This window comes from Halostella salina, from assembly GCF_003675855.1.
GTDB lineage: Archaea > Halobacteriota > Halobacteria > Halobacteriales > Natronoarchaeaceae > Halostella > Halostella salina.
The window spans coordinates 274,162-329,440 of record NZ_RCIH01000004.1; the positions used below are offsets into that span (position 1 = coordinate 274,162).

Genomic DNA, 55,279 nt, shown 5'->3' on the forward strand with positions numbered 1-55,279 from the left:
GCCATCGACCGGCGGGAACGGCAGGTCGACTTCGACGCCGCGCCGTGGAACTAGGCCAGCGGCTCGAACCACACCGCCGCGACGAGGACCGCGAGGAACACGTACGACCCCCGGACCAGCAGCATCGTCGCCAGTTCGGGGTCGGCACGGCGGGCGACCAGCGCCACCGCGCCGAACGCGACGACCGACAGCGCGCTCGACGGCGGGAAGAGCTGCACCGCCGCGAACGCGACGACGGCGACGAGCGCGGCGGTCATGAGCAGGTACGCCAGCGTCCGCGCACGCCGCCGGCCGAGTACGACTGCGACGGTGCGCTTGCTGATAGAGCGGTCGTACGCGTAGTCCTGCGCGTCGTCGATCACCTTCACACCCGACAGCAGGACGAGGAACACGGCCGCGAAGGCGAGCGCCGTCGCGCCGACCGCCCCGGCCTGGACGTAGTGACCGCCGGCGACGCTCAGCGCGATGCCGAGCGGGTAGCCCGTCGTCGCCGTCACGGGGTTCGTGTCCAGTTGCGGCGCGTGGCCGTAGCCGATGAGCCACGTCGGGAGCGTGATCAGCGCCGCGCCGACGCCGGCGAGGGACCACAGCGCGGCGAGGCAGGCGGCGAACAGCGCCGTCGACCCGGCCAGCGCGAGCCGACAACCTCGCTCGGTGAGCGGGTGGTCGTCGTCCTCGCCGCGGACGTGGAAGTCGACGTAGCCGTCCTTCACGTGGGCCGTGTACACCGCCGCGAAGATGGCCGTCGCGTGGATGGTGGCGGTCGTGGGGTCGAACGCGCCCGCCAACACGCCGCCGAACAGCGACGCGGCGATCGGCGGGAGCATGAAGACGGGATGCACCTGCGACAGGAGGGCACGGAGCGCCGGTTCCGGTCCGCGTCCGCGGCGCGAGAGTGGCATGGAATCACGTAACGGACGGCACGAGTATAACGTTCGGGGCGGGAGCGACGGGACTCTCGTCGCTCAGCTTCGCCTGCGTCGCTCCGGTGTGTCGCTTCGTGCCTACCGCACCGCCGCGGCCGCCTCGCCCATGATTTCGAGCGCTTCCTTCAGCGTCTCCATGTCCGTCGCGTAGGAGATGCGGGCGTACCCCTCGCCGCCGTCGCCGAACGCGCCGCCGGGGACGAGGACGACGCCGCGGTCGATGCACTCGTCGACGAACCCCTCGGGCACCTTCGGCATGGCGTAGAACGCGCCCTCCGGCGTCGGCGTCTCCAGGCCGACCTCGGCGAGGCCGTCGAGCAACACGTCGCGGCGCTCCTCGAAGGCGGCGACCATCTCGTCGACGGGGTCCTGCGGCCCGTTGAGTGCGGCCTCCGCGGCGTACTGGGCCGGTGCGCTGGCGCAGGCCTGGACGTACTGGTGGACGCGGAGCATGCGCTCGGTCCGGCGGTGCGAGCCGGTCACCCAGCCCAGCCGCCAGCCGGTCATCGAGTAGCTCTTCGAGCACGCGCCGACGACGACCACGTTGTCGGTTTCGGCGTAGGTCATCGGCGAGTGGTGCTCGCCGTCGAACACGATGTACTCGTACACCTCGTCGGAGATGCAGAGCACGTCGTGTTCGTCGGCGATGCGGGCGAACTCGCGCATGTCGGCCTCGCTCTGGACGGCCCCGGTCGGGTTCGCGGGGCTGTTGACGACGAACGCGGCGGTGTCCTCGGTGATCGCGTCCTCGACCGCGGCGGGGTCCATCGTCAGGTCGTCGCGCAGGCCGACCGGCTTCGGCGTCCCGCCGGCGATGCGGGTGAGCGCGTCGTAGGAGACGAAGCCGGGGTCGGGGAAGATCACCTCCTCGTTGGGGTCGACGTGGGCCTCCATGGCGAGGTGGAGCGCCTCGCTCCCGCCGGCGGTGGCGATGACGTTCTCGGGGTCGACGGAAAACGTGCCGTCCCGGTCGTACTTCGCCGCGATCGCCTCGCGGAGCGACTCGGTCCCCTTGTTCGAGGTGTAGGCGTCCGCGTCGCCCCGCTCTATCGCGTCGACCGCAGCCTCGCGGGCGTGTTCGGGCGTCGGGAAGTCCGGCTGGCCGAGGCCGAGGTTGATCGCGTCCTCGCCCGCCGCCTCGAACACCTCGCGGATGCCGCTGATCGACACCTGCTCCACTCGCCGGGAAAAGTCCGTCATGTGAACTACCGGCACCGCCGCCGTGTTAACTCTTGATGGTCGGCGGTCGTCGGTGTCACTGCGGCTGTCGGGCCGTCGACCGATTTCCCCGATCGGCCTCGCTACTCGCTGGCCTCGCGCAGCTCCTCGACGTGGGTCTCCAGCCGCGACAGCGCCGCGTCGGCGTCCATGTACCCCTGTTCGTACTCGCCGTACACCGTGTCGGCCTCGTCGAGAAACGCCTCGACTGCGGTTTCGAGTTCGCTCATGGCTCCCCGTCCGACCGCCAGCGTGAAAGGCGGGTCGGTCGACGGCGACCGGCAACGGCCCGTCCCGCGGCGACCCGGCGCTACTGGAACATCCGGAGCGGCTGGGCCTGCGAGCTCTCGGCCTCGCCGGCCTCCTGCATCCGGCGTGCGAGTTCCTCCTTCTGCTGTCGGATCTCCTCGGCGCGGTCGACCAGGTCGTCGACCGACGGGTCGACGCCGGCGAGCGGCCCGATACCGTGGTCGATCAGCACCCGGGCGGCCTCGGGGTCGGGGAACTGCGGGTCGCTCTCGACGACCAGCGCGACGCTGTCGAGGTCGACCTCCGCCGCCTGCGCGACCAGCGCTCCGGTCGGGCCCGCGACCGCGCCGTTCTCCCGCGGGGTCTCGATCCCCTCGTCGTCCAGCAGCGCGCCGCCGTCGCCCGTCCCGACGCCGAACAGCGACGGGACGCCGTCCTTCTCCGCCGGGCGGCCGCTGAGGTACAGCGGCGTGACGCCGTTGTCGGCGATCCACGAGGTGACACAGGCCGCGAACTCGTGGGCGGCGTCGGCCGACACCGGCACGTCGCTCTGGAGCGCGAGCAGGTCGCGCTCCCCGTCGGCGTAGATGCGGACCGGCGGGCGGACCGACCGGTCGCCGTCGCCGTACACCGCGATCCGGGGGATCCCGTCGCAGTGGACGCTCGCGTAGTACTCCATGTCGAACGCCTCGACCAGATGGTCGGTCGCTATCTTCCCCACCAGCCCGACGCCGGGCATCCCCTCGACCAGCCACGGTTCGTCCAGGTCGACGCCGTCCCCGCGGAGTTTCACGTGCGCCATGTCCCGATAATCCCGTGGCGAGGGCTTAACCGTGGGGGTGAGTGAACTGGCTGGCACGGTCGTCACCCCCTCCATCGGCGACCCGCCGTCGCTCCGAAACCCACAAGCGACCGCCGGGCGAACGGCGGGGTAATGGACACGCTGGAACGGTACCGCCCCCTCGTCGACGACTTCGACGCCTTCCTCGACGCCTGCCGGCGGCCGCTCCCCTCGGCCGTCCGGGTCAACACGATCAAGGCGTCCGTCGAGCGGGCGACCGCCGCACTCGACGCCGAAGGCGTCGGCTGGGAGCGGGCGGCCTGGAACGACCGCGTCATGACGGTGGACACGGACCGCCCGGGCAACACGTGGCCGTACTACCACGGCTGGCTCCACGGGCAGGAGGAAGTGTCGGCGCTGCCCGCGAGCGCGCTCGACCCGGACCCTGGCGAGCGCGTCTGGGACGCCTGCGCCGCGCCGGGGAGCAAGACCACCCACCTCGCCGCGCTGATGGACGACCGCGGCCTGCTGGTCGCCAACGACAGCAACCTCGGCCGCCTCTCGGCGCTGCGCTCGAACGCCGAGCGCCTCGGCGTCACGAACGTCGCCGTGACGAACCAGGACGCCCGCAACTTCTCGCTGAAGCCGTTCGGCGGCGAGGAGTTCGACCGTGCGCTCGTCGACGCACCCTGCTCCTGCGAGGGGACGATCCGCAAGAACCCCGACGCCCTCGACGGCTGGTCGCTGGACCACGTCCGCGGGGTCGCCGGCGTCCAGAAGGGGATCCTCCGCCGCGCCGTGCAGGCGACCCGCGAGGGCGGCACCGTCGTCTACTCCACCTGCACGTTCGCCCCCGAGGAGAACGAGGCGGTCCTCGACCACGTGCTCCGCGAGGCGGACTGCCGGATCGTCGACCACGGTCTCCCGGTCGACTGCGCCCCCGGCGTCACGGAGTGGGAGGGCGAGTCGTACGACCCGAGCGTCCGCAAGGCCGCCCGGATCTACCCGCACTTTCAGGACACCGGCGGCTTCTTCGTGGCGAAACTGGAGGTGGGCGCATGAGCGGCGACGCCCCCACCAACGTCGGCCAGCGGTTCGACCGCCTCTCGGCGACCCCCGACGACCGCGAGGTGGAGGGGCGCGCCTCGCGCCGCGAGATCCTCGACTGGTGGGACGAGCGCTTCGGCGTCCCGCCCGAGACGTTCGACGACCACACGCTCTGGGAGAAGGGCGCGGGGAAGATCTGGATATTCGCCGGCGACACCCCCTCGCCGGTCGAAATCGAGGGCCTCGGCATGACGTTCATGCGCACCCGGCAGGAGCACTGGAAGCCCACGACCGAGGCCGTCCAGCGCTTCGGCGACCGCGCCGAGCGCAACGTGATCAGCCTCTCCCGCGAGGCGGCCGAGCGGTTCGTCGCCGGCGAGGACCAGGCACTCGACTGGGACGGCGACTGGGGCTACCTGATCGCGGCCCACGAACTCGCGGGCGCGGACGCGCCGCTCGGCGTCGGCCTGTACGTCCACGGCGAACTCCGGTCGCGCGTGCCCAAGGGACGGCGGCGGGAGTTCTGACCGCCACCGGTCGCGTTCGGACGGCCGTGGGGCCGGATGCACGCCCCGGGCGAGCACGGACGGGTTTCGACACGCATATCCGGCGTTTCCGACAACTATCGCACATGTCCCCGGATACGAGCATCACCGTCGGGAACCGGGAGATCGACCCCGTTCGCGGCGGGCTACTGGTCATGCTGGTCAGCGTCGCGGTCATCGGGTACGGCGGCTTCGACTACTACCAGCAGCAACAGGCGGTCGCGGACGCGGAGCCGGTGAACGCGACGATCCTGGAGACGGGCGTCGACTCCGACAGCTCCGGGTCGAGCACGGACGTCGACTACTACCCCACCGTCCGGTTCGAGTACACGTACGACGGCGAACGGTACACGTCGACCGACGTGTACCCGGCGTCGGTACGGCAGTCGTACGACACCGAATCCGCCGCGCGCGATGTCGTCGACGAGTACGAGGTCGACAGCACGGTCACGGCGTACACGGTCCCGTCGTCGCCCGGCGACGGCTTCCTCCGGAAACAGCAGTCCGACGGGCCGTTCACGGCGATGGGCATCGGTGGCGTGATGCTGCTGCTCGGCGGCTACTCGGTGCTGCGTGGCTACCGGTCGTAGCGACGGGCTACCCCTCCCGTTCGCGGACAGTCCCGCCGCCCAGTCCCTCCCACTCGACGCGGTAGCCCAGTCGCGATAGCGTCGCGCTCGCGTCGTCGATCCCGTACCCATCGAGCACGGCCTCGGCCTCGGAGAGCGACATCTCCGCCTCGATCTCGTCGGCAAGCGCGTCCAGTACGTCGGGCCGCACCAGCGTCCGGCCGACCAGTTCGTGCTCCGGGAACGCCTTCGCCTCGACGGCGGCCTCGCTGACTCCATGACGCTCAGCGAGTTTGGCCAGCGTCACGGCGTCGTCCTCGGGCGCGAGTTCGCCGGGGAGCGCGGCGGCGCTTTCGGCGACCAGGTCGTCCTCGTAGCGCCGGAGCGCGTCGCGCACGTCCTTGATCCGGACGCTCCCGGAGTAGGGGATGGCGCGGTGGTCGCGGGCGACGATCTCCTCGCCGACGCCGAGGCTCTCGTCGACGGCGACGAGCAGCTCCACGTCCTCGACGGCGTCGAGTTGCGAGAGCTTCTTCTCGACGTACTCCGGTGTCCAGAACCCCATGATCTCGAAGAAGACGCGGAAGTCCGCGTGCTCGTACTCGAACGCGAAGTCGGGGATCATCACCCGCGACCCGGCGGCGAGCGGTTCGGGTTCGCGGACCAGATTCCAGTCCAGGCCGAGCGACTCGAACCGTGCCGCGAAGTCGGCCTCGACGCCGCTGTCGTAGCTCACCTCCGCGACCGGTTCGGCGTCGGGCACCCTGACGGGGTCGTCGTCGGAGAGGCGCAGTTCGCGCTCCGTACCGCGGTCGTCGATGGTCGCCGTGAGCCGCCACTCCGACGCTTTCGCCAGCGTCCGCAGGAGCCGGGCGAACCGCGTCCCGTAGCGCCGCGTCGCGCGGAACAGCCGCGTCGGTCCCGTCACGACCACCTCGCGCTCGCCGCCGTCGAGCCGCAGGATCTCGTACATCAGCCGGAGGCGCTTGACCGCCGAGACGAGCGCCTTCGGGTCCGACGAGCGCGCGCGGATCTCCGTCGCGTCGAACAGCGCGGTCTGGGCCAGCGAGAGGTTGTACTGCGCGACCAGCTCGTCGGGCGACCAGCGCGCGTCGAAGGCGGCGAGCACCTGCCGGTCCTCCCGGTCGGCGTACAGCGCCGTCTCGACGGTGCCGGGGTCGGTCCCGAGCGCGTCGGCCGCCCGCGAGAGCGCCGTCTCGCGCTCGGCGTTGGTCACGACGCCGACCGCCTCGCCCGCGGCGAACGCCTCCTTCCGCGCCCGCTCCGGGTCGACGCCGGCGCGGGTCTCGAACCGGGCCTCCCGTTCCAGCAGGTGCGCGAACCCGCGAACGAGCTTGAAGTCGTCGCCCTCGCGCTCCAGCGCCTCCAGCGCGTCGTCCAGGTCGCCGCGTTCCTCGCCGACGTGGCCCTGGAACGTCCCGAGGGCCTTCGCCGCCAGCGGCCGGTGTTCGCGCCCGGCGAACTGCGGGTGGTAGCCGCCGCCGGCCCGCGAGACGCGCAGGAGGTCCTTCGTCAGCATCTCCCCGGGAGTCGCCGTTCCAGCGACAAAAGCGGTCGGGGGATGTCACAAGACATACGTCCCCCTGCCCCGACCTGCCGGATATGCAACGGCGGACGCTCCTCCGGACGCTCGCCGCGCTCGGTCTCGCCGGTCTCGCCGGCTGCGGGCGCAACGAGGAGGGGTGGGACCGTCGGCAGGGACCGCCCGAGTCCGGCGACTACCCCACGGTGACGACCTCCAGGGACCTCGACCTCGGCGACATCGGCCTCACCACGACGCCCAACCCCGGGAAGGGGTTTGCCTTCCGCGGGACGGAGTACGGCGAGACCGAGGACGGGTACATGACGGTCACGACGACCGTCGAGAACGTCACGAACGAGCCCCAGTCGGCGGTGCTGGTGTACGAGATCACCGTCGACGGCACCATCTACGCCGAACGCCGAACCGTCCGCCTCGACCCCGCCGAGCAGGTGACATACGACCTGGTGTTCGACCTCACCCGGACGGAGTACTCGGAGGCGGACAGCCGGAGCATCAGCCCGCGCTGGGAGCCGGTCGACGGTGGGGACGAGGCGTAGTCTCCCGACGGTGTTTGCCGGCCGCCGGACGGCTCACCGGCGGCGAGACGCGACTCGCGTTTCGGCGGTATCTGCGCTCACCACCTCGTACAGCAGCGCCCGCTCCCCGAGTCCGGAGCCGTCGTCCTCTTTCGGCCGGAGGACCCGGCCGAGCCGCTGGGTGAACTCGCGCTCGCTCCCGCTGCCCGAGAGGACGACGGCGACGTTGGCGTCCGGCACGTCGACGCCCTCGTCTAACACGTTCGAGGTGACGATCCGCGAGTACGTGCCCTCGCGGAACCCCTCGATGACCTCGCGGCGCTCGGCGGCGCTCGTCCGGTGGGTGACCGCGGGAATCAGGAACCGCTCGGAGATGCGGTACGCCAGGTCGTTGTGGGCGGTGAACACGATGACGCGGTCGTCGCGGTGGTCGTCGAGGATGTCGGCGAGGCGGGCGACCTTGTTCTCGCTGCCCATCATGATCTCCCGGGCGCGCTGCTTCGCCAGCAGCGCCTCGCGGGCCTCGGGGTCGTTGCCCGAGCGCTTGACCAGTTCCTGGTAGTCGCTCCCGCTCCGCAGTTCGACGTTCGACCGCGCGAGGTAGTCGGTGAACGTCTCCTGGTTGCGCTCGTAGGCCTCGCGCTCGTCGTCGGTCAGGTCGACCGTGATCCGTTTCACGTCGTACGGCGCGAGATGCTCGCCCGCCAGCTCGTCGGCCGAGATCCGGTAGACGACCGGGCCGACGAGGTCCTCGACCACCTCGTGGGCGTCGTCCGGGCGCTCGAACGTCGCGGTCAGCCCCAGCCGGGCCGGCGCGGCGAGCAGGCGGGCGATCTCGCGGTACCCCTCGCCGCCGAGGTGGTGGACCTCGTCGAAGACGACGAGCCCGAACCGGTCGCCCAGGTCGTCGCTCCGGAGGTACGCCGAGTCGTACGTCGAGACGGTCAGCGCCTCGACCCGCTGCTCGCCGCCGCCCAGCTGGCCGACGGGTCGGTCGAACTCCCGTTCCAGTTCGGCCCGCCACTGCTGGAGCAGGTCGATCGTCGGGACGACGACGAGCGTCGACGTCGCCAGATCCTCCATGGCCGCGATGGCGATCACGGTTTTCCCGCTGCCGGTCGGCAGTTCGAGGACGCCACTGTGCGGACCGGTGCGGGCCGTCCCGGTCGCTCCCTCGCCGGCGCTCCCGCCGTCGCGCCACGCGTCGAGCGCGTCGGCCTGGTACTCGCGGAGTTCGTACGTGGAGTCGAGTCCGGACAGCGACTCGCCGTCGAGGACGCGGTCGTCGTAGGCGACGCCGCGCTCGTCGAGCCAGTCCCGCAGGTCGGCGTAGCGGTGCGCCGAGGCCCGGCGGGTCCCCGACCGGGGGTCGCGCTCGACGAACGACGGGCAGTCGCCCTCGCCGTCGACGCGGACGGTCCCGTCCTCGAAGCGGAGCGTGAGACCGGTCACGCGCCGTGGTTGGTGGGCCGGGCATTTATCGCTCCCCCTTCGGACGGTCGGCTCTCCCCGACGGGGGCAACTCCGTCGGTGCGACGACGCGAGGCGGTACGGACGGTTGAAAAAAACTAAACCCGCCGGCCGGCTTCCCTCTCCTATGAGCGAGGACGAGGGCACGGACGCAGTGGCCCCGGAGGAAGACGCCGCCGCCGAGGCCGACGGCGACCCCGAGACGGAGGCCACGGCCGACGTGTCGGCGTCGGACGAGGAGCGACGGACGATCAGCGAACAGCTCCCGGAGGCCGTGTCGGAGCACGACGAGGAGCTGGGCGCGGACGTGCGCCGGCTGCTGGAGAAGGCCGTCGAACTCGACCGCCGGGTCGAGGAGCTGGAGGCCGAGCGCGACGAGTACGAGGACCGGGTCGAGGAACTGGAGGCCGAACTCGACGACCGCGACGAGGACGTCGAGGACCTCGAGGACCGCCTGAAGCGCAAGCAGGCCGACTTCCAGAACTACAAGAAGCGCGCCAAGAAGCGTCAGGACCAGATCCGCGACCGGGCGACGGAGGACCTCGTCGAGCGCCTGCTCGACGTCCGGGACAACCTGAAGCGGGCCGTCGAGGAGGACCACGACAACGTCGAGAGCATCCGCGAGGGCGTCGAGATGACGCTGTCGGAGTTCGACCGTGTTCTGGACGGGGAGGACGTCGCGGAGGTCGACCCCGATCCCGGGACGGCGGTCGACCCACAGCGCCACGAGGTGATGATGCGCGTCGAGAGCGACCAGCCCGCCGACACGATCGCCGAGGTGTACACGCCCGGCTACGAGATGAGCGGCAAGGTGCTCCGGACGGCACAGGTGACGGTCAGCGACGGCACCGGCGACGCCGAATCCGATGGGGACGAAGCCGAGGACGACGCCGAGAGCGACGGGGACGAGGCCGATGCGGACGGCGACGACGAGGCGATCGAACTCGACGGCGAGGTCGACGACGCGGCCGACGAGGACGACGCTGACGACGCCGCGACTGACGACTGACGGCGACCCCGCGACCGACGCCTGACGGGCACCATCGCAACAGGTTCTCGGCGGCCACCCGAACCGGATCGATGACTGCCGGCGACGGACCGGCCCGTCGACACGGAGCTTATAAATCCGCCGCCGCTGTCGCCCCGAGGTTTCCTTTCATCCAGCGCCGGTCGCGTAGTTTTATTCGGGCCGTTCACTCCGTGTAGCAAGAGTTATACCGCCGAACCGGCAAACAACGCTCAAGATGGCGAGTAACAAGATTCTCGGAATAGACCTGGGGACGACTAACAGCGCGTTCGCAGTGATGGAGGGCGGTGACCCGGAGATCATCGTCAACAGCGAGGGCGAGCGAACGACCCCCTCAGTCGTCTCCTTCTCGGACGACGGGGAGCGCCTGGTCGGCAAACCCGCGAAGAACCAGGCCGTCCAGAACCCCGAGCGGACGTTCCAGTCGATCAAGCGCCACATGGGCGACGAGGACTACACCGTCGAGATCGACGACGAGGAGTACACGCCCGAGCAGATCTCGGCGATGATCCTCCAGAAGATCAAACACGACGCCGAGGAGTATCTCGGCGACGAGGTCGAGAAGGCCGTCATCACGGTGCCGGCGTACTTCAACGACCGCCAGCGCCAGGCGACCAAGGACGCCGGCGAGATCGCCGGCTTCGAGGTCGACCGCATCGTCAACGAGCCGACGGCCGCCTCGATGGCGTACGGCCTCGACGACGAGTCCGACCAGACGGTGCTCGTGTACGACCTCGGCGGCGGGACGTTCGACGTTTCCATCCTCGATCTGGGCGGCGGCGTCTACGAGGTCGTCGCCACCAACGGCGACAACGATCTCGGCGGCGACGACTGGGACCAGGCCATTATCGACTGGCTCGCCGACGAGTTCCAGGACGAGCACGGCATCGACCTCCGCGAGGACCGGCAGGCGCTCCAGCGCCTGAAGGACGCCGCCGAGGAGGCGAAGATCGAACTCTCCAGCCGGAAGGAGACGGAGATCAACCTGCCGTTCATCACGGCGACCGACGACGGCCCGATCCACCTGGAGCAGAGCCTCACCCGCGCGAAGTTCGAGTCGCTCACCGCCGACCTCATCGAGCGCACCGTCGGCCCGACCGAGCAGGCCCTCGAGGACGCCGGCTACGAGAAGGACGACATCGACGAGGTGCTGCTCGTCGGCGGCTCGACCCGGATGCCGCAGGTCGAGGAGCAGGTCGAGGAGCTGGCCGGCCAGGAGCCGAAGAAGAACGTCAACCCCGACGAGGCCGTCGCGCTCGGCGCGGCGATCCAGGGCGGCGTGCTCTCCGGCGACGTGGACGACATCGTCCTGCTCGACGTGACGCCCCTGTCGCTCGGTATCGAGGTCAAGGGCGGCATCTTCGAGCGCCTCATCGAGAAGAACACCACCATCCCGACCGAGGAGTCGAAGATCTTCACGACGGCCGCCGACAACCAGACCTCCGTGCAGGTCCGCGTGTTCCAGGGCGAGCGCGAGATCGCCGAGGAGAACGAACTGCTCGGCGAGTTCCACCTCACCGGCATCCCGCCGGCCCCCGCCGGAACGCCCCAGATCGAGGTGACGTTCTCCATCGACGAGAACGGCATCGTCAACGTCTCCGCCGAGGACAAGGGCTCCGGCGAGAGCGAGGAGATCACCATCGAGGGCGGTGCCGGCCTCTCCGACGCCGAGATCGACCAGATGCAGGCCGAGGCCGAGGAGCACGCCGAGGAGGACCAGCGCCGCCGCAAGCGCATCGAGGCCCGCAACGAGGCCGAGGCGGCGGTCCAGCGCGCCGAGAAGCTCCTCGACGAGAACGAGGAGGACGTGGACGACGACCTCCGCGAGACCATCGAGTCCGAGATCGAGAACGTCGAGGCGGTCCTCGACGACGACGACGCGAGCAAGGAGGAGATCGAGGACGCGACCGAGAGCCTCAGCTCCGAACTGCAGGAGATCGGCAAGCAGATGTACCAGCAGCAGGCCCAGGCCGGCGCAGGCGGTGCCGCTGGCGGCGCTGGCGGCGCGGCAGGCGGCGCTGGTGGCATGGGCGGCGGCCCGGCCGGCGGTGCCGCGGGCGGCGCTGGCGGCGACGAGGAGTTCGTCGACGCCGACTTCGAGGACGTTCAGGAGGACGACGAGGAGTCGTCCTCCTGAGCCAACCAGAACGCTGCACGTTCTGGTGACGTGGACGTGGACTCGTCCTTACAGTCCTCGTCCGCTCGGGAGAGCGAAGTTCTCCCGGCGTCTTCGGGAGTGAGCGTAGCGAACGACCGAAGGTAGGAAGCGTCTCGACGCTTCCGTGTCTGGAAAAGCGAGCGAAGTGAGCGTTTTCGAACTGGACGACGACGCGTAAGCGAGTCGTCTTCGTCGGCTCGATAGACGAGCGCAGCGATTTTTCGAGGCCGGCGAGAACGAGTCCGCCAGTGCGCCCGCCGTCCCTGTCGGTGCCGACCGTGCCGCGAACGGGGTCGTGATTTTCCGGGTGACTCACCCGTCACACCGCGGTCCACCCCGCCGTTTAACGGACCGTACGTGGTAGCTCGTTCGGCCGCTCTAAATGTCGCTTGAAGTAAACGCCATCGGCAGTATCGAAGCGGCGAACCGGAACCAGTGGAACAACCTCGTCGAGCAGTCCGACCTCGGCTGTGCGTACCACCGCTACGGGTGGCTTCGTGCCGTCGAAGCCGGCACGACGTACGACCCGCAGCATCTCGTCGTCCGAAAGAAGGGGAATCCCGTGGCCGTCCTCCCGAACTTCGCCACCGACTTCGGTCCCGTCGAACAGTTGACGTCGATCAAACCGGGGTACGGCGGACCGGTCGCCATAACCGACGAGGCGGAGTCTCTGGACCTGTTGCTCGACGCCGTGAGGGATATCTGTGCGGGCCGGACACTGTTCAGCGCGATCAGGACGTACGACGAGAACTACGTCCGCTACCGGCAGTTGCTCAGGGCACACGGCTACGACGAGACCATCCTCTCCTGTCGGTTCACGCTCGACCTCACACGGGGGTGGGACGCGCTGTTCGACGACATGGACGGCGAGCGACGACGGGGGATCCGACGGGGCAACGAACAGGACGTCGAGGTCGTCGACGAAGCCATCACCGCGGCGGCGCTGTCGTCGTTCTACGAGGACTACGCGACGGTGATGGAGCGGGTCGACCAGCCAACCCTGCCGCGGTCATTCCTGCTCGAACTCCGGCCCTTTGCCGACCGGCTGAAGCTGTTCACGCTCCGGGTCGACGGCACGGAACGCGGGCAGTACCTCCACCTGCTGGACGACGAGCAGTCGACGGTCCAGCATCTGTTCACCGCGGTCACGGAGGCGCAGTTCGAGTACCACGCCGCCGAACTCCTCCACGAGCACGCGATCAGGTGGGGGATCGACGAGGGGTACGCGACGTACGAACTCCGGGGCGCGCTCCCGGACTTCCGCAACGGGGTGTTCTGCTTCAAGCAGGGTTTCGGGGCGGACGCGAAACCGGTCGTCACCTGGGAGCGCGGCCATCCCGCCCCGGCGCTGTCGGCGCTCAACGCCGCCCGGAGCGCGTACGACATGTACTCGACGTAGCTACCGGCCGGCGACCGCGCCGGCGACGGCCCGGGCGGCAAAGCGCACGTCGTTTTTCGTCCTGTTCATGACCCACCGCTTCCAGCGCGGGCCGTACGGGACGTACTGCCACACCGGCACCTCATCGGCGAGGGCGCGTTGAGCGTTCTCCCGGACGCCCATCAACATCTGCACCTCGTAGTCGGCCCCGTGACGGTCCGAGAGCGTCCGCGCGTACTCGATCATCCGTGGGTCGTGGGTCGTCACCGCGATCCCGTCGTCGCCCCGATCGAACGCGTCGGCCAGCAGGTCGCGGTACGCACGGTCGATCCGTGCGCCCCGCTCGAACGCGACGCCGTCGGGGCGGTCGTAGGCACCGCCCTTGACGTACCGTATCTTCCCGGGCACGTCGGCGAGGCGTTCGGCGTCGCGGCGGGTGCGTTTCAGGTCCGCCTGCAGACAGACGCCGACCCCGCCGCCGTGCTTCCTGGCGAGGGTCTCGTAGGCGTCGAGCGTCGCGTCCACGGCCCCGTGTTCCTCCATGTCGAACCAGACGAACACGCCCCGGTCGCTGGCGCGGTCGACGATCCGGTCGACCGTCTCCCGGAAGGCGTCTTCGCCGAATTCGAGACCGACCTGAGTCGGCTTGATCGTGACGGCAGCGTCGAACGACGCCTCGCCGAACAGGTCGACCAGCCTGCGGTACTCCCCGGCGCTGGTCTCGACCGCGGCCCACTCGTCCTCGTGGGAGCCCAGGCGGTTGACCATCGGGTTGAGGCCGCGTCCGGCGATCTGTCTCGCGCGCGAAACGGCTCCCTCCGGCGTTTCTCCGGCGACGAACTGGTTCGCTATCGGCGGAATCACGGCGTGTCCTGCAACGTCTGTCACTAAACGCTGTGGGGGTGGCGTGCGCGACCGGTGGGCGGTCGTCAGCGGCCGGTCCCCGTCGACTGGTAACTACCCTGCAACCGACTGGTCGCTTCTTGTGACGTACTATCATACGCGTCGATGTTGGCACCTCCGACGAGGGATCACATGCAGTTAGCACTCATCGCAGTCGGGCAGGCGGGGGGAAAGATCGTCGACGAGTTCCTGGCCTACGAGCAGCGGGCCGACGCCGACTTCATCACGGCCGCGACGGCGATCAACACGGCCCGGTCGGACCTGCAGGGACTCCAGTACGTCCCGGAGGACAACCGCGTCCTCATCGGCCAGTCCCGTGTCGGCGGCCACGGCGTCGGCGCGGACAACGAACTCGGCGCGGAGATCGCCGCCGAGGAGTCGACCGAGGTCGTCGCGGCGACCGACGGCGTCCCGGTCAGCCACATCGACGCGTTCCTCGTCGTCGCCGCGCTCGGCGGCGGCACCGGGAGCGGCGCGGGACCGGTCATCGCCAAGGAACTCCAGCGCGTGTACTCGACGCCCGTCTACGGGCTGGGCGTCCTCCCGGCGACCGACGAGGGCGGCATCTACACGCTGAACGCCGCCCGGTCGTTTCAGACGTTCGTCCGCGAGGTCGACAACCTCCTCGTGTTCGACAACGACGCCTGGCGGCAGTCCGGCGAGACGCTGACCGCCGGCTACGACGCGATCAACGAGGAGATCGCCCGCCGCTTCGGCGTGCTGTTCTCGGCCGGCGAGACGGCCGGCGACGAGACCGTCGCCGAGAGCGTCGTCGACGCCAGCGAGATCGTCAACACCCTGGAGGCAAGCGGCGTCTCCGCCGTCGGCTACGCCTCCGAGGAACTCGCTCCCCAGGAGGAGGGCGGCCTGCTGTCGCGCTTCACCGGCGGCTCGTCGTCCGAACCGGACCCGAGCGAAGCGACGAACCGGATCACGAGCCTCGTCCGCAAGGCGACGCTCGGCCGGCTGACCCTGCCCTGCGACGTCGAGAGCGCCGAGCGATCGCTGACGGTCGTCGCCGGCCCGCCCGCCCAGCTCAGCCGCAAGGGGATCGAGGAGGGCCGCCGCTGGCTGGAGGAGGAGACCGGCTCGATGGAGGTCCGCGGCGGCGACTACCCGACCGGTTCGGACTCGGTCGCCGCGGCGGTCCTGCTCTCGGGGGTCACCGAGGTCCCGCGGATCAAGAAGCTCCAGATCATCGCCAACGAGACCCAGGACAACATCGAGGGGCAGCGCACGGGCGAGGAGAAAGCGGAGGAACAGCTGATCGGCGAGCAGGGCGAGGACCTCGACCCCCTGTTCTGACGTGTGCCGGCGACGCCCCGGCACGGCCCAACCGAGCACTGGCGAGTCGCTCCGCTCCCCGTCGTCGTTCGCCGAAAAGCGCCGAGGAGGAGATTTGAACCACGCGGTCGGCGACGCCGTCCTCTACTTCGAATCTCCAGCTGTCGTTTCGGCGAACGGGCGAGTCGCTCCGCTCCTCGCCGTTGTTCGCCGAAAAGCGCCGAGGAGGAGATTTGAACTCCTGAGTCCTTACGGACAGTTGCTCTCGAAGCAACCGCCTTGGCCAGGCTAGGCTACCTCGGCTCTACTCATCCGTTCATCGCTTGCGACTTTATGGATTTCGGTTCCGGCGCGCCGGCCGCCGCGGTCCGTCGATCATTACAAATAAACGGACCCCGTCCGGACGGCAACCATGGAAGTCCCCGATGCGAACGAGGAAGCACAGGCGATCCTCGACACGGTCGGCAACGCCGTCATCGCCGACCGCGAGTTCCTCGAAACGGTACTGCTGGGCGTCATGGCCCGCGGCCACGTCCTCCTCGAAGACGTCCCCGGCACCGGCAAGACCCTCACCGCGCGGTCGTTCGCGACGGCCTTCGGCCTCTCGTTTAGCCGCGTGCAGTTCACGCCGGACCTCCTGCCGGCCGACGTGACCGGCACGCACGTGTTCAACGAGGACACCGGCGAGTTCTCGTTCAACGAGGGTCCGATCTTCGCCAACATCGTGCTGGCCGACGAGATCAACCGCGCGCCGCCGAAAACGCAGGCGGCGCTGCTGGAGGCGATGGAGGAGGGACAGGTCACCGTCGACGGCGACACCCACGACCTCCCCGACCCCTTCTTCGTCATCGCCACGCAGAACCCCGTCGAGCAGGAGGGGACGTTCCCGCTCCCCGAGGCGCAGGTCGACCGCTTCATGGTCAAGACCAGCCTCGGCTACCCCGACCTCGACGGCGAAGTCGAACTGCTCCAGCGGCGGCGCGCCCGGGACACGCAGAGCCCGTCGGCCGAGCGCGTGCTGACCGACGAGGCGGTCAAACAGCTTCGGTCGGTGCCCGAGTCCGTGCGCGTCGAGGACGAACTGCTGGAGTACGTCGCCAAGGTCGCCCGCGCGACCCGCGAGGACCGCCGCGTCGAGGTCGGCGTCTCGCCGCGCGGGACCCAGCGGCTGTTCGAGACGGCCCGCGCCGAGGCCGTGCTGGCCGGCCGAGAGTACGTCACGCCCGACGACATCAAGCGCGTCGCCGAGCCGGTGCTGGCCCACCGCCTCGTGCTGACGCCGGACGCGACGGTCAACGACGTGTCGAAGCGAGCGGTCGTCGAGAGCGTCCTCGACGAGGTGCCGGTGCCGACGCTGGAGTAACACCGGACGGCAGTCGCACCCGTCTCAGGTGCGCAGCAGCGAGGTCAGCGCGACGACACCGAGCAGGAGCAGGACCAGCGCCGACAGCGGCTGACCGCCGCCGGACACCCGGTAGAGCCCGTAGCTCACGACCGTGACGACCACGCCGACGCCGACGCTACCGGCGGCGTGGGCCAGTTCCGCCCGGCTCGTGTCCGCTTCCCGACCGACCTGCTCGCCGAGACCGATGGCGTTGTCCAGCAGGTCCCAGGCGACGACCGCCCCGCCGGCGATGACCACGACGACCGCGTCCGGGGCGCTCAGGAACCCGGCGACCATCGCGGCGAGAAACAGGAGGACGCCGGTCAGCGCCGCCGCCCGCCGCCACCCGGCGAACGTCGTCACGGTCGCGGTGACGATCGCGAGCGCGGCGAAGGGGGTGGCGTACAGCGAGAACAGCCCGACAACCGCCGTACAGAGGCTCGCGACGACGACCGCCGCGACCCCGCTGTGAACCGGCGGACGCCGGTCTATCTCCGCCGTCATTGTGACCACCGTTTCCCGGCGCGGGCGAGCGCCGCCTCGGTGCTCATATCAGCGGGCAGTTCGGCCACTCTGATGCCGGCCTCCCGGAGGCCGGTGATCCGGGCGGCGCGCTCGGCTCCAAACAGCCGGTTGCCCGCCGTCTCCGTCGACGACGGGTCGGGGCTGAGGACCGTGACGAGGTGGCCGTGGGCGTCGAGCAGGCGAGCCAGCCGGACCACCTGGTCGTCGGCGAGCGGCGAGAACAGGATCACCTGCGCGTCGTCGGGGAAGCGCTTGCGGAGCCGTCGCAACCGGACCGAGAAGTAGAACGGCTCGTCGGGCACCTCGGGCGAGAGCGCGTCGTTCGAGGTGAACAGGTCCTGTGCCCTCGCACGGTGGTCGGTGCCCAGCCCCGGCGGGAGCCACACCTCCGTCGGGCCGAAGGCGGCGACGCCGACGCGGTTCCCCTCGTCGAGCAGCGCCGGGAACACGGATGTCGCGGCCGTCATCCCACGGTCCACAGCGTGGGGGCTGTCGTCGTCCGGGCGGACGTACGCCTCCTCACGCACGTCGAGCAGGAGGACGACCGTCGCCGACCGCTCCTTGCGGAACCGGAGCGTCGCCATCTCGCCGGTGCGGGCGTGGCGGTTCCAGTCGATCCGCGAGAGCGAGTCGCCTTTCCGGTACTCCCGGGTGGAGTGGAACTCGATCCCCTCGCCGCCCTCGTCGGTTTCGACCCGGCCGGCGTGGCGCGTCGTCAGCGCGCGGAGCGCGACGTCCGACACCGGGTCGAACGACGGCTGACACGAGACCACGTCGTCGGTCGGGATCCGGCTCCGTCGCTCGACCGCCCCGCTCATTCCCCGCGCGATGGCCAGGAGGTGGTCGAACTCGTGGGTGCCGCGGCTCGCGAGGACGGTGTACTCGAACGACGCCGACTCCCCGGGGCGCAGGGCCGTCCCCAGCCGGGGCACGCCGTCGACGACCCCGAGCGTCCCCGGAACGCCGTCCACGATCCGGAGGCTTGGGAGCGTCGACGACCCGGCGTTCGTGACGGTCACCGAGACGGTCACCTCGTCGCCGGGGTCCGGGTCGCGGTCGGCGATCCGTCGCGTCACGTCGAGCGACACCGCCGGCGCGCTGCCGGCCCTGGCGTAGGCTGCGTAAGCGACGCCGACGACGGCGGCGAGCAACAGCGACGGGCGTGAGAGGACGATCCCGAAACCGCCGGCAACGAAGGCGATTGCGCTGACGCCACGCCAGCGACGTGTCGGCATGGTGTCGGTCTCGACGGACCTGGTCTCCGTCCCCGCTGTCGTCTCGCTCTCCGACTCGTCGTCGCTCGCCACGGTCGCGTCCCCGTCGGCGGCACGGCTCGCGGCTGCCGTCATTCCGCGTCCACCCCCTGGAGGTCGGCGATCGCGTGTGCGGCCCGCCGGGCGCGTCTGTCGAACGCCGGTTCCATGGAGAGCGTATCCCTGATCTTCGACCACACCGTTGCACTCTCCGGGTCCCCGTCGGAGAACAGCGCGGCGGCGACCGGGTCGTCGGTCCACGTTCCCGCTTCGAGCGCATCGTGTGCGGCCGCCTCCGAACAGTCCTCGGCGTAGGTGATCGCGTCGATGGCCGCCTCCTCCAGCCGGGTCGCGACCCGGTGTCTCCGGGCGGCCCAGTGTTTGCCCCGCCGGGCGGTTATCGCCTCGTCGAAGTCGTCGCCCGGCGTCGGCAGTGGCTGTTGTGTCTCCGGGTCCGGCGTCTCGAACTCCCGAACCGACGTTCGCCGGCGGGCCCTCACGACGCGGTACCCCTGCAACAGCGCCAGGATCCCGATGACTGTCACCAGGCTCTGGGTCGCGTCGATCCCCGCCGCGACCGCCGGGACGAACATCGCGAGGAAGCCGGCGACGGCCGCGAGTATCCCGACCGCCCCCACGATCTGGCGGAGGCGGCTCATGGCGCACCTCCGTCGGCGTCGTCAGCGTCCGCGTACTCGTCCTCGATCCGCCTGAGCGCGGCGACGGCCCGTCGCTCGCGGTCCTCGGTCGGTGTCGCGCCGCCGTACCGGACCTCCTCGAACAGCCGCGTCAGTTCGCCGACCTCGCCCTCTGACATCCCGGCGTCGACGGCCGCGTCGGCGAACTCCGACGGCGTGCTCGACTCGGGCCGGTCGACGTCCAGATGCTCGGTCATCTCGCGCCAGGCGCGGTACACCTCGTTTTCCACGTCGACGTCGTCCTCGATCCGGTCGGCCGCCCGGCCGGCGGCCCGGCCGATCGCCTGCCGCTGCTCGGCCGGCGTCTCGGCCTCGTCGTCCGGATCCTCCTCGTCGTCCCCCGTATCGCTGTACAGGTACAGGCCGACGACGGCGACCGCCGCGACGCCGAGCACGAGCATGACGAGGGCGGTCGGCAAGGTCGGGTCGGTCATGCTGCCGCCGCCGCTACCCAGCGGCCCACTCGACCCGTTCCCCTCACCTGGCCCCGACCCCGACGTGATGTTCATCGGGGTGGCGTTCCCTCCCTGAAAATCGATCCCACAGCCGGCCGTGAGCAGGAGCACGAGTATCAGTAGCGGAAGCCCGGCCGCGAACGTCATCCCGAACGCGGTCAGCCCGCCGTATCGGGTGTAGAAGAACACGGCGATGGCGGCCAGGATCGCGGCCAAAGCCAGATACGGTCCCGGGCCCGAGAAGAGCTGAATACAGGGAGGGATCGGTACCCCGCCAGTGGTGTTGGGCTGCTGGCTTTCGTCACCGAGGCCGCCTCCCTGGGAGGGGTTATCGGTCGGCATCGGATTGATACCGCCACCTCCCCCGCCGGTGTCGACGGGAGAGGTGAGCGTGGACGCCGCCAGCGTGATGGCGAGCACGCAGACGATGCCGATCAGGACAGGGCGGAGGGCATCTCTATCCACAGGCGGTCTTGCATCATTGCTCACTTATGCTTTCCGTATCGGCGGGACGTGTCAGGAAAGAAGTGTACCGCGTGGGTGTCGCCGGGTCGACGGCCGAACGCACGCTATGCCAGTTCGGTCAGCGCGAGCAGGATCGACGGCGCGACCAGCAACACGACGCCGACGACCAGCAGCACCGCTGGCAGGACGAGCAGTCCCGAGTCCGTCAGGAGCCACAGCCCCAGGCCGGCCAGGACTGCGAGCACCCCGAGAAGCCGGAGGATCCAGGCGATCGCTTGTTCAAGCCCCGAGTCGACGACCAGTTCGACGACTTCGAGTGCTTCGTCCATGCTCGGCCGGGATATCTCGCGCTTGCCGTATATGTTCTGTGGGTCGCGGTTCGGCGCTCGTTCGGACGGCGACGGCGATCCTGAATTTCCACACAGAACTGAGATAATTCCTTGATTCTATTCCTCTATCAAAGCTTAAATACAAAGCGGAGCCACACCTCGGGCGTGTCCGACTCACCCACGCTCGAACTGGCGACGGAGGCCGAACGGACCCGCGACGGGGCCGGCGGCGCGGTGCCGCCGCCGCTCCCGCCGGACGACCCGGAAGCGTGGTACGCACCCGACGTGCAGGCCCAGTACGAACTCCGCCCGGACGTGGTTGCGACGGTCCGGGAGGCGGACGACGCGTTCGCGTACGACGTGCGCGAACCGCGCCTCTCGGCCGCGGACTGGCACGCCGTCCGGTCGGTCGTCGACCACTTCGAGAGCGCCACGCTCCGCCGGCCGCTCACCCGGGAGGGAACCGCCGAGCGCATGCGGGAGGGGTTCGCGCCGAAGTACCGGCGCGCCATCGACCGGCTGACCGACGGCACCGCGGCCGCCCGCCGCCGGGTCGGGTACGTCGCCCTCCGGGACGTGCGCTGTCTCGGCGACCTGACGCCGCTGGCGCTCGACGACGACATCGAGGTGGCCGACACCGCAGGCGACCGACTGGTCGTCCACACGGCCGACTACGCGCCGGCCGAGACCGACCTACCCGCGGACCCCGAGTTCATCGAGCGCTTCGTCAGCGAGCGCGTCGACACGTACACCGTCCCGTTCCGAGGGTTCGAGATACCCGTCGTCCTCTACCGCGAGCACCTGCTCGGCAACGACGCGTTCACGACGAAGTACGCCGTCGTCGAACCGGACCTCCTGCCGGGCGACGAGGCGCTGGTCGAGGAGTGCAAGGAGCGCGTCTGGGAGGCGAACGTCGGCGAAGTGATCGACGGTGCCCCGGCGGGGGACGGGGATGCCCGCGAGGCGTTCATCCGTAACCGGGCGTCGAAGTACCTCTCGCGGCAGCTCACGGCCCGGAACACCCGGGCGTGGCTCGACGCCGCCACGTACCGCACGAAGGCGGCCCTCGCGGAGTACGGCGTCGGCGTCCCGCCGGTCGACGACCGCTACGCCGAAGACCGGCTGTCGGACCTGGTGTACTACGTCCTGCGGGACTTCGTGGGGCAGGGCAAGCTGACGGTGCCCGTCCGCGACCCCAACCTGGAGGACATCGAGGCCAACCGCGTCGGCGAGCGCGTCAAGGTGGTTCCGCGCAGCGGCGTCGACGACGGGAGCCGGGTCCCGACGAACCTCGTCTTCGAGGACGAGCGGGAGTTCGTCAACGTCGTCACGCAGCTGGCGGCCGCGGACGGCACCGAACTCAACGCCAGCAACCCCAGCGCGAAGGTGAACCTGCGCCCCGCCGGCGTCGACGACGACGTGACGATCCGATGTGCCGTCGCGCTGCCGGTGATCAGCGAGGACGGCCCGCACGTCTCGATCCGCAAGCAAGCGCCCGACGCGATGACGCCGGTCGACCTCGTGGAGCGCGATAGCCTCCCGACGGAACTGGTGGCGCTGCTGTGGATGCTGTACGAGCACCACTGCGTCGTGCTGTTCTCCGGTCCGACGGGCGTCGGCAAGACGACGCTGATGAACGCGCACATGCCGTTCATTCCCTTCGAGGACCGCCCGATCAGCATCGACGAGGGGTCCCGGGAGGTTCGCCTCCCCCACGAGACCGGCGTCTCGCTGACGACGCGTGACCACGAGGACGAGTTCAAGCAGGTGTCGATGGCCGACCTGATGACCGAGTGCAACTACCTCAACCCCGACGTGGAGGTGATCGCGGAGATCAACACGCCCGAGAGCTTCGAGACGTTCGCGGAGACGCTGAACACCGGCCACGGGGTCATCGGGACGACCCACGCCGAGGACGTGGAAAAGCTGGTCAACCGCGTCGTCGAGCAGGGGCTGCCGCCGTACCTGCTGACCGAGATCGACCTCGTCGTGTTCCCGAAACACGTCGGGGGCGAGCGCTACGCCGGGCAGGTCGTCGAGTTCCTGAGCGAGGAGGCGTTCGAGCGCCTCGACGGCGGCGAGGGCCGCGGGACGATAGCGAAGGGCGACACGACGGTCTGCTGGAACACGGTCGCCGAGCGCGAGAGCGACGGGTCGTTCAGCGTCGACTACGCCCACCCGGATATGCCCGGGACCGACGCGACGGCGAAACACAACGGCGTCCGCGTGTTCCACCGGCTGGCGGCCCGGACCGACCGACCGGTCGAGGCCGTCGAGGCGGAGTTCCACCGCAAACACGGCTACGTCCAGTACCTCGTCGACGAGGGCGTCCGCGACTTCGACGCCCTCTTCGACTTCCTCGCGGACCTGGAGTCCAACGAGGCGGCGACCGTCGAACGGGCGACGAGCGAGCGCGGCCCCGTCGGTGGCGAGGGATGACCGGGACGGAGCCCTCCGCACGGACGGACGTGTCGCTCCGGGGCGCGGCGCGGCCCACCGCGGCGGTCGACCGCCTGCTGTACGCCCTGTTCTCCAGACACGCCGACGGGGCGCGCCACGCTGGTGACCGCAAGCAGTACCGCGGGACGGACATGCGGGTGAGCTTCGGCGTGTACGTCGCCCGGGTGTACGGGCTCTCGTGGTTCGTGTTCCTCGTGCTCGCAGCCCTCGGCTTCGCCGGCCTGCTTGCAGTCCCGGTCGGGACGATGTCGACGGCCGTCGCCTTCGTTCACGACGGCGTCCCGGTGCTGAATCGGGTCGCGGTCGGGCCGGTGCCCCGCGTCGCCCTCGCCGCGGCCGGCGGCGTGTTCGTCGGCGGGGTCGGGAAACGCGCCACGGTCGCGCTCGGCGGCCGGTATCTCGGCTGGCTCGCCCGCTCCCGGCGGTCGAACATCGGCCGGACCCTCCCCGGCGCGGTCCGGTACCTCCACGCCCTCTCGACCGGGAGCGACAGCCCGCGGGCGATGCTCCGAAAGGTGGCGGACAACCGGAGCGCGTACGGCGACACGGCCGTCGCGTGCCGGAAGGCGCTGAACAAGGCGGCGCTCACCGGGAGCCTGAGCGAGGGGCTCCGGATCGTCGCCCGCGACACGCCCTCGCGGGACACGCTGGCCCCGTTCCTGCTGAAGTTCCGCGAACACGCCGACCAGGGGGCCGAGGAGCTGACCTCCTACCTGCGGCTGGAGAGCCGGATGCTCTCCCACCGCCAGCAGCGCGCCCGCGAGCAGGCCGAGGGGTTTCTGGAACTGCTCGCTGAGCTGTTCATCGTCCTGCTCGTCCTCCCGTCGCTGCTCGTCATCGTCCTCACCGTGATGAGCGTCCTCTCCCCCGAACTGAGCGACCCCGTGCAGACGCCGGTCGGGGAGACGACCGTCCGCGGGCTGCTGGTGTACGTGAGCGCGGGGTTCGTCCTCGCCACCGGCGCGATCGCAGCCTGGCTGGTGGGCGCGCTCAGGCCGCCCGGCCAGTCGCTCCCGGGGTATCGCCGTCCCGAGGGCGTGCTGGCGACGCTGCGCTCCGCATCGACCAACCCCGCGAGCGCGACGGTCGTTCTGGGACCGGTCGCGCTCGCCGTCGCCGGACTGCTCCGGACCGTGTCGTACGACCCGGTCAACGTCGCGCTGCTTGGTTACGCCGCGTTCGCGGTCCCGGTCGGGCTGGTCGCCGTGCGCCGGGCCCGGATCGACGACGCGAAGGACAGGGAGATCAAGGACTTCGTCCACGCGGTGTCGAGCCACGTCAGCCTCGGACGCCCGTTCTCGGAGGCCGTCGCGGTCGTCGCCCGGGACGTGGACCTCGGGGCGCTCGACGAGGACGTGGCCGACCTGGCGTTCAACGCCAACCTCACCACGTACGAGGGCGACCTCCGGACGGCGGCGCTGGACCGGTTCGTCGACCGCGTCGGGACGCCGCTGGCCGAGCAGACGATGGGGCTCGTCACCGGCGCGCTGGAGGCCGGCAGCGACGCGGAGGACGTGTTCGACACGCTCCAGACCGAGGTCGGGCGGCTCTACCACGAGAAGAAGGCGCTCCGGAACGCGATGCTCGTCTACGTCGCGGTCGGCTGGACGACGGCGCTGCTCATCGTCGGCATCGTCGTCGCGGTCGACGGCTACGTCATCGACGGGTTCGCACAGCTCTCGTCGGTGTCCGGCGTCTCGACGTTCGACCCGGACGCCATCCAGCCGGCCCGTGAGCGCCGCCGCTTCTACGTCGTCACGCAGGCGACGATGCTGGCCAGCGGCTGGTTCGCCGGCATGGCAAGTCGCGGCCGCTACGACGCTCTGCTGCACTCCGGCCTGCTCGTGCTGGTCGCGTACTTCGTGTTCGCGGGGGTGGGGATGACGTGACCCGCCGGCGTGTTACCTCGGACTCCCGGACCGGCCGCGCCCAGTCGAACGTCGTCGGCGTCGCCGTCCTGCTGGGTATCACGGTGATCGCGCTTGGCGCGCTGACTGCGAGCATCGGCGCGGTCGTCCAGAGCAACGCGGCGACGGCCGACGCCGACCGCGTCGCCGCCGGGTTCGAGGAGGCGATCAGACCGGTCGAGGCGACCGGCCACCACCGCGGCCGGGTCGCCGTCTCCAGCGGCACGTTCTCGACGGCCGACCGCGACCTCCGGGTGCTGAACGCGTCGGGCGTCGTGGCGACGACGACCGTCGACGCGCTGGTGTACGAGTCCGGCGACCGGACGGTCCGGACCCTCTCGGGGGCTATCATCCGCGGCGACGACGGCGGCTCCCGGATGTACCGACCGCCGCCGATTACTGCGAGCCGACGGGCTGGCGGCGTCCTCGTCGTCGGTGCGGGCCGGCTGAACGCCTCGGCAGGGTCAGTCGGGGGCAACGGCGAGACGGAACTCGTCCTCCGGTCGAACGTCACGCATCACCGGCGGAGCCTCGGGAACGGCACGTACCGCGTCGCCGTCGAGACCGAGACGCCGGCCGCGTGGCGGTCGTACTTCGAGCGCCTGAACGCCACCGTCGTCTCAGAAGACCGTGACTTCGACGGCGACGGCGTGGGGAGCGTCGTCGCCCGGTTCCCGGGCGACCGGACGGCGTACCTCGTCGTCCACGACCTGCGACTGGAGGTGGCGCATGGCTGACCGCGGCCCTCGAACGACCCATCGCCGCGGTCGCCCGAGCGACCGCGCCCTGACCCCGGTCGTTGGCAAGGCCCTGGAGATAGCGATCGTCGTCCTCTACGTCGCGCTGCTGACGGCGTCGCTGTACGGCAACGCTGTCCCCGAGTACCGGAGCGAAGCGGGCGCGGAGGTCGGCAACCGGACGCTGGCGACGGCGGCCCACGGCGTGCAGCAGGCGGTGCCGGCCAGCCCGACGGTCGGGACGGCGCGAACGCGCGTCGATCTGCCCGAGCGGATCCGCGGCGCGACGTACCGCATCCGTGCCGACGGCGAGATGCTGGTGCTCGACCACCCGGACGCCGCCGTCGGCGGCCGGGCCCGGCTCGTGCTTCCCGACTCGGTGGTGTCGGTGTCGGGAACGTGGCACAGCGACGGCGAGACGGCGGTCGTTGTCGAGCGCGTCGACGGCGGCTTCGCGGTCACGCTGGAGGGCGACTCATGAGCCGCGCACAGGCGAACATGCCCGCGCTGCTGGTCGCCCTGATCGCGCTCTCGACGGTCGCCGGCGTCGGGCTGTTCGTCGCGGACGACGCGGTCGGGAGCGCGACGCGGGACGCCGGCGAGCGCCGCGTCGCAGTCGGTCTCTCCGACCGCCTCGTGAGCGCCGACGGGCCGCTGGCGGTCCGCGCGAACGTGCTCGACGCCCGGGCGGTCGCGTCGCTCACGCCCGCGGCGTTCGAGTCGCAGTACCCCGTCGCGCGGGACCACGCCGTCCGCGTGACGCTCGACGGCGAACCGCTCGTCAGCACTGGCGACGCCGACGGCGGAACGACGATCCGGCGGGTCGTGCTCGTCGAGCGACGCGAGCGTGTGACCCGCACGCCGGCGCTCGGCGCGAACCGCGAACAGTCGGTGACGCTCCCGCGGCGGACGCCGAACGCGACGGTCGAACTGTCGCCGCCGAACGGCACGACCGTCACCACGGTCCGGGCGAACGGCCGCGTCGTGCTGCACGACGACGCCGGCGTCGAGGGCACCGCGACCGTCGACCTGTCGCGGTTCGAGACGGCGACGCTGACGTTCGCGTCCAGCGACCGGCTCCCCGACGGGAGCGTGACCGTGACGTACTACCCCTCGCGGACCCGGAAGGCCCTCCTGGGGGTGACCGTCGATGGATAGCAGGGCACAGCTGTCGCTGCCGGCCATCGAGGTCGGCGTCGGCGTCGTGCTGGTCGTCGGCGTCCTGACGACGTTCGCGCTCGGCGTCCCGGACGCCGACACCCGGGAGCCACAGCTGGACGCCTACGCCGAGGACGCCGCGACGGTGCTGGCGGGCGAGTCGCCGCGACACGGCGGGGCGACTCGGCTCGCGGAGGTGGTTCGGACGCCCGAGCGCTTCGAGCGCGAGCGCGACGCGCTGGAGCGCCGCGTCGACCGGATCCTGCCGGACAACCTGCTGTTTCGGGTCGAGACGCCACAGGGTGCGGTCGGCTACGAACGGCCGGCGGGCGTGACCGTCGGCTCGGCGACCGTGACGACCGCCAGCGGCGACGTGACGATACGGGTGTGGTACGCATGAGACGGCTCGGCCCCGACCGGAACCGCGGCCAGCTCGTTCTCGTCGCAGCGGGCGTGCTGGCGCTGGCGCTCGTCCCGATCGCCTTCGCGTACCTCCAGCTCGGCTACCACGCCGACGTTCGGGCGGGCGTCGAGTACGACGACCCGGGGCGCAACGCCGAGCGCCTGCTCGAACGCGGCGTCCACGACGCGAGCGCCGACGTGCGGGGCGAGTACGAGTGGTGGCAGCGCGAGGACGCCGTCGCCGCGGTTCGGACGAACCTCGAACCGCGGCTCGAAACGCTCCGCGCGGCCCGCGTCGACAGCGGAACGGCCTACGAGGTGGCGTACAACGACAGCGCCGCCGCGGCGTGGGCCGCCCGGAACTGCCCCAGTGGACCGGACCGACAGTTCGGTGACTGCGAGGCCATCGACGGCGTCGTCGTGCAGGAGCGCGCCGGCGAGGCGGCGGTGCTGGCGGTGGCGCTCGACGTTCGCGTGACGACGGCGGACGGGCGGTGGCGGGCGACGCCGGTTGTCGAGGCGACCGGGAACGCGACGGCGACGGCGTGACCGGCAGGAACGCCGTTGTCTCCTTGCCTGTCCACAAAACATTTAGAAAACTCCGAGGGAAACCGGCCATGGACCGCCTTCGTACCCACCCGGCGTTCGCGCTGGTCGGTCTCGGCGTGCTCGCAGCGCTCTCCGGTATCATGCTCGGGGGCGACGTGTTCTTCGGGTACGGCAAGTTCGGCGAGGCGTACGTGTTTCACGTCGGCGTGTTCGCGTTCGCTTTGGCGGGGGCGATGACGCTCGTTCGTCGCACGTCATTGCAGGCTAGCTATCGGGCCGTAGCGACGGCTTCCCTCGCGCTCGTCGCGCTGTACCTGTGTGCGGTCGTGTTACTCTGGTACGACGTCATCGTCACGCCGCCGCCGATCTACAGCCCCGACCCCACGCTGGCCGGCCTCGCGCTCGACCGAGTCTCGATGGCGCTCGCGCTGACGCCGCTCGCCGCGGGGTACGTGTTCGGAGCCGATTCGGTTACGTCGCCCGGTTCGAGAGGCGAAACTGTGCCGTCCGTCCTGGTGCTGTTCGTGCTCGGGTCGTTCGCGCTGGCCGCCCGGATCGACAGCAGCGGCGGTGCACATCCCGGTTTCGTCGGGCTGATCTATCAGATCGTTCTGGTCGTTGGCGTCGTCGCGGCGCTCCCGTTCTACGTCGTCGCCAGCTGGGAGTTCGCCGAGCGCAGTGACGGGGCGTCGGCGACATAGCGCCGTCAGGCCCTCGGCCGTGACCGCTACGCTCTGCTCTCGCTCCACCGCGACGCGAGATACGAGAACGCCGCCAGCGCGAGCGCGAGGCCTAGTTTTCGGGCGACGCCCCGCTTCGTCGGCCGCGACGGGTCGTCAGTCGTCGTCTCCGAATCGCCGGTCGGCCGGGGGAGGAACCTGTTCACGACTGTTCTACGGCCCACGGCCGCATACGTGTTCCGAGGCCACCGCCGTCGCCCGCGTGGGGCGTTCCAGGTACCCGTCCGAGGGCGTTGCACCACCTCTGCCTGTCAACATTTATATCTGTGCCGCGAAACTACAACGGTATTGATGGACCGAGTCAACGGTCGCCCTCCGGCTGTCTCGGCAGGATGAGCGGCGAGTACCGTGAACAGGTATACGACGCCTTCGCCGACCGAAGCCTCACGGCGGAGACGGCGATAGACAGGGCGCTGGAAGCCGGCAGGGAGCGGCTGGAGGTCGGAATCGGCTTCCTCACCTGCGTCGAGGACGGCACCCAGACCATCGAGCGGTCGGTCGGCTCGCACGACGCGATCGCTCCCGGCAACCGCTGTCCGCTCGACGAGGCGTACTGTCGGCGGACCGTGGAGACGGAGGGATTGACGAGCGTCCAGAACGCGTCGGCGTCGGACCTCGTCGATGAGGTGGCGTACGACCGGTTCGGGCTGGGCTGTTACATCGGTGGGAAGGTGCTGGTCGACGGGTCGGTGTACGGAACGCTCTGCTTCGCCGACGAGGCGACGCGGGACCGGTCGTTCTCGGAGGCCGAACAGCTGTTCGTCGAACTGGTCGCCCGGCTGACCGGGAGCGCGATCGAGCGCCAGCGGTGGGACCGGACGCGCCGCGACCGGATCGAGCGCCTCGACGAGGAGCGCCGTCGCTTCGAGGGGATCGCCGACGCGAGCTCCGACATCATCTACCGGATCGGCTCGGACGGACGGTTCACCTACGTCTCCGCGGCGGTCGAACACGTGCTCGGCTACGAGCCGTCGGCGCTGGTCGGTGAGCCGCTGGAAACGCTCGTGGCGGCGGACGACCGCGACCGGATCACCGACGTGCTGGAGAACGTGTTCGAACGGCATCCGGTCAGGAACATGCAACTCGACCTGCTGGCTGCCGACGGCGAACGCGTCCCGGTGGAAGTCAACTCGACCGTCATCTCCCCGGCCGACGGGGAGTTCGTGGTTCAGGGGGTCGCACGCGACGTGAGCGAGCGGGAGGACCGGACGACCGAACTCCGCCTGAAAAACAGCGCGGTCGACGCCGCCCGCGTCGGCATCACCATCGTCGACGTGCGGCAAGAGGACGACCCGGTTGTGTACGCCAACGACGCGTTTCAGGAGCTGACGGGGTACGACACCGAGACGATCCTCGGGGCGAACTGCCGGATCCTGCAGGGGAGCGGGACGGCCGAGGAGCCGGTGGCCAGACTGCGTGAGGCTATCGCCGACCGGGAGCCGGCGAGCGTTGAACTGCTGAACTACCGGGCGAGCGAGACCCCGTTCTGGAACAGGGTGTCGATCACGCCGGTCACCGACGACGCCGGTGAAGTCACGCATTTCGTCGGATTCCAGCAGGACGTGACCGCCGGGAAGCGGACGACGCGGCTCATCGAGGTGCTGAACCGCGTGCTCAGACACAACCTCCGCAACGAGATGAACGCCGTCCGGGGGTACGTTGACCTCATCGAGTCCGGCGACGCCACGGCGGCCCACGCCGACCGGATCCGGGAGGCGACGGACGAACTGGTGAACCTGAGCGATCGTGCACGTGAACTTGAGTCGTACGCGACCGCCGACCGCGCCCCCGAACGCATCGCCACCGCGTCGCTGCTGACCAGGGTCGCCGACGAGTACCGTGCCGTGGACGACGTGACCATCGCGGTCGACGCCGTGGACGACGTGTCCGACGTCTGTGCCGGGCCGGAGATAGAGCGTGCCGTCCGGGAACTCGTCGACAACGCGATCTGTCACGACTCCGACCCGCCGACCGAGGTAACCCTCGACGCACGCGACGTCGGCGAGTGGGTCGAACTGACGGTCGTCGACGACGGTCCGGGCATCCCGGCGGACGAGGCGGCGGTCATCGAGAGCGGCCGCGAGACCCCGCTGGAGCACGGGACGGGGCTCGGCCTGTGGCTCGTCAACTGGATCGCCACCAGATACGGCGGGTCGTTCCAGACCGAGGCGACCGACGACGGGACCGTCGCGACGGTCCGGCTGCCGGCGATCGCCGCCGACGAATCAGTCGAGGACGCCGCGAAGCCGCCGACGACGCTGTTCCGATAGGCGGGACTTCGGGACCCGCGGACTGTCGTACCCCCGTATCGATGGCCAGCGACCTGTCGGACGGTCATCGGTAGACCGTTCCAACAGTCCGTGCGATACTTCGTCACCGGCGACCTGTTCGGTGCGGGTGATCCACGCACTGGTGTCGCGGGTCCGATGCGCGCTGGGCGGCGGCGAACCCCGTCATCCCACCAGTAAACGCGCCTTGGCTGGCAATCCGCTGATACGGATACGAACGTTTCACCTAATTCGAGGTAGAAGCCCCACCCTCAAGGAGCGTGGGGCTTCCGACCCCAGCGGAAGCCCAAGCAAGTAGGACGGGGAGGAAACCGGCCCGGTACTAACCAGCCGCTAGACTGGCACCTGCTAACTCCAATTATTAAGTAACTACAACTATATATGTGAATGTATCGTGGAGTACCGTCGTACCGCCGTTATCAAGCTCGACACCCCCGAAGGTGCAGATACACTCCTTCGAGAGACAGTCGAGCAATTCAAATACTGCGCCAACACCGCGAGCGAGTGGTGCTGGCACGGCGACGACGGCTACCACGTCACTTCGAAAGCGAAGGCCGAACGCGCCCTGTACGACCAGCTCCGTGAGGACACGGAGCTAACCGCAAATCTCGTCCAGAAAGGGATTCGCCAAGCCGTCGAATCCGTCAAAAGCGGCGTCGAGCGGCTCAAAAACGACAAAGAATCATCTCGTCCGACGTTCACGGCGGATACCGCCGTTTACGACAAGCGAAGCGCCACCTTCCACCGTGACCACGTCTCGCTCTCAACACCGGACGGACGGATCGAGTGCGACTACATTCTGCCTGACGATGCCGAGACACCCCCGACAAAGTACGTCGCCAACGAGGAGTATGAGTTTCGGCGGGCGACACTCCATCGGCGTGACGGCGACTGGTATCTTCATGCGTCAATGCTCAAAGAGGAGGAGGACGGGGACGACACCGAACCCACCACCGGGCACAGAACAGTCCTCGGTGTGGACCTCGGTGTAAATCAACTCGCGGTTGCTTCGACCGGGCGGTTCTGGTCGGCAGACGAGTTCAACCACTGGAAACGAGAGTACGAAAAGCGACGTGGCGACCTCCAGCAGTGCGGGACACACGCGGCACACGACGCGATAGCAGGTGTCGAGCGGAAGGAGGACGGACGCTTCGAGATATTCCTGCATCGGGTCGCCAATGAGATCGTGGCTGAAGCCGTCGAACACGATTGTTCGCATATCGTGTTCGAGGATTTGACGGACATTCGTGAGAACGTGTCACAGGCGTCGTGGCACCATCTGTGGGCGTTCCGCCGCCTCTACGAGTACGTCGAATACAAAGCCAGAGCGCAGGACGTTGAAGCTGTTCAGGTGGACCCACGGAACACGTCAAACCGGTGTTCGACCTGTGGGTTTACCCACGACGACAACCGCCACGGCGAGAACTTCGAGTGTCAGGATTGTGGCTACCAGAACCACGCCGACTACAACGCTTCAAAGAACATCGGCTTGCAGTATCTCCGGCGTCGGCAAAACGCAGACGCCGGAGGCGCACCCGTAGACGTGCGCTTGAATCGCGGGACACTGAACGTGAGTGGAGAGTACGAGCTTCCCGCCTCATCCAAGGCGTAGAACGGAAGTCCACGCGAAAGCCCTAGTGCAGGCTCACAGCCCGCACGTCGTCAGACCTCGTCTGACGGAACCCTCAACGAGCGAGCGAGGCAATTGCCTCCGAGCGAAGTAGGGAAGGGTCGTTTACTCACCCCGGTATTCACAACGGATGACGTTGAGAGGTGACGGTGACCCAGATGGGGGGATCCAGCCACGCCGACGACCGACTCGTATCGCTCGTCCTCGCGACCATCGCCGTCGCGGGGGCGCTGGCGGCGCTCCCGGCGGCCGGCGCGGTCGGCGCGCCCGGCCCGGCCGACGGACAGGAGCGCGACGCGCCGCCCGACGTCGACACCTACGCCGTCACCCAGGGGGGCAACTGCGTCGAGGTGACGCCGTTCGGCGACGACACCGAGAGCGTCGCGGCGTTCTACGAGTACGGGCTCCACACCGGGCTGTACAGCTCACAGGGGACCCGCGAGTACCAGGAGTTCGACGAGAGCCAGCTGTTCCTCTACGACGGTAGCGAGGGCGGCAGCGTCGTCTTCGTCCACGGCGAGGCCGGCAGCGGGGTCGGCGGCGGCGTCGCGACGATGCGGCTCTCCGGCGTCTCGCCGGCGGGCGAGTGGGCCGTCAGGGACGACAACTACACCACCCGGATGGACAACTTCACGCACGACGGCACGTCGGCCCGGGCCGACTGGTGGTGGGGGAGCAACCGGACGGACGGCGGCGCGTTCCGCGGGCTGGAACGCGGCGACTACGAGGCGGTCACCGTCGACCCGGCGTTCAATCAGGCGGCACCCTACTGGACGCTCGACACGCCGACGACGATAAACGACTGGCTGCTCCGGAGCGCCGACGGGCGGACGATCCAGTTGTCGAAAACCACCCCGGTGACGATACGGCCCGGGACGTGCAGCGGCGCATCGACCCACGTCACGGCCAACGGGACCGACGGCTTCGCCGCGACGGTTCGCAACGCTACGGCGGCCAACGGGACGACGTTTCGCCCCGCGCTGTCGTCTGACGCCGGCGTCGGCGTCGACCGGGTCGCCGTCGACCACGGCGACGGCTCGTGGTTCCAGTTCGGCCTGAACCGGACCAACGCGAGCGCGGCGGCCGACACGGCGCTCCCGGCCGATCCGCTGTTCGCGGTCACGCCGGAGAGCGACGCCCTCGACGACGGCGGCCTCGACGGCGTCGAGTACACGTTCGCCGTCGACCGCGACCGGCTCGCCGACCGGCCGGTCCACCCGGGCGACCTCGCCCTGTTCCAGTACCGCGACGGCGAGTGGCGACGACTCGACCGCGACCTGGAGCGTCGCGGCGGGGAGGTGCTGCTCCGCACGACCGACGCAGAGGGGACAGCGCCCGTCGCGGTCGGCGCGCTCCAGCCGTCGATCCGGGTGACCGACCTGTCGCTGTCGGCCGACACGGCGTCCCCCGGGGAGGACGTGGAGATCACGGCAACGGTGACGAACGACGGCGAGGGCAACGGGACCTACGTGGCACGGCTCACCATGTTCGACCAGACGGTCGACCGGCGGTCGGTTCGGGTCCCGCCCGGTGCGGACCGGCGCGTGACGTTCACCCGATCCGTGGCGTCGCCGGGAACGTACACCGTCACGGTCGACGACGCCCGGACCGAACTCGTCGTCGAGGGAAGCGGCGGCGTGGCGGACCTGCCCTCCGACAGCTCAGTCCCGCCGACCCTGATCGTCGGCGCGGTCCTCGCCGTCGCCGTCGCCGCGGTCGTCGGCTACCGCGCCCGGTGAGTCGGCAAGCTCGTCGGTCAGCCCCCACTCCTCGGCCCTGTCTCGCGCCTCGGCCCGCGCCTGTTCGCGGATCGCCGCGACCTTCTCCTCGTCGTCGAGGAACGCGGCGACGGGCGAGGACGCGTCCGCGGCCGTCCCGGTGCGGTCGTCCGGTGCGGCCGTCCGCGTGCGGTCAGCGAGGCCGGGGTCGCCGGCGAGGCGCTCCGCGGGGAGTCCCGGAGGCACTTGGAGCTCCGGGGTGTCGTGAAGGTCCGCGAGCGCCGTCCGGTCGAGTTCGAACACCTCGACGCTGTACGGGCCGGGAACCGCGAAGTCGGCGATGGCGTCGGGACCGCCGGCGTCGGTGCCGGTGTGGTACGCCAGCACCGGCACGCCCGCCTCGAACGTGAGGACGCCGCGGCCGTCCGCGTCGAGCAACAGCGAGTCGGTCGGCTCGAACACGACGTACCCGGTCAGATTCCGGTCGAGCGCGGTCGACAGCGCCGTCGCCGGGTCGCCGACGACGCGGGAGCGCACCAGCTGGCCGCGGGGCAGCCTCATGGCCGGTCGGGGACGACGGCGCTCCGGAAGCGGTCCGCGACGGCGTCCGAGTCGCCGGATCGGACGGTCAGCGCGTCGGCCGCCTCGCGGAACGCCGCGGCGGCGGGCGAGTCGGGGGCGTGTGCCAGCAGCGGCTCGCCGGCGTCCCGTGCGTCGTGGACCGCCTCGCTCTCCGGCACCGTCGCCAGCGTCGGCCCGTCGAAGTACTCCTCGGTGCGCTCGGCGACGCGCTCGACGCTTCCCTCGTCGCGCACCTTGTTGAACAGGACGCCCGCGCTCCCCGTGCCGTACGACCGGGCGTACTCGCCGACCTTCAGCGCGTCCGACAGCGCGGGGATCGTCGGCTGGAGGACGGTGACGATCCGGTCCGCGAGCACGACCGGGAGGACGGCGCTTTTCGACCCCAGCGCGGCCGGGGAGTCGAGCAGCAGCACGTCCGCGTCGGCTGCGAGCGCCGCCACCACGTCGCGGAGCCGCGTCGGGTCGGCCGCCTCGAAATCCGCGAGGCTCGTCCCACAGGGCACGACCCGCATCCCGAACCGGTCGTAGGTGGCGTCCTCGACCCCGGCGTCGGTCTCCGACAGCAGGAGGTCGTGGAGCGTCACGTCGACGTCGGCCAGTCCGGCGTGAAACAGCAGGTTCGCGAGACCGGTGTCGGCGTCGACGACGGTCACGTCGTGGTCCTCGGCCAGCGCCATCCCGAGCGCCAGCGTGCTCGTCGTCTTCCCGGTTCCGCCCTTCCCGCTTGCCACCGCGAACGCCTCGACCATCAACAATCGATACAGTCGGTATCCGTGTTAAAATTTCTCCTCTACCGAGACGAAACTCCCAACCGAAAGGAGCGTGGTGGGGTCCCACGCCGAAAGGGGGTGGGGAAGGGGGGGGGGGGGGAACGATCCGGGGAACAGCCGGCCCCGGTGCCGTGGCGTCGCCGGGGGTGGGGGGAAGAACGGCGACGGCCACACTTCCACGGTAACCCGGATTTAGTGTAAAACTTTTGGCCGATCTCCCCCTCAATCGCCCTTCTGACGGCCGATCCCGAACCGGGCGGGCGGGAGGACGCTCCCGACCAGTTCGGCGGCGGCGTCGTACGGCGACTGTACCGGGGTGGGCGGGCGCTCGCCCTCGAACAGCGGGTCGACCAGCGCTGCCCGGGCGGCGGCGCTGTCGAACAGGCCGTGGAGATAGGTCCCGAGGACGCTCCCGCGTGCGGCACCGCGACCGTCGAACGGCCGCTCGACGGGGCCGACGGCACGGGTCTCGCCGGCGTGGATCTCGTACCCCTCGACCGTCGCGTTTGCGCCGGCGAGCGGCCCGACACCGTGGAGCCGGCGGGACACGCTGGTCACCCGCTTTTTCCGCGAGAACTCGGTGACGACCGGCAGGAGGCCGAAGCCGGAGACGGCGTCCGCGCCGTCGGTCGCCCGCTCGACGCCTGCGTTCTCGATCCGCTCGCCGAGCATCTGGTAGCCGCCACAGAGGCCGACGACGGGGCCGTCGAACGCCGTCAGGGCCTCGCCAAAGCCCGCGTCGCGGAGCGTGAGCAGGTCGTCGACGGTGTTTTTCGACCCCGGGAGAACGACCGCGTCGGCGTCGGTCAGTTCCGCGTCCGGTGGGACGTAGGCGACGCGGACGCCGGGTTCGCGGGCGAGGGGTTCGAGGTCCGTGACGTTCGAGATCCGCGGCGTCCGTGGGACCGCGACGGTGACCGCCCGGGCGTCGGCGACGCCGTCGTCGGCCCCGCGGACCGCGCGCTCGCCGACGGGCGGCAGCGAGAGGCTGTCCTCGGCCGGCAGGCCGGGGTCCTCGTACGGGAGGACGCCGAGTATCGGGACGTCGGTGCGCTCCTCGAACTCGTCGATCCCCGGGTCGAGCAGCGACTCGTCGCCGCGGAACTTGTTGATGACGCAGCCCACCACGCGCTCTCGCACGTCGACGGGGAGCAGTTCGAGCGTGCCGACGAGGCTGGCGAACACGCCGCCGCGCTCGATGTCCGCGACGAGGAGGACCTCGGCGTCGGCGAAGCGGGCGGTCTCGACGTTCGCCAGGTCGCGGTCGTGGAGGTTGATCTCGGCGATGGAGCCAGCGCCCTCCGCGACGACCACGTCGTGTTCGGCCGCCAGCCGCCGGTGGGACTCGACCGCGGCGCTCCGGGCGGTCTCCCAGTGATCCTCGTAGTAGTCGCCGGCCGCGTAGTGGCCGACCGCCTCGCCGTGGACGACGAGTTGGCTCTCGCCCTCGCCGCGGGGCTTCAGCAGGACGGGGTTGTGGTCGGTCGTCGCGGGCACCCCGGCGGCGCGGGCCTGCACCCACTGGGAGACGCCGACCTCGCCGTACCCGTCGGCGTCGTCGCCGGCGGTCGGCACCGCCCGGGCGTTGTTGCTCATGTTCTGGGCCTTGAACGGGGCGACGTCGATCCCGCGTTGCGCGAGCAGGCGGCAGAGGCCCGCAACGACCGTGCTCTTGCCGACGTGGGAGGCGGTGCCGGCGACGAGTATCGTCCGCGTCATTCCTCGGGTCAGTACTCGGTTCCCTTCCGGGCCGGTTGCCCGGCGTCGATGGGGTGTTTCTCCTTCCCTATCTCCGTCACCAGGTCCGCGTGGTCGACGACGTAGTCCGGATGCTCGTGGCCGCCCGTCAGCACGAGTTCGAGGTCGTCGGGCTTGCGCTCGATCAGGTCGACCACGTCCCCCGGGTCGACGAGGCCCCGGTTCGCCGCGTACAGGATCTCGTCGACGATCAGCATGTGGACGCGCTCGCCGTCGATGACGGGGTCGTCGACCAGTTCCCGTGCCCGGGCGAGACCGCCCTTCGCGCGGGCCTCGTGTTCGTCGTCGTCGCTGGTGCCGAAGCCGTGCCAGCCGTAGTGGCCGCTGTTCTCGAAGGAGTACCGCGGCAGCTCGGCGATCGCGTTGTACTCGCCGCGCACGTCCTCGACGGTGCTCGTCCCGCCTTTCATCAGCTGGACCATGTGGACCCGGTAGCCGTGGCCGGCCGCCCGGAACCCCATGCCCATCGCCGCGGTGCTCTTGCCCTTGCCGTCGCCCCAGAAGACCTGGACCAGCCCGAACGAATCGGGGGCGGACGGTTCGATCGGCTGTGCGTCGACCGTGTCGGTTGCGTCGTCTCGTGTCATGGGTCGGATCTCGTCGGGTGTCACAGTGCGTCGACGAATTCGTCGAACGCGCCGCTCTCCGGGTGGACGTGGGCGTACGTGCCGAGCGTCCGGTACTCGGTCAGCCCGTCACGCTCGCCGTCGATCCCGTCGCCGCGAACCACCTCGAACGCGAACCGGGCGTCGCGGTCCGGGTCGCACTCCGAGTAGTGGAACTCGTGGCCCCGGAGCGCGTCGCCCGCGGCCGCGGTCAGCGTCCCCTCCCGCGCCCGGAGTTCGACGTGGTCCAGCGCCCGGTAGCGCTCGGACATCTCCACGTCCGCCGGGAGGACGCCGGCCATCGTGTGCTCGTCGCCGTCCGCGGTCGTCAGCGAGCGCGCCAGGGCCATCAGCCCGCCGCACTCGCCGAACACCGGCAGGCCCTCGGCGGCGCGGTCGGCGAGCGCCGTCAGCGCGGGACTCGCCGCGAGGTCCGCCGCGTGCAGCTCCGGGTAGCCGCCGGGGAGGTAGACGCCGTCGCACTCGGGCAGGTCGTCGCCGGCTGTCGGCGCGAACGTGGTCACCTCGGCCCGCTCGCGCAGGCGCTCGACCGTCGCCGGATAGATGAACCGGAACACGTCGTCCCGCGCGACGGCGACTGTGCGGTCGCGGGCGGGCCGCGCCGGCTCCGGGGACTCGGGACGGGGCGGCGTCCGCGCCAGGTCGACCAGCCGCTCCGCACGAACCGTCTCTGCGGCGGCGTCCAGCGCGTCCTCCGGGACCGTCACCTCGCGCCCGCCGTGCAGGCCGAGGTGGCGCTCGGGCAGTTCGAGCGCGTCGTCCGGCGGGACCCGGCCGAGATACGCCAGTTCGTCGGGCAGCGCCTCGCGGATCCCTGCCTCGTGGCGGCCCCCGTGGGCCTGCTGGGCGAGAACGCCCGCCACGTCCGGGTCCGCGTCCGTCCGCGCGGCGTACTCGCGGAACCCGAGCGCCGTGGCGGCGACGCTCTCCATGCCGGCCGACGCGTCGACGACGAGGACGACCGGGAGGTCGAGCGCCGCCGCGACGGCCGCCGTGCTCGCGGCGTCGCCGTCGTACAGCCCCATCATCCCCTCGACGACGCAGACCTCGTCGTCGCCGTCAGCGCCGCGCCAGTAGTTCCGGCGGAGGCCGTCCTCCCCTTCCAGCCACGGGTCCAGCGTCCGCGAGGGGCGACCCGTGACGGCCGCGTGGTGGCTCGGGTCGATGAAGTCCGGTCCGGCCTTCGCGGAGCGTGGGTCGTACCCCGCCGCGTCGAGCGCGCGGAGCGTCGCCAGCGTCGCCACGGTCTTGCCGACGCCCGAGGCGGTGCCGCCGAGCGCGACGCCTCTCACGGCTCGAACACCTCCGTCTCCCCGAGCGGTTCGACGCCGTGCCGGGCGTCGGCCACGGACTCCGGGGTCGCCTCGTCGGCGTACCGCGACTGGAGGCTCGCGCGGAGGGCGTCGCGGACGCAGGCCCGCGCGGCCCGGCCGACCTCGGTCCCGCTCCCGGAGAACGCGGCGCGCTCGCCGTCGGGGTCGCAGGCCGCGACGACGGCGTCCGTCGTCGTGCCGGGAAAGCCCGTCTCCCGCAGGAGCGTCGCCGCCTTGGCCTCCGCGGCGACGGCGACGAGGTTCGGGAGCGCGCCGGGCGCGAGCGAGCGCGCCGTGCCGACGACGACGTTGACGGTGCCCGTCGGCGGGGTGTCGGGGGCGTCGCCGTCCGCCGGTTCGGGATCCCTGCCTGTGCCGCTCCCGCCGACCAGCGGCGCGGGGTTCGACAGCCCCGCGGTGGCGACGGCCTCGACCGGGCCGGCCCGAGCACCGCGAGCGTGGCGCTGGGCGACGCCGGTCAGTAGTGCGGGGCCGTCTGCGTCCCCGTCGAACCCCGCCTCGGCGCGGCGCTCCGCGACGTAGGCCGCCAAGTCCGTCCGGTCCCACCCCTCCGGGACGGTCACGTTGTACGCGGCGTCGGCGACGCGCTCGCCGCCGTCGAAGCCGGTGCTGAGCCAGCGCGTCCCGGGCCGGCGGAGCCGCGTGACACCCTCGCTGACGGCCGTCTCAAACATCCCGCATCGCCTCCACTAGCAGGTCGTTCTCGTCCGGCGTCCGGACGGCAACGCGGACGTGCGAGTCCAGCCCGCGGAACGTCGTCGCGTCGCGGACGGCGACGCCCCGCTCGCGCAGCCCCGCAACCAGCTCCGCCACGTCGCGTTCGCCCACGTCGACGAGCAGGAACGGGGCCGCGGACGGCCGCACGTCGAACCGCTCGCCGAGCGCCCCGCGGAGTCGCTCCCGCTCGCGCTCGACGCGGTCCCGCGTCTCGGCGACGAACTCGCGCTGCCGCAGGCAGTGGGCCCCGACCGCCGCCGCGGGCGCGCCGAGCGTCCAGGCGCGGCGGGCGGCCGCCAGCCGGTCCAGCAGGTCGCCCGTCGCGACGGCGAAGCCGGCCCGGAGGCCGGGCGTCCCGTACAGCTTCGTCAGCGAGCGCGCGACGACGACGCCGTCGGTCCCGGCCAGCGACGGGCGCTCGGTGAAGCCGAGAAAGGCCTCGTCGACGAGCAGCGTCGTCCCGGTCTCGCGGCAGCGCGCGGCGTAGTCACGCAGGTCGGCGTCGTCGAACGCCTCGCCGGTCGGGTTGTTCGGGTTGCAGACGACCGCCAGCGCGTGGGGTGCGGGGTCGGCGTCGAGCACCGACTCGGTGGCGACGAACGACGGCTCCGCGCCCTGGAGCCGCACCTCGCGGGCGTACTCGCCGAAGCTCGGCGCGGGCACGAGGACCGAGTCACCAGCGCTCACGCTCGTCTCGACCGCCAGCCGGATCCCCTCCAGCCCGCCGGCGGTCGGCACGACGCGGTCCGGTTCGCAGCCGACGGCGTCGGCCGCGGCCGCGCGGAACGCCGGATACCCGTCGTCCGGGTAGCGCCCCACCTCGTCGAACGCCTCGCGGTAGGCCTCGACCGTGCCGGGCGGGCGCTCGGGGTTGACGTTCGCGCTGAAGTCCACGAGGTCCGGATCGTCGCTCCCGCCGTGTGGGACCCGACCGACCTCGGCCGCGGCGTCGGGGTTCACGGCTCGCCCCCCAGTTCGTCGGCCAGCGTCTCGACGCGTTCCCGGACCTCGGCCATGGGCACGCCGGCGCGGTCGGCCAGCGCGAGCGCGCCGCCCATCCCGACGCCCTCCTTGGCCTCGCCGGCGACGTAGCGCACCAGCGCGGCGTGGTCGCTCCGGTCGAACCCGGGGTCCGTGACGGTCAGGTCGAGGTCGAACGACGCGGCCGCGCCCGGCAGGTCGACCCCGTCGTCGTCGGCGACGAACGAGGTGGTCGAAAGCGAGAGCGAGGCGTCGACGCCCGCATGCCGAACCAGCGCCGCGGCGGCGAGCAGCTGGGTCCCGCCGGCCAGCGTGACGGGCGTGTCCGTCTCCAGCGCGCCCACGGTCAGCCCGGCGACGGTCGCCAGCACCGGGTCGCCGACGTACCGCAGTGCGCCCCGGGGGTCGCCCGCGAAGTCGCCGGGCGCGGCGTCGCTGGCGTCGAGCGCCGCGTCGACGACCGCGCGCTTGCGCTCGACCGGGTTCTCGGGGAGCGACGACGAGACGGCCACGTCCTCGCCGAGCGCGGTGAGGACGGCGAGCGCCGTCGTCGTTCCGCCGGGGATCGTCTCGCCGACCAGCAGTTCGTCGTCGGGGAGCGCCCGCCCGAACTGCCGCGCGGCGGCGAACGCGCCGGGACCGGTCGGGACGGGGTCCGGCTCCCGGATGTCGTCGCCGGGCCGCGCGCCGACGGTGACAGTCGGGGCGGCGGTCGGCTCCGCCAGTCCCCCGTCGACGACGGTGAGGTCGAAGCCCAGTACCTCCCGGACCGCGCGGGTGACGACCGCCGGCGTCGGACAGCCCGTCGGACTCACCGGGACGACCGGCGCGCGCACCGGTTCGCCGTAGGCGACGATCTCGGCGTCGGCGCTCGGCGTGTGGGCACGCAGGTCCGGGTCGGCCCCGGCGGCGCTCACCCCCTCGATAGCGGCCGTGCGGGTCGTCCCCGCGGCGAGGATCAGTCGCACAGCAGCGCCTCCGCGACCGCCGCGTCTCCCCGTCGGTTCACGTTCACCGCGAGCCGTGCGTCGTACGTCGTGTACACGTCGTCGCGTTCGTCCTCCCCGACGATATTTACCCCGGTCGGGGCGCGCCCGTCCGCCGCGGCGTCCGCGCTCACCCCGAGCAGTTCTTTCAGCGCGGCAGGCACGCAGACCGCCAGCGATCCGCCGTCGTGTGCCCGGAGCACCGCGTCGACCGCGTTGCCGTCGAGCAGCGGGAGGTCGGCCGCGACGGTGAGCACCGGCGACTCGACCCGGCTGTCGTCGAGGGCAGCGGTCAGGTCTGCGACGTAGCCGTCGCCCGGCGTCTCGACGGCCGTCAGCCCGCGCTCTCGGACGTGTGTGGCCGTCGCCGGGGCGTGGGGTGAGGTGACGGCGTACGTCGTCTCGACCGCGCTGGCCGCGAGCGCGTCGGCGACGCGGTCGACCATCGCCCGGCCGCCGACCTCGAACAGCGGCTTCTCGCAGTCGCTGTCGAGCCGGGTTCCCTTCCCGCCGCAGATCAGGAGAGCGTCCACGCGACCACCCCCGCGTGCAGGCCGACGACGCGACCGACCTCGTTGACCGCGCCGAAGGCGTCGCCGCTGACACCGCCGAGCGCCCCCCTTGCCCACTGCAGGACCACCGCGGTCCCCGCGAGTGCGCCGCCGAGCGCGGCGGCGGGCGCGAGCGACGGCAGGGGGAGCAGGGCGGCGGGCGCGGCCAGCAGCGCCGGAAGCAGGAACGACCGCGGCGCGGCGTTCCGGGTGAGCGCCGACCCGAGCCCCTCGTGGGTCGCCGTCCCGACGCAGGCGACGGCGGCCATCCCCGTCTTCGCGCCGACCTCGGCGGCGACGACGACGGCGACGACGGCCGCGAACGGCGCGCCGGCGAGCGCGAGCCCCCCGAGCGCCAGACCGAGGAGGACGACGCCGACCGCGCCGACCGCGCCGACGCCGACCGTCGTGTCCCGCATGACCTCGCGGCGGTCGGCCGGGTCGCCGTGGACGGCCGCGGCGTCGCCCAGGTCCGCGACGCCGTCGACGTGGTTGATCCCCGTGACCGCGTACACCGCGACGACGTAGCCGAGCGCGACGGTCGCCGGCGGGAACACGGGGTTCGCGAGGAAGGGGACGGCGACCAGCGCGCCGACGAGGTAGCCGGCGACGGGGAACGCGGCGGGTGCCGCCCGGAACGCGGTCCACGCGCGCTCGTCGTGGCCGACCGGGAGCCGCGTCAGGAAGCCGACCGCGCCGCGGAGCGCGGCGACCCCGCGGTCGAGTCGGCCGGCCGGCCCGTTCACGCCCACGCGACCACCCCCGCGACGGCGTAGGCGAGCAGGCCCGCGCGGCCGACGAGGGCGACGCCGCGCCCGGCCGCCTCGGCGTCGGGCAGCGTCGCCATCGCGTTCAGGTCGTACGCGCCGGGCTTTTCGAGGCGGACCTGGAGCGCCGAGGCGACGGTCCCCATCGGCCACCCCGAGTTCGGCGACGGCGGCGCGCGCGCCCAGCGCCGCGCGTTCAGCAGGGCGTCCGGGTTCGCCGCGGCGACGGCCAGCAGGACGGCGCTGGCCCGCGCCGGGAGCCACATCACGAGGTCGTCGAGGCGCGCGCTCGCCCAGCCGACCGGCTTCGAGCGGTAGCCGAGCATCGAGTCGAGCGTGTTCACGGCCTTGACCCACGCCGCGCCGGCGGCCGCGAGCGGGAGCGAGACCGTTGCGAGCGCGGCGAAGGCGAGCAGCGGCGCGACGAGGCCGTCAGCGAGGTTCTCCGCGGCGCTCTCGACGGCGGCGCTCCGCAGGTGGGCGGGCGAGAGGTCGGCTGGGTCGCGCCCGGCCAGCGCCGGCAGGCGCTCGCGCGCCGCGGTCGGGTCGCCGTCGCTCGCGCGGACGACGGCTCGCGCTTCCGACAGGAGCATCCGCAGGCTGGTCGCGACGAACAGGACGCCCCCGGCGACGAGCGCGGCGACCGCAGGGTGCGCGACGCCCGCCGCGCGGACGACGCCCCAGGCGACCGCCGCCGCGAGCAGGGGGAGCAGGACGGCGACGGCGACCCCCACGGCCCGCGGCGTCGGCCACTCGCGGTCGAACGGCGCGGCGAGGCGGCCGAACCACGCGACGGGGTGGAGCCGGTCCGGCGGCTCCCCGGCGACGCGGTCCAGCGCCGCGGCGACGGCGACGGCGGCGGTCCCGGTCAGGGGCACGGGTGACCCTCCAGCCAGTCGGGGAACTCGGACAGCGGCACCTCGTCGGTGTGGACGAACGTCGCGCCGAGCGTCCGGACGCCGCCGTCCGATCGCGGGTCGTCACCGACGTGTATCAGGTCGGCCGGGTCGGCATCGAGTTGCTCCGCGACTGCCTCGAACGCCCGGTCGTGGGGTTTGCGCCAGCCGCAGGCGACGCTCGTGACGACGGCGTCGAACGCGTCGCGGTCGAACGCCGACCGGACCAGCGCCCGCCGGGCGAGTTCCGGCACCGAGCAGTTCGAGCAGACCCCGACGGGGCCGCGCTCCGCGGCCGCCCGAACCGCCTCGACCGCGCCGTCGCGGGTCCGCACCTCGGGGTCGAACGCGGCGACGACCGCGCGGCGGGGCGCGTTGTTCGGCGCGTTGACACCCCTGCTCGACAGCGCGGCGCTGACGTGTGCGGCCAGCGGTACCTCCGCGCCGCGGGGGGCGTCGACGTGCCCCTCGCGATACGCCTCGTCCCAGTCGTCGGGCACCGCGACGCCGCGTGCTTCCAGTTCGGCGGCGACTGCTGCGCCGGGGTCGTCGGGCCGGTCGGCGTCCACCAGCGTCCCGAAGAGGTCGAACGAAACTGCCACCTCTGTGTGGCTATTGCAATCTCACTTGAATCGCTCGGTGGGCACGCCGGATAGGCCGGGCTTTCGAGCGCTCCGAGGGGGCGGGAATCGAAGTAATCCCTTTCAACCGGGCCGTCGAACGCCCGCACATGTACCACGTACTCGTGGCCGTGGACGAGGCGGAGGACCGGTCGGAGCGACAGGCCGAGGCGGTCGCGGACCTGCCCGACGCGCCAGGATCGGTGGAAGCGACCGTGTTCCATACTTTCACGGACAACCCCACCGGCGCGTCGGCGTCGCAGATCGCCGGCGTCCGCCGTGCGCGGGACTATCTGGAAGCGGAGGGGATCGACGTGACCGTTCGGGAGGACAGCGGCGACCCGGCCGACAGCGTGCTCGACGCCGCCGCGGACCTCGACGCCGACCTGGTCTGCATGGGCGGCCGGAAGCACACGCCGACCGGAAAGGCGCTGTTCGGCAGCGTCACGCAGGCCGTGATCCTCAACGCGGACCGGCCGGTGATGGTGCCGGGCTACGAGTGAAAACGCGGGCGCTCGCTCAGTTCGCCAGCCGCGCGAACGCGAGGTTGCCGCTGATGTTCTTGATGTAGATATCGACGACCTGCCCCTCCTGCGTCCCGGGGACGAAGATGGTGTACTCGCCCTTCTCGGCGACGCCGTCGCCCTTGCGGCCGGTGCCGGTGATCTTCACCTCGTAGGTCTGGCCCTCCTCGACCGCGTCGCGCTGCTGGGTCGTGTCGCTGGACTGGCGCTTCGTGACCGGGCGGAACGCGCCGCAGGCCTCACAGCGGAGCATGAGCGTCCGGTTCTCCGTCGTCAGCTTGGTGTCGGGCAGGCCACACTGCGAGCAGGTGACGAACTCGTCGACGTAGCTGTCGACGGCGGCGTCGAAGTCGCTCCCGGTGAACGTCCCGTTGTAGCGCGCGCGGCCGTCGTCGAACTGGCCGGCGGTGCCCAGCTCGCGCTGGATCGAGCTGTGGAGGTGTTCGGGGTCCCGGGAGAGGGCGTCGGCGATCTCGCCGAGGTTCGTGAACCGCGTGAACGCGCCGTCCTTCTGGGCGTTCGCGTCGGGCACCGACAGTCGGTCGTCGGAGCCGGCGTAGTCGGGGACCGCGTCCATCGCGCGGTCGAGGCTGGCTTCGTAGTCCATGGGTTCTCAACGGTCCGGGCAGGTAAAGGGAGTTCGCTTCGGCCGGGCGGCGGTGCGGCGGCGTGTCACCGTCCGAGCACGATGGCCTGACCGCCGGTGCGGTCCACGATTACCCGCCCGCAATCCCCGGGACTGCGACCGAGATGAACGTAACGGAACAGTTCGGATCGGTGAGCGAACCCCGGCGTAAGGCGGTGTTTACTGGCCGTTATCCGGCGTATAACTATACCCGTTCTGTGAGTGTCCCACGACTGGGTTCACGACAATGCCAAAATGCAACAACTGTGGTTCGTTCGTGACGCCGGAGTTCGTCCGTGTGTTCGGGGGGAACGAGGACGAGGTGTACGGCTGCCTCGACTGCGTCGGGGCGACCGCGGTCAAGAACGGGGCCGGACTCGACAACGTGGAAGCGCGAACCGGCCTGTAGCCTCGCCACCGCGTCCACCCGGCGGACGGGGACGCGAGCGTGGACGGGAAGCGACGGCGAGCCGAGCATCCGACGCGAGCCGGCAGCGGCCCCGCTGACGTGGAGGTGGGGGAGACGCCCCGATCCCCGGCGCAGTGTGTCGGTTGAACGAAGACCGCCACTTTTGACGGCGGCGTTCCGATCGCCGAGTACGAGGTCCTCACACGTGCGTCTGGTCGAACGACTCCGTCGCATCGTCGGCGACAGCACCGACGGGAGCGACTCGCAGCCCTACCAGTGTCTGAACTGCGGCGAATCGTTCCAGTTACAGCGCCAGCGCTGTCCGACGTGTGGCGGCTACCGGATCGAGCGGGCGGCCTGGAGCGAGACCGCGGAGTAGCGGTGCGCGTCCCGCCGGACTCGCCGTCCTGCTTTCGACTCGATGCCGCGGCGTCCCCGTTCGAAGTGAACAACTCTAAGACACCTCCGGCGTAGGTGAGGGTATGAACGAACGATCGGGCGTCGGGGAGGCGTTCGACCGGGTACGGTCTGGTATCACGCGGCGACGCCTCCGCGTCGCGTGTCTCGTCGTCCTCCTCCTCTGCGGCGCGTACCTCGCGTACGGCGCGATGACCGGCATCACGACGGCGACGGAGGCGGGCGTCCCGGAGGCCCCGCCCACCGAGAACCACACCGTCGTCACGGAGTCGGCCAAGTTCGGCACGATAATCGCCTACGCGCCGGACGGCAGCGTCGCCTACTACAACAACAGCCACACGAAGTACTTCGACGTCGACCCAGTCGAGAACGAGTCGCTGACCGTCGAGTACGTCGCGGTCGACACGATCCACACCGAGGGACCGAACTGCGCGAGTCCGCCGTGTTCCCGCAACGTCATCGAGCGGGCGAACATCTCGACCGGCGAGGTCGAACGGGTGCTCACCCGCTACGACCACCGCGAGAACGCCGCCGAGTGGCACGACCACGTCCGCGTCGACGAGGACCACGTCGTCATCGCCGACATGGCGGACAACCAGGTGTTCATGCTGGACACCGAGACCGGCGTCCGCGAGTGGGCCTGGAACGCACAGAGCGACTTCCCCGTCGACGAGGGCGGTCCCTACCCCGGCGACTGGGCGCACATCAACGACGTGAGCATGCTCGACGACGGCCGCGTGATGGTGAGCCTGCGCAACCAGGACCAGGTCGTGTTCATCGACCCCGAGACCGGGTTAGACGAGTCGTGGACGCTCGGCGCGGAGGGCGCACACGACATCCAGTACGAGCAGCACAACCCCGACTACATCCCCGAGGAGCGCGGCGGTCCCGCGGTCGTCGTCGCCGACTCGGAGAACGGCCGCGTCGAGGAGTTCCAGCGCGAGGACGGCGAGTGGGTCCGCACCTGGGAGTGGTCCGACGACCGGATGCAGTGGCCTCGCGACGCCGACCGCCTCCCCAACGGCAACACCCTCATCACCGACACGAACGGCAAGCGCCTCATCGAGGTGAACCCCGAGGGCGAGATCGTCTGGGAGGTCGAGCTCTCCCACCCATACGAGGCCGAACGGATCGAGACGGGCGACGAGAGCGCCGGCGGGCACAGCGCCCAGTCGCTCGGCTACGAGTCCCGGACCGGCGGCGAGAGCGGCGGCGGTGGCGGCAGCCTCGCCGCGGACGCCATGGCGGAGATCGCCGACGTGGTCCGGGGGCTGCTCCCCTCCCGCGTGACCAACGCGATCATCTACATCGGTCCGGTGTGGATGGGGCGGCCCGAGTTCGGCGCGGCGTCGATCGCCGTCCTCACCGGTCTGGCGTGGGGCGCTGCGGAAACCCGCTGGGCGCTCCGCTCGCGCGGCATCGGGTTCCGGCTGCCCGTCTACCGCGGCGAGTCAGCCGGCGAGGGTGACGGCGAAGAAACCGAAGCGGAGTAGCTTCCGGCGCTACTGGCTACTCCGACCGCTCCGGCCGGAGCCGAATGTTCTGCCGGCCTTCCGCAGCAGCACGTCCCGGGCGTCCTGGTCGTCGTCGACGTGGACTCGCAGATAGTACCAGACGGCGACTTGCGCGAGGATCCCGCCGCCGAACACGACCCAGTAACCCGTCGACAGCAGGTTCGACAGCGTCGCGTCCAGTTCGCCGGGCGACGCCGACAGCGACGCGCCGAGCGCGATCGAGACCAGCGTCGCGCCCCACGACGCGGAGACGAGGATCAGGATCGCGGTCTCCAGCAGCCACGCGGCGACGACGCCGGCGACCGCGCCGCCGGCCACCATCGGGTCGAGCAGGCTCGCCGGTTCGGCGAGCGACACGTCAGTGAGCAGTATCACGACCCCCACGCCGGTCAACACGCCCGGGACGACGACCAGCAGCGTCCGGATCGTGCTCGCGATCCCGATGCCGAACACCGCGCCGACGCCGGCGGCAACGAGCGTCATCGTCATCTCCAGCGCCAGCGTGTCCGCCGCCATCAGGCCGAGTCCAGCGCCGAGCAGCAGCCCGAACAGGTACAGCGCCGTCTTGAAAAACAGGAACCCACCCGCCGCCAGCGCTACCCCGACGACGAGCAGAAACCCGGTCGTGAGTGCGTTTGCCATGGGTATCGTGCGAAGTGTTCGCAGGTAACCCGCAAGTAACTGTCGGCTACGGTCCACCGTGGGGACACGCCCTCCCGTGTGGTTCGGATCCCGCCTGTCCCGCCGGTAGCCGAACCGTTTTCGGGCGCTGGCTCCGACCTCCGACATGGACCTCTCGCTCGTCGACCTTTCGCCGGTCCCCGAGGGCGGCACCGCGACGGACGCCTACGCGAACACCGTCACCGCGGCGAAGCAGGCCGAGCAACTGGGCTACTCGCGGTTCTGGGTGGCCGAACACCACGGCATGGCCGACACGCTCGCCGGCACGACGCCGGAGGTGCTGCTCGGCCACCTCGCTGCCGAGACCGACGCGATACGCCTCGGCTCCGGCGCGGTGCTGTTGAACCACTACAGCCCGTTCAAGGTCGCCGAGCAGTTCGGCGCGCTCGACGCGCTCGCACCCGGTCGCATCGACGCCGGGCTGGGCCGTGCGAACGGGTCGCCGGCGTCCGACCGCGCGCTCGGGACCGAACGGCACGTCGAGAACCCCGACGAGGACCACGCCGAGAAGGTCGAGGCCGTCATCAACCACCTCTACGACGACTACCCGGCCGACCACCCGTACGGCGACCTGTCGATCCCCCGGTCCGACGCCGCCGAGCCGGTGCCGTGGGTGCTCGGGTCGAGCACGTCGAGCGCGGCGATCGCCGGGGAACTCGGCCTGCGCTTCTGCTTCGCGGCGTTCATCCGACCGAGCTTCGCCGTCCCGGCGTTCGAGGCGTACCGCGAGCGCTTCGAGTCGTCCCGGCTGGCCGACGGCCTCGACGAACCCGAGGGGATGGTCGCGATAAACGCCGTCTGTGCCGAGACCGACGAGGGGGCGGCGCGACAACGCGCGGTGGCCGAGGCGTCGTACCAGCGGATGGCGCGCGGCGAGGTCGGCACCAGACCGTCGGTCGGGGAAGCGATCGACGAACTCGGCGGCGTCCCCGACCCGACGCCCGCGACGCTCGACGCCGACGAGTGGCCCCGCGCGATCTCCGGCAGTCCGGAGACGCTCGCCGACCTGCTCGAACAGCTCGCCGACCGCGTCGGCGTCGACGAGGTGATGGTCCAGAACGTCGTGGCGGACCACGACGACGCGCTCCGCTCCCACGAACTGCTGGCCGACGCCGTCGGACTGGCGGGTCGCTGACGGGAGACGCTCCCGGAGTCACCGGAACACTGCACCCCACAGCCCGCAGCGCTCACCGCGGGAACGAGTCGACGAAAACCATCGCGTACACCGAGGCCGCGAGCAGCAGCGTTCCGACGACGAGCAACACGGTGCCCCCGAACCGGAACACCCACTCTCGCCGCTCGCGCAGGTCGTCGTAGTACTCGGGGTTCTCCGAGGGCGGCTTCCAGCTTACCGCTTCAGCGAACCGTTCCTGGAGGGCGAGCGCCACCTCGGCGCGGACGGCGAACACGCACCCGACGCCGAGGGTGAGCAGCGCCAGGACGCCGATCGTGATGGATTCGATCGACACTTTCGGGTGTCCCGTAATCGGGTCGCTAACTTGAAACCTCAGCTCCGCGCACGTCGGCATCGTTCGTGGGGCGAGCCGCTGCGGGATCGGGAGTTCCCGACTGCCGTAGTTCCGTATCTTCACGGTGTCCGTCGACCCGCGCTCAAACGAGCGTGTCGGACATCGTGCCCAGTACGACGACGCTCCACAGAACCACGCCGAGCCCGTAGAACAGGAGGACGAGATGGCGGGCGGTCCCCGTACCCCGGGGTGACAGTGGCACCAGGCTCGAATCCCCGCTCTCTATCCAGTCCTCGCCCGAGTGCTCTGTCGGAGCGGTGTTCACCTTCCCTGCGGCTCCTCCGCCGACGGCAGCGAGTACGACTCCGACACCTGCTAAAACGAGTATGTGTAGCCCCGACCGTGTTGCGAGATACGTTGCCCCGACCGTGAGAAGACCGAAGAGACCGGTGTAGAGCAGAAGCGGTTTCCAGAGGGTCTTAATATTCACACCCGAACACCGTGGCAAAACTGTATCTAACCACCGATATATCTCTTTGGGACGCCGTACTCACCTCGTTGCGCGTAACTCACAACCTCAAATCGGATCTCGGGATGGACCTCTCGCTGCTCCCGTTGTTCCCAAGAGAAGGTCCGCCCTCCCCGATGTGAACAACTGTCAGACGGTCGCGCTCGCTTCGTTCGCGCGCTGCGGCTGGCGTGTTCGAATCGGGTCGGAACACCGAGAGACATCGTTTCGGGACGCTGTGCGGTTCTATACGAATATGCAATTGATACGCAGGGACATATTGTATGTTCAATCACAACACCCCCAGTTCAGTTTTCGTTTGTGAACCACCGTTCCCCTTCCTTCCTCATCGATAGCGGGACGCTCACCCAGTTTGATACCGGTACTTCTGGAGGTGCCACTGTCGTGTGCGCCCCACCCTCGAGAGCACATATGATTTATCTATAGGGGATGTATCCATACAAGCGTACAAATGAAAGCCTCTTTTGATCGGGAATTTTCACGGGCCGGGATCTGGAACTGGGAACAGCCCCGGATCGAGGACGAACTCCACTACGCACAGTATGCAGAACGCAAGGGGCTGGACTCCGTCTGGCAGGGGGAGTCGCGGCTGGTTCGGGACGCGATGACGGTCATGGGGGCGTACACGCAGGTCACCGACGAGATCGACATCGCTCCGGGGGTGACGAACTGCTATACGCGCAACGTGGCGCTGATGGCACAGACGTTCTCGACGCTCGATGAACTCTCCGGGGGACGCATGAAACTCGGTATCGGGGCCTGGTGGGACCCGCTGGCCTCGCAGGTCGGGATCGAACGGGAGAACCCACTCCGGCGGATGTGGGAGTACTGTACCGTCACGAACCGCCTCCTCGAACTCGAAAACGTCACCTACGAGGGGCAGACACTGAGCGTCGACAACATCGAACTGGACCTCGTCCGGGGCGACCGGGAACCCAGAGACGTTCCCATCTACGTGGGTGCGACCGGCGAAGTGATGCACAAACTCACGGGCGAACTCGTCGGCAAGGGTGTAGCGGGCGGCGTGTTCATGAACTACCTCATCCCACCCGAACACAACCTCCGGGGCCTCGAAATGCTGAAAGAGGGCGTCGAAAAACAGGGTGGCAGTCTGGCCGACGTCGACCGGCCCCAGCTGATCGCCGTCGCGATGGACGAGGACCCCGACGAGGCGATCGACGCGGCACGCGGTCTCGCGACTCAGTACATCGGCCAGCAACCACACATCACGAAGGCGTGCGGCATCGACGAGGAGAAGGCCGACCGGATCAAAGCGGAGTTGGGAGGATGGCCGGCCTCCGCCGAGGACATTGAACGGGCCTCGCGCCTCGTCTCCGACGATGTCGTGACCAACATCGTGGCTGCGGGGACCAGGGACGACGTCGCCGAGCGGATCCGTGACTACTGTGCGGCGGGCTGTACCGAACCCGTCGTGTATCCCCTGACCGACAACATGGAAGCGGTCATCGACGTTCTCGCCGAGATGAAAGCCGAGGCCTAGCCCGAACGACTCGGTCCGGCCCCCGGCGTAGGTAGCCGACGTCACGTACTAACCGGCTCCAGCCCGAGACGAACCTTTACCCGATGGATGCGCTCGTTCTCGCCGTCGACGCGACTGTGACTCACATGTCCAAATCGGGTCGGTTGGACGTGCTATCACTCACCGGTCGCTCCCTTTCGACGGGTCGCAGGAAAAGTCCGCCCTCCCCGATTTGAACAGATACCAGACGGTCGCGCTCACTCCGTTCGCGCGCTGCGTCTGGCGTGCTCAAATCGGGTCGGTTGTCCCTCACATTCAACACCGTTCGCTACCGCTCACGGGTGTTGAAGTTCAGTCCGCCCTCCCCGATTTGAACGGGGGACAAGTCGATCTACAGTCGACTGCTCTACCAGTCTGAGCTAAGGGCGGGCAGGCGATTACACGTAGTCCCCGAGTCGGACTTAAGGATTGTTATTCGGGGCGACGCCGTCGGCGACAGACACGTGTCAGACAGCGCGGGAAGATTGAAATAGGTGGGGACAGATCGGTGGGACGAGCAGGCGATGAGCAAGATCACGTTCCGCGCCGACGACGAACTCGTCGACGAACTCGACCGGTTCGACGCCTCCAAGAGCGAGGTGCTCCGCCGTGCGCTCCGGGCGTATCTGGAGGACCGGGAGCCGTCCGACGCTGACGACGACGGGGGCGGGCGCGGGACCGGCGGTAGCATCGACGAACTGGTCGCCGAGCGCGTCGACGCCATCGTCGAGCAACGGCTCGCGGAGCACACGCGGGACGCCGGACAGGACATCAACGTCAACATCTCGCTCGACGGGGCCGACGCGACGGACGACTCGGCGGTATCGACCGCGCGTAAGACGGCCACGCGAGAGCAGCCGGAGGCGGCCGACGACGCGAGTAATACGTGTGGCCAGTGCGGGGAGCACGTCGACGCGGAGCACGTGTACTGCCCGAACTGCGGCGAGAAGGCGACCCATCGGGTGTTCTGTGACTGCGGCGACGAGCTCCGGACCGACTGGGCGTTCTGCCCGAGCTGCGGGCGTCGGACGCCGGCAGCTGACGTGCTCGATTCGCCGTAGAGGGCTAGATGGGGCCTGAGGCGACCGTTTACGGCCGTGTCATACGACCGTCGGTACTTTTATTACATTTGGTATGTTGTGTAGACCCGCGTAAGACGATCGTCTTACACTCCCGGCGTGCGTGGTCGGGTCCCGGTCCCGTACCGGGGTTACGAGGTGTAAGACAGTCTGCGTGTGAGATCATCACACGCGCGTCTTACCCAGAGGGGAACCCAACCATGGAGCGTGTGACACTGCGAATCCCGAAACAGCAGATCGATGAGGTGGAACAGCTAGTCGAGACGGGTGAGTTTCCGAACCGGAGCGAGGCGATCCGGTCGGCCGTCCGCGACATGATCAACGAGCAGAGCGAACAGACCCAGGAGGGCTCCGGAAAGCGAACCTGGGCGAAGGTGTAACGATGCAGGATATCGTCCAGGACGCACTCGAAAACGCCGAGGAGGAGCAACGGGAGATGAGCGTGGACGGCGACGACGACGAGTTCGGGGACCCCCGGATCGTCATCGTCGGCGCTGGCGGCGCGGGCAACAACACGGTCAATCGCCTGTACAACATCGGCGTCGACGGGGCCGAAACCGTCGCGATAAACACGGACAAACAGCATCTGAAGATGATCGAGGCCGACACGAAGATCCTCGTGGGCAAGTCGCTCACGAACGGCCTCGGCGCGGGCGGCGACCCGTCGATGGGCGAGCGCGCAACCGAGATGGCCCAGGGGACCATCAAGGAAGTGCTCGGCGACGCCGACCTCGTGTTCGTCACGGCGGGCATGGGCGGCGGCACCGGAACCGGCGCAGCGCCCGTCGTCTCGAAGATAGCCAGCGAGCAGGGCGCGATCGTCGTCGGCATGGTGTCGACGCCGTTCAACGTCGAGCGCGCCCGCACGGTGAAAGCCGAGGAGGGCCTGGAGAAGCTCCGCGAGGAGGCTGACTCCATCATCGTGCTGGACAACAACCGCCTGCTCGACTACGTTCCGAACCTCCCGATCGGCAAAGCGTTCTCGGTGATGGACCAGATCATCGCCGAGACTGTCAAGGGGATCAGCGAGACCATCACCCAGCCCAGCCTCATCAACCTGGACTACGCCGACATGACGACGATCATGAACCAGGGTGGCGTCGCGGTGATGCTCGTCGGCGAGACCCAGGACAAGAACAAGACCCGCGAGGTGGTCAACGACGCGATGAGCCACCCGCTACTGGACGTGGACTACCGCGGCGCGAGCGGCGGGCTGGTCCACATCACTGGCGGTCCCGACCTCACGCTGAAGGAGGCCGAGGGGATCGCGGACAACATCACGGAGCGGCTGGAGGCCAGCGCCAACGTCATCTGGGGCGCGCGCATCCAGGAGAACTACAAGGGCAAGGTCCGGGTGATGGCGATCATGACGGGCGTCCAGAGCGCCCAGGTACTCGGCCCGACGACCCAGAAGCAGGCCAACAAGTCCCGGGAGAGCTTGGAGGGCGTCGACGAAGCCGACTTCGATGCGAGTCAGAACGTCGACGGCGACAACGTCCACGGCACCGGCGCGCAGAGCGACGGCGGCCGTGCCGAGGTCGACCAGAACAACGGGCTGGACGTCATCCGCTGAACCGGGCCGTCGTCCCGTGT

The 55,279-nt window shown here is 70.2% G+C and carries 59 protein-coding genes and 2 tRNA genes (1 of these 61 cut by a window edge); 30 read left to right on the forward strand and 31 right to left on the reverse strand.

Annotated features, from left to right (window positions below; genetic code table 11):
• Positions 1–54: the 3' portion of an aldo/keto reductase gene (locus tag D8896_RS09960; protein WP_121821943.1), read on the forward strand. The gene continues 744 nt to the left of window position 1, outside the view; only the last 54 of its 798 coding nucleotides appear in the window; its start codon lies beyond the left edge, outside the window; it ends in the stop codon at positions 52–54.
• On the opposite strand, the gene D8896_RS09965 is transcribed toward D8896_RS09960, so the two are convergent.
• The 4 genes from D8896_RS09965 to D8896_RS09975 form a co-directional block, all read right to left on the reverse strand.
• Positions 51–902: a UbiA family prenyltransferase gene (locus D8896_RS09965; protein ID WP_121821944.1), complete on the reverse strand. Its 852-nt coding sequence runs from the start codon at positions 900–902 to the stop codon at positions 51–53. The genes D8896_RS09960 and D8896_RS09965 overlap by 4 nt on opposite strands.
• 102 nt (positions 903–1,004) lie before the next feature.
• A complete protein-coding gene (locus D8896_RS09970) occupies positions 1,005–2,126 on the reverse strand; it encodes a pyridoxal phosphate-dependent aminotransferase (RefSeq protein WP_121821945.1) in 1,122 nt (373 codons plus the stop codon).
• A gap of 101 nt (positions 2,127–2,227) precedes the next feature.
• Entirely contained in the window at positions 2,228–2,374 is a 147-nt protein-coding gene (locus D8896_RS19370) for a hypothetical protein (RefSeq protein ID WP_162991526.1), read from the reverse strand.
• Between the two features lie 80 nt (positions 2,375–2,454).
• The gene (locus D8896_RS09975) at positions 2,455–3,195 is read right to left on the reverse strand and encodes a proteasome assembly chaperone family protein (RefSeq protein WP_121821946.1); all 741 of its coding nucleotides are present in this window, start codon (positions 3,193–3,195) and stop codon (positions 2,455–2,457) included.
• A 132-nt stretch (positions 3,196–3,327) separates the two neighbouring features.
• On the opposite strand from D8896_RS09975, the gene D8896_RS09980 reads away from it, so the two are divergent.
• The 3 genes from D8896_RS09980 (at position 3,328) to D8896_RS09990 (ending at position 5,356) form a co-directional block, all read left to right on the forward strand.
• Complete coding sequence (locus D8896_RS09980; protein WP_121821947.1) at positions 3,328–4,236, forward strand: RsmB/NOP family class I SAM-dependent RNA methyltransferase; 909 nt, start codon at positions 3,328–3,330, stop codon at positions 4,234–4,236.
• Positions 4,233–4,748: a DUF7122 family protein gene (locus D8896_RS09985; protein WP_121821948.1), complete on the forward strand. Its 516-nt coding sequence runs from the start codon at positions 4,233–4,235 to the stop codon at positions 4,746–4,748. Before D8896_RS09980 ends, D8896_RS09985 begins: the two co-directional genes overlap by 4 nt.
• Positions 4,749–4,852: 104 nt before the next feature.
• Complete coding sequence (locus tag D8896_RS09990; protein WP_121821949.1) at positions 4,853–5,356, forward strand: DUF3592 domain-containing protein; 504 nt, start codon at positions 4,853–4,855, stop codon at positions 5,354–5,356.
• 7 nt (positions 5,357–5,363) lie between these two features.
• Here the strand turns inward: D8896_RS09990 and D8896_RS09995 are convergent, their stop codons facing one another.
• On the reverse strand, positions 5,364–6,875 hold the full coding sequence (locus D8896_RS09995; RefSeq protein ID WP_121821950.1) for a DUF790 family protein: 1,512 nt from the start codon (positions 6,873–6,875) through the stop codon (positions 5,364–5,366).
• Between the two features lie 83 nt (positions 6,876–6,958).
• Between D8896_RS09995 and D8896_RS10000 the strand changes: the two genes are divergently transcribed.
• Complete coding sequence (locus tag D8896_RS10000) at positions 6,959–7,435, forward strand: hypothetical protein (RefSeq protein WP_121821951.1); 477 nt, start codon at positions 6,959–6,961, stop codon at positions 7,433–7,435.
• Between the two features lie 33 nt (positions 7,436–7,468).
• Here the strand turns inward: D8896_RS10000 and D8896_RS10005 are convergent, their stop codons facing one another.
• The gene (locus D8896_RS10005; protein WP_121821952.1) at positions 7,469–8,866 is read right to left on the reverse strand and encodes a DEAD/DEAH box helicase; all 1,398 of its coding nucleotides are present in this window, start codon (positions 8,864–8,866) and stop codon (positions 7,469–7,471) included.
• 145 nt (positions 8,867–9,011) lie between these two features.
• Here D8896_RS10005 and grpE point away from each other — a divergent pair, with 145 nt between their 5' ends.
• The 3 genes from grpE (at position 9,012) to D8896_RS10020 (ending at position 13,468) form a co-directional block, all read left to right on the forward strand.
• Positions 9,012–9,893, forward strand: a complete 882-nt coding sequence (gene grpE, locus D8896_RS10010; protein ID WP_121821953.1) for a nucleotide exchange factor GrpE — start codon at positions 9,012–9,014, stop codon at positions 9,891–9,893.
• 235 nt (positions 9,894–10,128) lie between these two features.
• On the forward strand, positions 10,129–12,048 hold the full coding sequence (gene dnaK / locus D8896_RS10015) for a molecular chaperone DnaK (protein WP_121821954.1): 1,920 nt from the start codon (positions 10,129–10,131) through the stop codon (positions 12,046–12,048).
• A gap of 403 nt (positions 12,049–12,451) precedes the next feature.
• Positions 12,452–13,468, forward strand: a complete 1,017-nt coding sequence (locus tag D8896_RS10020) for a GNAT family N-acetyltransferase (RefSeq protein ID WP_121821955.1) — start codon at positions 12,452–12,454, stop codon at positions 13,466–13,468.
• Here the strand turns inward: D8896_RS10020 and D8896_RS10025 are convergent, their stop codons facing one another.
• Complete coding sequence (locus D8896_RS10025; RefSeq protein WP_121821956.1) at positions 13,469–14,311, reverse strand: proline dehydrogenase family protein; 843 nt, start codon at positions 14,309–14,311, stop codon at positions 13,469–13,471.
• A gap of 171 nt (positions 14,312–14,482) precedes the next feature.
• Here D8896_RS10025 and D8896_RS10030 point away from each other — a divergent pair, with 171 nt between their 5' ends.
• On the forward strand, positions 14,483–15,655 hold the full coding sequence (locus D8896_RS10030; protein WP_121821957.1) for a tubulin/FtsZ family protein: 1,173 nt from the start codon (positions 14,483–14,485) through the stop codon (positions 15,653–15,655).
• 197 nt (positions 15,656–15,852) lie between these two features.
• Here the strand turns inward: D8896_RS10030 and D8896_RS10035 are convergent.
• A tRNA-Ser gene (locus D8896_RS10035) sits at positions 15,853–15,937 on the reverse strand.
• A gap of 109 nt (positions 15,938–16,046) precedes the next feature.
• On the opposite strand from D8896_RS10035, the gene D8896_RS10040 reads away from it, so the two are divergent.
• Complete coding sequence (locus tag D8896_RS10040) at positions 16,047–16,997, forward strand: AAA family ATPase (protein ID WP_121821958.1); 951 nt, start codon at positions 16,047–16,049, stop codon at positions 16,995–16,997.
• Between the two features lie 24 nt (positions 16,998–17,021).
• On the opposite strand, the gene D8896_RS10045 is transcribed toward D8896_RS10040, so the two are convergent.
• The 5 genes from D8896_RS10045 to D8896_RS10065 form a co-directional block, all read right to left on the reverse strand.
• The gene (locus D8896_RS10045) at positions 17,022–17,522 is read right to left on the reverse strand and encodes a DUF7519 family protein (protein ID WP_121821959.1); all 501 of its coding nucleotides are present in this window, start codon (positions 17,520–17,522) and stop codon (positions 17,022–17,024) included.
• Entirely contained in the window at positions 17,519–18,892 is a 1,374-nt protein-coding gene (locus tag D8896_RS10050; protein WP_240452011.1) for a DUF58 domain-containing protein, read from the reverse strand. The genes D8896_RS10045 and D8896_RS10050 overlap by 4 nt, the downstream gene beginning before the upstream one ends.
• The gene (locus D8896_RS10055; protein WP_121821960.1) at positions 18,889–19,455 is read right to left on the reverse strand and encodes a DUF7269 family protein; all 567 of its coding nucleotides are present in this window, start codon (positions 19,453–19,455) and stop codon (positions 18,889–18,891) included. Before D8896_RS10055 ends, D8896_RS10050 begins: the two co-directional genes overlap by 4 nt.
• Complete coding sequence (locus tag D8896_RS10060; RefSeq protein WP_121821961.1) at positions 19,452–20,414, reverse strand: DUF4129 domain-containing protein; 963 nt, start codon at positions 20,412–20,414, stop codon at positions 19,452–19,454. The genes D8896_RS10055 and D8896_RS10060 overlap by 4 nt, the downstream gene beginning before the upstream one ends.
• A 104-nt stretch (positions 20,415–20,518) precedes the next feature.
• Positions 20,519–20,743, reverse strand: coding sequence for a hypothetical protein (locus D8896_RS10065; RefSeq protein WP_121821962.1), 225 nt, complete (start codon positions 20,741–20,743; stop codon positions 20,519–20,521).
• 165 nt (positions 20,744–20,908) lie between these two features.
• Here D8896_RS10065 and D8896_RS10070 point away from each other — a divergent pair, with 165 nt between their 5' ends.
• The 8 genes from D8896_RS10070 (at position 20,909) to D8896_RS10105 (ending at position 28,657) form a co-directional block, all read left to right on the forward strand.
• Positions 20,909–23,182: a type II/IV secretion system ATPase subunit gene (locus tag D8896_RS10070; protein ID WP_121821963.1), complete on the forward strand. Its 2,274-nt coding sequence runs from the start codon at positions 20,909–20,911 to the stop codon at positions 23,180–23,182.
• The gene (locus D8896_RS10075) at positions 23,179–25,092 is read left to right on the forward strand and encodes a type II secretion system F family protein (RefSeq protein ID WP_121821964.1); all 1,914 of its coding nucleotides are present in this window, start codon (positions 23,179–23,181) and stop codon (positions 25,090–25,092) included. Before D8896_RS10070 ends, D8896_RS10075 begins: the two co-directional genes overlap by 4 nt.
• A complete protein-coding gene (locus D8896_RS10080; RefSeq protein ID WP_121821965.1) occupies positions 25,089–25,847 on the forward strand; it encodes a DUF7289 family protein in 759 nt (252 codons plus the stop codon). Before D8896_RS10075 ends, D8896_RS10080 begins: the two co-directional genes overlap by 4 nt.
• On the forward strand, positions 25,840–26,328 hold the full coding sequence (locus D8896_RS10085) for a DUF7266 family protein (protein ID WP_121821966.1): 489 nt from the start codon (positions 25,840–25,842) through the stop codon (positions 26,326–26,328). The genes D8896_RS10080 and D8896_RS10085 overlap by 8 nt, the downstream gene beginning before the upstream one ends.
• Positions 26,325–27,005, forward strand: a complete 681-nt coding sequence (locus D8896_RS10090; RefSeq protein WP_121821967.1) for a DUF7263 family protein — start codon at positions 26,325–26,327, stop codon at positions 27,003–27,005. Before D8896_RS10085 ends, D8896_RS10090 begins: the two co-directional genes overlap by 4 nt.
• On the forward strand, positions 26,998–27,405 hold the full coding sequence (locus tag D8896_RS10095) for a DUF7262 family protein (RefSeq protein WP_121821968.1): 408 nt from the start codon (positions 26,998–27,000) through the stop codon (positions 27,403–27,405). The genes D8896_RS10090 and D8896_RS10095 overlap by 8 nt, the downstream gene beginning before the upstream one ends.
• Positions 27,402–27,956 (forward strand): DUF7261 family protein, encoded by a 555-nt coding sequence (locus tag D8896_RS10100; protein ID WP_121821969.1) that lies wholly within the window; start codon positions 27,402–27,404, stop codon positions 27,954–27,956. The genes D8896_RS10095 and D8896_RS10100 overlap by 4 nt, the downstream gene beginning before the upstream one ends.
• 68 nt (positions 27,957–28,024) lie before the next feature.
• Positions 28,025–28,657 carry a hypothetical protein gene (locus D8896_RS10105; RefSeq protein WP_121821970.1) on the forward strand — a complete coding sequence of 211 codons (633 nt, stop codon included), beginning with the start codon at positions 28,025–28,027 and terminating at the stop codon, positions 28,655–28,657.
• A 26-nt stretch (positions 28,658–28,683) separates the two neighbouring features.
• On the opposite strand, the gene D8896_RS19375 is transcribed toward D8896_RS10105, so the two are convergent.
• Complete coding sequence (locus D8896_RS19375; protein WP_162991527.1) at positions 28,684–28,842, reverse strand: hypothetical protein; 159 nt, start codon at positions 28,840–28,842, stop codon at positions 28,684–28,686.
• A gap of 186 nt (positions 28,843–29,028) precedes the next feature.
• Between D8896_RS19375 and D8896_RS10110 the strand changes: the two genes are divergently transcribed.
• From D8896_RS10110 to D8896_RS10120, 3 genes are all read left to right on the forward strand, one after another.
• Positions 29,029–30,966 carry a PAS domain-containing protein gene (locus D8896_RS10110; RefSeq protein WP_121821971.1) on the forward strand — a complete coding sequence of 646 codons (1,938 nt, stop codon included), beginning with the start codon at positions 29,029–29,031 and terminating at the stop codon, positions 30,964–30,966.
• Positions 30,967–31,378: 412 nt separating this feature from the next.
• On the forward strand, positions 31,379–32,596 hold the full coding sequence (locus D8896_RS10115) for an RNA-guided endonuclease InsQ/TnpB family protein (protein WP_121821972.1): 1,218 nt from the start codon (positions 31,379–31,381) through the stop codon (positions 32,594–32,596).
• 176 nt (positions 32,597–32,772) lie between these two features.
• On the forward strand, positions 32,773–34,353 hold the full coding sequence (locus tag D8896_RS10120) for a CARDB domain-containing protein (RefSeq protein ID WP_121821973.1): 1,581 nt from the start codon (positions 32,773–32,775) through the stop codon (positions 34,351–34,353).
• Here D8896_RS10120 and D8896_RS10125 read toward each other — a convergent pair.
• The 12 genes from D8896_RS10125 to D8896_RS10180 form a co-directional block, all read right to left on the reverse strand.
• On the reverse strand, positions 34,276–34,893 hold the full coding sequence (locus D8896_RS10125; protein WP_121821974.1) for a hypothetical protein: 618 nt from the start codon (positions 34,891–34,893) through the stop codon (positions 34,276–34,278). The genes D8896_RS10120 and D8896_RS10125 overlap by 78 nt on opposite strands.
• Entirely contained in the window at positions 34,890–35,663 is a 774-nt protein-coding gene (locus D8896_RS10130; protein WP_121821975.1) for a nucleotide-binding protein, read from the reverse strand. The genes D8896_RS10125 and D8896_RS10130 overlap by 4 nt, the downstream gene beginning before the upstream one ends.
• 243 nt (positions 35,664–35,906) lie before the next feature.
• Positions 35,907–37,403 (reverse strand): cobyric acid synthase, encoded by a 1,497-nt coding sequence (locus D8896_RS10135; protein ID WP_121821976.1) that lies wholly within the window; start codon positions 37,401–37,403, stop codon positions 35,907–35,909.
• Between the two features lie 8 nt (positions 37,404–37,411).
• Complete coding sequence (locus D8896_RS10140) at positions 37,412–38,029, reverse strand: cob(I)yrinic acid a,c-diamide adenosyltransferase (RefSeq protein ID WP_121822058.1); 618 nt, start codon at positions 38,027–38,029, stop codon at positions 37,412–37,414.
• Positions 38,030–38,049: 20 nt separating this feature from the next.
• The gene (locus tag D8896_RS10145) at positions 38,050–39,360 is read right to left on the reverse strand and encodes a cobyrinic acid a,c-diamide synthase (protein WP_121821977.1); all 1,311 of its coding nucleotides are present in this window, start codon (positions 39,358–39,360) and stop codon (positions 38,050–38,052) included.
• Positions 39,357–40,076 carry an adenosylcobinamide amidohydrolase gene (locus D8896_RS10150; RefSeq protein WP_121821978.1) on the reverse strand — a complete coding sequence of 240 codons (720 nt, stop codon included), beginning with the start codon at positions 40,074–40,076 and terminating at the stop codon, positions 39,357–39,359. Before D8896_RS10150 ends, D8896_RS10145 begins: the two co-directional genes overlap by 4 nt.
• Entirely contained in the window at positions 40,069–41,079 is a 1,011-nt protein-coding gene (cobD, locus tag D8896_RS10155; RefSeq protein ID WP_121821979.1) for a threonine-phosphate decarboxylase CobD, read from the reverse strand. The genes D8896_RS10150 and cobD overlap by 8 nt, the downstream gene beginning before the upstream one ends.
• On the reverse strand, positions 41,076–42,068 hold the full coding sequence (gene cobT, locus D8896_RS10160) for a nicotinate mononucleotide-dependent phosphoribosyltransferase CobT (protein ID WP_121821980.1): 993 nt from the start codon (positions 42,066–42,068) through the stop codon (positions 41,076–41,078). The genes cobD and cobT overlap by 4 nt, the downstream gene beginning before the upstream one ends.
• Positions 42,059–42,604: an NTP transferase domain-containing protein gene (locus D8896_RS10165; protein ID WP_121822059.1), complete on the reverse strand. Its 546-nt coding sequence runs from the start codon at positions 42,602–42,604 to the stop codon at positions 42,059–42,061. The genes cobT and D8896_RS10165 overlap by 10 nt, the downstream gene beginning before the upstream one ends.
• A complete protein-coding gene (gene cobS, locus D8896_RS10170) occupies positions 42,604–43,383 on the reverse strand; it encodes an adenosylcobinamide-GDP ribazoletransferase (RefSeq protein ID WP_121821981.1) in 780 nt (259 codons plus the stop codon). Before cobS ends, D8896_RS10165 begins: the two co-directional genes overlap by 1 nt.
• Positions 43,380–44,282 carry an adenosylcobinamide-phosphate synthase CbiB gene (gene cbiB, locus D8896_RS10175; RefSeq protein WP_121821982.1) on the reverse strand — a complete coding sequence of 301 codons (903 nt, stop codon included), beginning with the start codon at positions 44,280–44,282 and terminating at the stop codon, positions 43,380–43,382. Before cbiB ends, cobS begins: the two co-directional genes overlap by 4 nt.
• A complete protein-coding gene (locus D8896_RS10180; RefSeq protein ID WP_121821983.1) occupies positions 44,273–44,902 on the reverse strand; it encodes an HAD family hydrolase in 630 nt (209 codons plus the stop codon). Before D8896_RS10180 ends, cbiB begins: the two co-directional genes overlap by 10 nt.
• 128 nt (positions 44,903–45,030) lie before the next feature.
• Between D8896_RS10180 and D8896_RS10185 the strand changes: the two genes are divergently transcribed.
• A complete protein-coding gene (locus tag D8896_RS10185) occupies positions 45,031–45,423 on the forward strand; it encodes a universal stress protein (RefSeq protein ID WP_121821984.1) in 393 nt (130 codons plus the stop codon).
• Positions 45,424–45,439: 16 nt separating this feature from the next.
• On the opposite strand, the gene D8896_RS10190 is transcribed toward D8896_RS10185, so the two are convergent.
• Entirely contained in the window at positions 45,440–46,051 is a 612-nt protein-coding gene (locus D8896_RS10190; RefSeq protein ID WP_121821985.1) for a translation initiation factor IF-2 subunit beta, read from the reverse strand.
• 265 nt (positions 46,052–46,316) lie between these two features.
• Between D8896_RS10190 and D8896_RS19380 the strand changes: the two genes are divergently transcribed.
• The 3 genes from D8896_RS19380 (at position 46,317) to D8896_RS10195 (ending at position 48,388) form a co-directional block, all read left to right on the forward strand.
• Positions 46,317–46,478, forward strand: coding sequence for a DUF7563 family protein (locus D8896_RS19380; protein ID WP_162991528.1), 162 nt, complete (start codon positions 46,317–46,319; stop codon positions 46,476–46,478).
• Between the two features lie 205 nt (positions 46,479–46,683).
• Complete coding sequence (locus D8896_RS19385) at positions 46,684–46,857, forward strand: hypothetical protein (protein WP_162991529.1); 174 nt, start codon at positions 46,684–46,686, stop codon at positions 46,855–46,857.
• Positions 46,858–46,960: 103 nt separating this feature from the next.
• Complete coding sequence (locus D8896_RS10195) at positions 46,961–48,388, forward strand: arylsulfotransferase family protein (RefSeq protein ID WP_121821986.1); 1,428 nt, start codon at positions 46,961–46,963, stop codon at positions 48,386–48,388.
• A gap of 9 nt (positions 48,389–48,397) precedes the next feature.
• Here the strand turns inward: D8896_RS10195 and D8896_RS10200 are convergent, their stop codons facing one another.
• Positions 48,398–49,051 carry a hypothetical protein gene (locus tag D8896_RS10200; RefSeq protein ID WP_121821987.1) on the reverse strand — a complete coding sequence of 218 codons (654 nt, stop codon included), beginning with the start codon at positions 49,049–49,051 and terminating at the stop codon, positions 48,398–48,400.
• A 145-nt stretch (positions 49,052–49,196) separates the two neighbouring features.
• Between D8896_RS10200 and D8896_RS10205 the strand changes: the two genes are divergently transcribed.
• A complete protein-coding gene (locus tag D8896_RS10205) occupies positions 49,197–50,225 on the forward strand; it encodes an LLM class flavin-dependent oxidoreductase (RefSeq protein WP_121821988.1) in 1,029 nt (342 codons plus the stop codon).
• 52 nt (positions 50,226–50,277) lie between these two features.
• Here the strand turns inward: D8896_RS10205 and D8896_RS10210 are convergent, their stop codons facing one another.
• Together D8896_RS10210 and D8896_RS10215 are read right to left on the reverse strand one after the other, a co-directional pair.
• On the reverse strand, positions 50,278–50,559 hold the full coding sequence (locus D8896_RS10210) for a hypothetical protein (RefSeq protein WP_121821989.1): 282 nt from the start codon (positions 50,557–50,559) through the stop codon (positions 50,278–50,280).
• 142 nt (positions 50,560–50,701) lie between these two features.
• Complete coding sequence (locus tag D8896_RS10215; protein ID WP_121821990.1) at positions 50,702–51,049, reverse strand: hypothetical protein; 348 nt, start codon at positions 51,047–51,049, stop codon at positions 50,702–50,704.
• A gap of 490 nt (positions 51,050–51,539) precedes the next feature.
• Here D8896_RS10215 and D8896_RS10220 point away from each other — a divergent pair, with 490 nt between their 5' ends.
• Positions 51,540–52,589: an LLM class flavin-dependent oxidoreductase gene (locus D8896_RS10220; RefSeq protein ID WP_121821991.1), complete on the forward strand. Its 1,050-nt coding sequence runs from the start codon at positions 51,540–51,542 to the stop codon at positions 52,587–52,589.
• Positions 52,590–52,923: 334 nt separating this feature from the next.
• Here the strand turns inward: D8896_RS10220 and D8896_RS10225 are convergent.
• Positions 52,924–52,997, reverse strand: a tRNA-Tyr gene (locus D8896_RS10225).
• Positions 52,998–53,131: 134 nt separating this feature from the next.
• Here D8896_RS10225 and D8896_RS10230 point away from each other — a divergent pair.
• From D8896_RS10230 to ftsZ, 3 genes are all read left to right on the forward strand, one after another.
• Positions 53,132–53,668 (forward strand): double zinc ribbon domain-containing protein, encoded by a 537-nt coding sequence (locus tag D8896_RS10230; RefSeq protein ID WP_121821992.1) that lies wholly within the window; start codon positions 53,132–53,134, stop codon positions 53,666–53,668.
• A 218-nt stretch (positions 53,669–53,886) separates the two neighbouring features.
• Positions 53,887–54,066 (forward strand): ribbon-helix-helix domain-containing protein, encoded by a 180-nt coding sequence (locus tag D8896_RS10235; RefSeq protein WP_121821993.1) that lies wholly within the window; start codon positions 53,887–53,889, stop codon positions 54,064–54,066.
• Between the two features lie 2 nt (positions 54,067–54,068).
• Positions 54,069–55,259 (forward strand): cell division protein FtsZ, encoded by a 1,191-nt coding sequence (gene ftsZ, locus D8896_RS10240; RefSeq protein ID WP_121821994.1) that lies wholly within the window; start codon positions 54,069–54,071, stop codon positions 55,257–55,259.
• Positions 55,260–55,279 lie beyond the last annotated feature (20 nt).

Excerpts from the sequence above, each read along its gene's own strand:
- D8896_RS09965 (WP_121821944.1), bottom strand. The coding sequence starts at position 902 with ATGCCACTCTCGCGCCGCGGACGCGGACCGGAACCGGCGCTCCGTGCC.
- D8896_RS09970 (WP_121821945.1), bottom strand. The coding sequence starts at position 2,126 with ATGACGGACTTTTCCCGGCGAGTGGAGCAGGTGTCGATCAGCGGCATC.
- D8896_RS19370 (WP_162991526.1), bottom strand. The coding sequence starts at position 2,374 with ATGAGCGAACTCGAAACCGCAGTCGAGGCGTTTCTCGACGAGGCCGAC.
- D8896_RS09975 (WP_121821946.1), bottom strand. The coding sequence starts at position 3,195 with ATGGCGCACGTGAAACTCCGCGGGGACGGCGTCGACCTGGACGAACCG.
- D8896_RS09980 (WP_121821947.1), top strand. The coding sequence starts at position 3,328 with ATGGACACGCTGGAACGGTACCGCCCCCTCGTCGACGACTTCGACGCC.
- D8896_RS09985 (WP_121821948.1), top strand. The coding sequence starts at position 4,233 with ATGAGCGGCGACGCCCCCACCAACGTCGGCCAGCGGTTCGACCGCCTC.
- D8896_RS09990 (WP_121821949.1), top strand. The coding sequence starts at position 4,853 with ATGTCCCCGGATACGAGCATCACCGTCGGGAACCGGGAGATCGACCCC.
- D8896_RS09995 (WP_121821950.1), bottom strand. The coding sequence starts at position 6,875 with ATGCTGACGAAGGACCTCCTGCGCGTCTCGCGGGCCGGCGGCGGCTAC.
- D8896_RS10000 (WP_121821951.1), top strand. The coding sequence starts at position 6,959 with ATGCAACGGCGGACGCTCCTCCGGACGCTCGCCGCGCTCGGTCTCGCC.
- grpE (WP_121821953.1), top strand. The coding sequence starts at position 9,012 with ATGAGCGAGGACGAGGGCACGGACGCAGTGGCCCCGGAGGAAGACGCC.
- dnaK (WP_121821954.1), top strand. The coding sequence starts at position 10,129 with ATGGCGAGTAACAAGATTCTCGGAATAGACCTGGGGACGACTAACAGC.
- D8896_RS10020 (WP_121821955.1), top strand. The coding sequence starts at position 12,452 with ATGTCGCTTGAAGTAAACGCCATCGGCAGTATCGAAGCGGCGAACCGG.
- D8896_RS10030 (WP_121821957.1), top strand. The coding sequence starts at position 14,483 with ATGCAGTTAGCACTCATCGCAGTCGGGCAGGCGGGGGGAAAGATCGTC.
- D8896_RS10040 (WP_121821958.1), top strand. The coding sequence starts at position 16,047 with ATGGAAGTCCCCGATGCGAACGAGGAAGCACAGGCGATCCTCGACACG.
- D8896_RS10045 (WP_121821959.1), bottom strand. The coding sequence starts at position 17,522 with ATGACGGCGGAGATAGACCGGCGTCCGCCGGTTCACAGCGGGGTCGCG.
- D8896_RS10050 (WP_240452011.1), bottom strand. The coding sequence starts at position 18,892 with ATGACGGCAGCCGCGAGCCGTGCCGCCGACGGGGACGCGACCGTGGCG.
- D8896_RS10055 (WP_121821960.1), bottom strand. The coding sequence starts at position 19,455 with ATGAGCCGCCTCCGCCAGATCGTGGGGGCGGTCGGGATACTCGCGGCC.
- D8896_RS10065 (WP_121821962.1), bottom strand. The coding sequence starts at position 20,743 with ATGGACGAAGCACTCGAAGTCGTCGAACTGGTCGTCGACTCGGGGCTT.
- D8896_RS10075 (WP_121821964.1), top strand. The coding sequence starts at position 23,179 with ATGACCGGGACGGAGCCCTCCGCACGGACGGACGTGTCGCTCCGGGGC.
- D8896_RS10085 (WP_121821966.1), top strand. The coding sequence starts at position 25,840 with ATGGCTGACCGCGGCCCTCGAACGACCCATCGCCGCGGTCGCCCGAGC.
- D8896_RS10090 (WP_121821967.1), top strand. The coding sequence starts at position 26,325 with ATGAGCCGCGCACAGGCGAACATGCCCGCGCTGCTGGTCGCCCTGATC.
- D8896_RS10095 (WP_121821968.1), top strand. The coding sequence starts at position 26,998 with ATGGATAGCAGGGCACAGCTGTCGCTGCCGGCCATCGAGGTCGGCGTC.
- D8896_RS10100 (WP_121821969.1), top strand. The coding sequence starts at position 27,402 with ATGAGACGGCTCGGCCCCGACCGGAACCGCGGCCAGCTCGTTCTCGTC.
- D8896_RS10105 (WP_121821970.1), top strand. The coding sequence starts at position 28,025 with ATGGACCGCCTTCGTACCCACCCGGCGTTCGCGCTGGTCGGTCTCGGC.
- D8896_RS10110 (WP_121821971.1), top strand. The coding sequence starts at position 29,029 with ATGAGCGGCGAGTACCGTGAACAGGTATACGACGCCTTCGCCGACCGA.
- D8896_RS10120 (WP_121821973.1), top strand. The coding sequence starts at position 32,773 with ATGGGGGGATCCAGCCACGCCGACGACCGACTCGTATCGCTCGTCCTC.
- D8896_RS10125 (WP_121821974.1), bottom strand. The coding sequence starts at position 34,893 with ATGAGGCTGCCCCGCGGCCAGCTGGTGCGCTCCCGCGTCGTCGGCGAC.
- D8896_RS10130 (WP_121821975.1), bottom strand. The coding sequence starts at position 35,663 with ATGGTCGAGGCGTTCGCGGTGGCAAGCGGGAAGGGCGGAACCGGGAAG.
- D8896_RS10135 (WP_121821976.1), bottom strand. The coding sequence starts at position 37,403 with ATGACGCGGACGATACTCGTCGCCGGCACCGCCTCCCACGTCGGCAAG.
- D8896_RS10140 (WP_121822058.1), bottom strand. The coding sequence starts at position 38,029 with ATGACACGAGACGACGCAACCGACACGGTCGACGCACAGCCGATCGAA.
- D8896_RS10150 (WP_121821978.1), bottom strand. The coding sequence starts at position 40,076 with ATGTTTGAGACGGCCGTCAGCGAGGGTGTCACGCGGCTCCGCCGGCCC.
- D8896_RS10185 (WP_121821984.1), top strand. The coding sequence starts at position 45,031 with ATGTACCACGTACTCGTGGCCGTGGACGAGGCGGAGGACCGGTCGGAG.
- D8896_RS10190 (WP_121821985.1), bottom strand. The coding sequence starts at position 46,051 with ATGGACTACGAAGCCAGCCTCGACCGCGCGATGGACGCGGTCCCCGAC.
- D8896_RS19380 (WP_162991528.1), top strand. The coding sequence starts at position 46,317 with ATGCCAAAATGCAACAACTGTGGTTCGTTCGTGACGCCGGAGTTCGTC.
- D8896_RS10195 (WP_121821986.1), top strand. The coding sequence starts at position 46,961 with ATGAACGAACGATCGGGCGTCGGGGAGGCGTTCGACCGGGTACGGTCT.
- D8896_RS10200 (WP_121821987.1), bottom strand. The coding sequence starts at position 49,051 with ATGGCAAACGCACTCACGACCGGGTTTCTGCTCGTCGTCGGGGTAGCG.
- D8896_RS10205 (WP_121821988.1), top strand. The coding sequence starts at position 49,197 with ATGGACCTCTCGCTCGTCGACCTTTCGCCGGTCCCCGAGGGCGGCACC.
- D8896_RS10220 (WP_121821991.1), top strand. The coding sequence starts at position 51,540 with ATGAAAGCCTCTTTTGATCGGGAATTTTCACGGGCCGGGATCTGGAAC.
- D8896_RS10230 (WP_121821992.1), top strand. The coding sequence starts at position 53,132 with ATGAGCAAGATCACGTTCCGCGCCGACGACGAACTCGTCGACGAACTC.
- D8896_RS10235 (WP_121821993.1), top strand. The coding sequence starts at position 53,887 with ATGGAGCGTGTGACACTGCGAATCCCGAAACAGCAGATCGATGAGGTG.
- ftsZ (WP_121821994.1), top strand. The coding sequence starts at position 54,069 with ATGCAGGATATCGTCCAGGACGCACTCGAAAACGCCGAGGAGGAGCAA.